Origin of the sequence: Streptomyces sp. KM273126, from assembly GCF_004337435.2 — a bacterium.
Classification (GTDB): Bacteria; Actinomycetota; Actinomycetes; order Streptomycetales; family Streptomycetaceae; genus Streptomyces; species Streptomyces acidicola.
Genome location: NZ_SJXB02000001.1, coordinates 691,183 through 747,608, shown reverse-complemented (window position 1 = coordinate 747,608; position 56,426 = coordinate 691,183). Strand labels below are relative to the sequence as shown.

Here is a 56,426-nt window from a genome sequence, read left to right as displayed (position 1 = left end):
GAATGCGCCAGCCGTCCTCCTCCCAGTGGTCCAGCAGACCCGATCGGACCACAGGTGAAGCGGCTTGCCAGGCAAGGGAGTTCTCCAGCAGCTCGACGCTCGCGGCGACCGGCACCCGGTCGCCCACCCCGGCGCCGGAGAGTGGATGCCCGAAGACACGCAGCCTCGTCCGACGCAGCGGCAGCAGCCACCACCGGTCGAGATCGGCCGAGAGCGCGATCACTACGACCGCTGCGGCAGCCAGGAATCCGAGCGACCCGACGGGCCGCCCGGAGACCGTGGACCACCAGCTGCCGTGCGCCACGGCCGCCGCCACTCCGCCCACCAGCACCACCGCCGCGCGTGCGAACGCGCGCCAGGTGATCGGCGTGTCCTCATTCGCCGAGCAGCCGCACGAGGACTCCGGGGCGAGCGCCCGCCCGTAGCCGAGATAGCCGAGGAAACCCGCGCCGAGAACGGCGGCGGCCGCCCCCGGCACCGGGTTCGCCGGTACGGCCAGCAGCCCTGCGGCGATGAGCAGTTCGCCGGCGCCGACGCCGCGCAGCACCAGCGCCGCTCGCTCGCTGCTGCTCAACATGCGGGCCAGCGCCGTCTTCGGCGCCTGGAGCACGGCGGAGCGGCTGAACAGCTTGACCGTGCCGGTCCAGCCCAGCAGACCGGCAAGGACCAGCGGGGCGAGGCCCGTTGTCAGTGGGCCCGTTGTCAGTGAGAGCATCTCTTTCGTCTTCCTCCTCGGTCCCGCTCTCAGTGCCCGACCGAGATACGGACGACATCCACGGAGTTGTCGGACGGCCGCCAGGCCCCGAGGACCTGGGCACTCTGCCCGATGCGCAACCGTGACAGGTCGGACGTGAGCGCGCGCCCCGCGTACGAGGCGTTCGTGGTGTCCGTAAGGATGTTGCCGACGACTTCGTGCTGACCGTGGGCGAGGTGGAGCCGGTTCTTGGCGATGCCGCGGATCTGGGTGTCGAGGTTCACGATGTTCACCCACACCGCGTCGGCGGCGACGGTGCCATCGGGCATCGGTACACCGCGGGCGTAAAGCCCGTCACCGATCTCGATCTCCGCGGCGGTGGTGGCACGGACCTTCCACACACTGGTGGCGTTGGTCATCTGGACACGCGCGTGGTCACCGTAGGAGCCGGCGACCTCCAGGACGCTGCCGGTGATGCCGGTGATCCGGCCCTCGACGAAGGAGGACTTCGCGATCGCGGGGTCGAGTGACGGCTCGGCGGCGAAGGCGGCGTCGGCGTCGATGCCGCCGAGCGCGGTCGCGCCGACGATCGTGGCGCCGCTGAGGGCGGCGGTGGTGAGGAAGCGACGGCGGCCCAGGCCGCGGTGGTCGTCCTGACGAGAGGTCATGTCCGCGTCCCTTCTCACTCGTAGATGTAGACCGGCAGCTTGCCGGAGCTGAGATTGCCGATGGCCGAGAAGGCGGCCGGGGTCAGATCCAGGACGCGGTTGGTGCGGCAGGCGCCGTTGCAGCAGGTGGCCTCGCCGCACCAGTCCTTGGTGCGCGGTCCGCAGTCGGTGATCGTGATGCACACCGTCGCGCCGGAACACTGGTGTCTGACGTTCATCACGGCGCCGCAGCCGCGTCTGGGGATGTTCTCGCCGCACAGGTCGGGCCGGGTGATGTCCCAGCATGCCTGTGACGCGTTGGGCCAGGCGCCGTGGTTGGCGCTTGACCGGCAGTTGCCGCAGGCGCCGCCGCCGGCGCTGCCGCACGGCCCCCACGCGGAACCGCAACAGAACCAGCTCGTTTCACCAGCCCACAGGCTTTTCGATCCGCAAGCCATCGTGCCACCTCTCTCGGTTGATTTGACGAGTGCATGTCAAGTGACGGAGAAGGTTGTGCGCTCGAAGCATTCCCATGATGGTGATGTCTACGCGCGTTGGCTAGAGGACGCCGTGGAGAGCACTCGCTGCTTGGACAGGCCGGTCACTGAGCGCTGAGAGGTAGGGGGCCGGGGCGTCATCCGGCAAACCGTCGCGCATCCATCAGGCACAACGTGCGGCGGTAGCACGACTCCTCGAACTGGGCGGTGTCCAGCCGGCCGAGCATGGCTGGTGTACCGGCTGAACTGCGACACATTCTGGAAATGTGTCGCACCTGCGGATCCGATTGCCGGTGGGCGCTCTCAGATCTGCCGGTACTCCTCATGCGGGATCGCTCGTTCCCACACAGCGGCGAACGCGGAGTCACACAGCTCCACGACTGCGGGGTTGGTCACGAGCTCTTCCCCGGTCATCGTCCCGTCCCCGGCGAAGTGGTCGAACAGTACGGACGTGCCGTCGAACAGCCAGAAGTCGTTACCGGGCAGCGCCAGACCGGACGCTTGCCTGCGCGGCAACCACCGCACGACCTCTCCGGCCTTGATGTTGTGACCACCGGTCAGCTCGTGCTCGTACCGCACGTAAAGGGAGATGGGATCCGAGACGATCCGAGCGCGGTGCACGGCCACGCCTCGCGTCACCGCTGCCGAGACCAACTCGATCCACCAGGGCCAGCGCTCGGCCGGATCGAACCGGACGCCTGAGGCCCACACCTGATAGTCGTCGTCGAGCCCGTATGCGTCCTTCATCTCCAGGTGATACGCGCTGTGCTGGGCGGTCACCTCCAGGAACTGCGTCATACGATTCTGGGACTCGGTCACCGTTTCATGATCCGGGATATCCATCTGCGCCAGCTGGCGCCAAGCTTCCTCTCGCTGCCCCTCCACCAGCACATAGCCTGCTGTACGAGAGCTACGGCCCAGGAGGAACCGCACGCCCAAGACCACTCAGCTGCGTACCTACAAGGACGCGGAAGACCCGGCCGCGGGCTTCCGCTTCCCGGCGGTCGAAGTTGGGGGCGGCGGGCCATACGCGGGCGGTTCCGTCAGAGGACTGGGTGAGCAGTGTCTCGGCGGAGGCCGCTGCCACTCGATGCGAACCCAGTGGTTGTCCTCCAGCCGTTCCCTTCATAGCCGTAGCTATCGTGGACCTGGCCCCTACGTGGTGGGAGGGCACGCATGCGTGGGCTCGGAGATCACCTGACTGTCGGTGAGCGGATCGCCTTCCACCGGAGGCGCCGCGGCTATACACAGCAGGTCTTGGCCGGTCTGGTGGGGCGCAGCACCGACTGGCTGGCGAAGGCGGAGTCGGGACGGCGAAAGCCACCGCGTATCGACATGCTTGCCGAACTGGCCCGTGTGCTCCGGGTGCCGCTCGGTGAGCTGCTCGGGCGACCCGTGCTTATGGAGGACGAGAGGCAGCAGGACGACGTACCGGCTGTCCGGGACGCGCTGATGAGCCCGCGCCGCCTGTCGCGGTTGCTGTTCGGGCCCGAGGCCGAGAGCCAGCTTCCGACTCCTGGCCCTGTGGCTGCTCGCGTCGAAGCGGCTTGGGATGACTACCAAGCCGGTCGGCTCGGCAAAGTGATGGCTGCGCTTCCTGGGCTTCTTCAGACCGCGCAGGGACTTGAGGACCGGGCTGTGCGTTCCGCCAGAGAACGCCTGGACTCCTGGGCGGTCTCAGCGCGTATTCACCACCTTGCAGCCACGACACTTGCCAAGGTGGGGGAGTCCGATATTTCGTGGCTCGCCGCCGAGCGGGCCATGAGGGCTGCCGATGAGTCGGGGGACGCGCTGGTACTGGCCTCCGCCGCGCGGTCGGGAACTCACGCCCTCTTGGCCAACGGCCGCTATGACGACGCACTCGAACTGGCGATAACGGCGTCGAGATGGCTGTCGGCCAGAGTTGAGGAGAGCGACCCGGCTGCCCTGAGCTTGCTGGGCATGATCAATCTCAGGGCGGCCATCGCGGCGGCCCGGCACCAGGACCGTTCGACGGTCATGACGCTGATGGAACGCGCCGAGGAACTGGCCGACCAACTCGGCTCGGACGAGAACCACTGGCACACGTCCTTTGGCCCCACAAACGTGATACTGCACCGCCTGTCGGCAGAGCTGGATCTCGACAACGTTTCCTACGTAGTGGAACACGGCGAGATCGATGTGGATCACATTGCGGCCGAACGAGGCGTCTCGCACCGTATCGATTACGCCCGAGCGCTGTCCTTGGCGGGAAGAGTGGACGACGCGTTCTCGGAGCTGCGCACAGCCGAGTCTGTGTCACCGCAGCTCGTGCGGAACAATCCTCGTGTCCGTGACACGCTGCGCGACCTGATCAAACAGTCTCCGGTCACGGGCGGGGCTCGTTCGTCGGAGTTGTTCGTGATGGCTCAACGGTGCAGGGCGGTGCAGTGAGCGTAAGCAAGGGCCGGACGTTGGGAGTTGTGGGCACCAGCGCCGGAGGAGTCGAGACGTTGCGGACCGGGCTCGTGGAGCCGGCACTGGCCCGGGGGTGGCGAGTGGCCGTGACCCTCACACCGACCGCCGGTCACTGGCTTCGCATGAACGGCGAGGCCGACCGCTTGGAGGAGCTGACGGGGCTGCCCGTCCGTCACGAGGCACGACTTCCCGGTGATACGAGTCCTCATCCGAAGGTGGACTGCTACGTGGTCGCCCCCGCGAGCGCCAACACGGTGGCCAAGCTCGCTACCGGCGTCGCCGACAACCAAGCGCTGACACAGGTGGGGGAAGCCATCGGCACCCTTGGCCTGCCAGTCGTGGTGTTCCCTCGGATCAACGCAGCCCACGCCCGCCACCCCGCATGGAAGCGTCACATCGCAGCGCTACGAGACGCCGAAGTCCATCTCGTCTATGGGCCGGATGTCTGGCCGCTGTACGAGCCGCGGGAAGCGCCCGCCGGGCGTCAGTTGCCGTGGACCGCCGTGCTTGACACGGCCGCCCGCGCTATGGGGTGACCGTCGTTTTGGGCCTCTGAACCGGGCCGACCACCAACCAGGACACTTTGTCAGGGCTCTTGGTTCTTCGGGCGTCGAAGCTTCTCGCATGGTGCAGGTAGGGCAGGACGACGAACGAGCGATGGCTACTTGGACATCGATTCCACGATGTCCGCGACCTGTTGTACTCCTGCATGCCTCGGGGTTGGCGCCGACGGCGTCAGCGCGCTGTCACGGCGAACTTCCACGACAGCGAAGCAAGCTCACCCGCTCCACTCCTTCGGTGCTTCCTGACTCGGCGAGGCCTGCACGTACCTCGACGGCACCCTGACTCCCACTCGATCAAGACAGACTGGAGCATGCCTTGAACCGTACTGCCAGGTCCTACGGCCGCAGCCATGTAGTGATCGAGACCGGCACTCCGCAGCCCGACGTGACCGCCATTGTGGAACGCAAAGGGCTCGGCCACCCCGACACGCTCGCCGACCACCTGGCCGAACGGCTGTCCCAGGCGTACAGCCGATACACGATGAAACGGTTCGGCGCGGTGTTGCACCACAACTTCGACAAGCTCGCCCTCCTGGGCGGAGCGAGCGAGGTCCGCTACGGCGGCGGCAAAATAACGGCCCCCATACGGGTACTGGTCAACGGGCGGGCTGCCCCCGCCTGCGGCGGAGAGCGAATACCCGTCCTGGAGATCGTCGAGGCGGAGGTCCGGGAGTTCTTTGCCAAGCGCCTTCCCGAGGTCTCGGGCCACCTCGACTTCTCGTTCAACATCACGAGCAATTCGAGCCCCGGCGCCGTGCTGACCGGCGACGCGGTTCCGGACAGGACCAGATGGTTCAATCCCCGGTCCGTCGACGACCTTCGGGAGCGCCAGGTGCGGTTCTCGAACGACACGTCACTCGGTACCGGTTGGGCGCCGGAGAGTCCCTTCGAGTCGTTCATGCGCGAGTTGGTGAATCACTTCTCCGGACTGAGCGACTTCACCCGGTCCCACGCCTGGTGCGGTTCCGACGTCAAGCTCATGGGCTACTGGGACGGAGAGAGCGCCGACATCGTTCTGTGCGTGCCACAGAAGTCGCGGCACGTCGGCAGCCGGGCGGAATACATCAGCAACACTGAGACAGTTCTCGCCGAGTGCCACCAACTCGCCGGCCTCCGGCTGCCCGGCGCCGAGGCCCGTTTCCGGCTGAACGCCCGTGACATACCGGAGAAGGACGAGCTCTACCTGACATACACCGGCAGCTCGATCGAGTCGGGTGACGAAGGAGTGGTGGGGAGGGGCAACCGCGTCAACGGCCTCATCACTCCTCTACGCCCGATGAATTTGGAGGGCGCCAACGGAAAGAACCCCGTCTACCACGTCGGCAAGCTCTACAACATCGCCGCGCAGCGTCTCGCACACCGCCTGCACGAGACGACCGACGGGCACGCGGAGGTCCACCTCATCAGCACCACGGGGCAGCGGCTCGACCAGCCCTGGCGCATCCTGGTCCGGCTCTCCTCGCCGGACGTGCAGGTCGACAAGGTCCAGGCGCTCGTCGCCGAAACCCTCGACGGGTTCCCCGCCCTCACGGACGAACTGGTCTCCGGCGGGATTGTGCTGAGCTGATGGCCACGCAGACACTCGGAGAAGTGCCGCCGGGCTGCAGGCAGCGCCTTCTCGACCACTACGGTCCCTCAGCTGAGCCATGGCTGCAGGCCGCCCCGTCCCTCCTGGCCGAGGCGGCGGAGCGCTGGAAGCTCTCGGTGAAGGGCTACCACGACGCGGGACACGCCTCTGCCATCGCGCTGGCCACGACACCCGACGGGACTCCGGTGATCCTCAAGGCGTGGTTCGAGCGGCTCCGCTACCGCCACGAGATCGCCGCGCTGACCGGGTGGGCCGACGGCCCGGCCGCCGACGTCATCGAAACAGCGGACGATCTGTCGGTGGCGGCCCTGGAGTTGGTGGGCGACCGGCCCGGCGGCGCCGCACCTCCCGGGCACGAAAGGCAGACGGTGGCCACTGCCATCCAAGCGCTCCACTCTCTCGGCCGACGGAGGCCGAGGCCGGACGTGCCGGGCTTGGCCCACTTCTGCCAAAAGGTGGTCATACCTCGTATCCGTGAACGGGCCCAGCGTCTCGACCTTGGCGCCGGACGGAAGCTCGTGGCGGAGGCGTGCGAGGGCCTTCCCGGCCTGCGGGAGGACCTCACTCGGACAACGGTCCTCCACGCCGACCTGTACCGGGACAACGTGATCTTCGACAGTGGAGGTCACCCGCGCCTGATCGATCCGCATCCCTTGGTGGGAGACGCGGCGTTCGACTGGGCCTTCTGGACCGTCTACTACGACCTTGAGCGAGAAGTGACCGACCGCTTGGCCACAGCTAGTCGGATCTCCCGTATCCCCGCCCCGGAGATCACGCCGTGGTGCAGAGCGCTCGCCGTTGACGGCCTCCTCTACTACCTGGAGATCGACGACCCCGCGCTGCCGAAGATCGCGAAGGTGCTGTCCACGTTGATGACTTCCGATGTCACCAGGGAGGAACCACAGGATCCAGATGCGAGTGGCAGCGCGGCGGAAATGCGGATCGGTGGGGGTGCGGCGGTTGCTACCTTCGGGGCTGTAGCCCACTCGCCGGAGAAAAAGGAACCTCCTCATGCATGATGCCCGCGCCCTTCTCGAAATGGGTGCCGAAGCGGTTCGTCGTCTCGCTCGCCGCGGATACTCGCTGGACCTCTCCGCGCTGGAGAGTCTCCAGTCGCGGCGCAACCAGAGCATCCGCTCGGCCGACGAGCTGCGGGCAGAGTCCAAGCGGGTGGCAAGCGAGGTCCAGCAGACCGCGAAGCAGGGCGGGGACATCTCCAAGCTGAAGGAGCGCGCCCGCGAGATCAAGGAACAGATCCGCGATATCGAGGCTGATCAGGAGCAGGTGCAGGAGGAGCTGCGCACGCTCCTACTCACCATCCCGAATCTCCCCGACGACAGGTCGCCCGATGGCGACTCCGAAGAGTTCGCGGTCGAGGTGCGCCGGGTTGGTACCCCGCCGGCGTTCTCGTTCACCCCGAAGGATCACGTCGACCTCGGCGAGGCCACCGGCATCCTCGATTTCGGCCGGGCCACAAAGCTCTCGGGCCCCCGCTTCGCCGTCTCGCGAGGAGCAGGCGCGGCCCTTGAGCGGGCGCTCGCCACGCTCTTCCTCGACCTTCACACGCGGCGGCACGACTACGTCGAGCACTCTGTGCCGTTCCTGGTCACGCGCAAGACGATGACCGGCACAGGACAGCTGCCGAAGTTCGAGGAGGACCTGTTCAAGACCGGCGTGGCGGACCGTGAGCTGTTCCTGATCCCGACGGCCGAGGTCCCCCTGACCAACCTCTACGCCGACGAGATCATCCCGCCCTCCGAACTGCCGCTCGCGCTCACCGCGCAGACCCCGTGCTTCCGCTCGGAGGCGGGCTCGTACGGCCGCGACACTCGGGGCCTGATCCGCCAGCACCAGTTCACCAAGGTGGAGATGGTGAGGATCTGCGACCCCGAGGAGGCCGACGCCGAGCTTGAGAAAATGCTCAGCCACGCAGAAGCCTGCCTGAAGGAACTGGGCCTCGCCTATCGCGTGATCACCCTCGCCGCAGGCGACACGGGCTTCTCCGCCCAGCTCACCTACGACCTTGAGGTGTGGTTCCCGAGCCAGAGCACCTACCGCGAGATTTCCTCGGTCTCGAACTTCGGGACCTTCCAGGCACGGCGCGCGAATATCCGCACCCGCGGTGCGGACGGAAAGCCCAAGCTGGTCGCCACGCTCAATGGCTCCGGCCTTCCGGTGGGCCGCACCCTGGCCGCGCTGCTCGAACAGGGCCAGCAAGAGGACGGCTCGATCGTCCTGCCTGAATCACTTGTCCCATACCTCGGCTTCCGCCGTATCTCGGCGGACGGAACACCGGAGGCATAGTGCTCGTCGGCGTCTGCGACTTCCCCGGTAGCTACGCCTTCCCCCCTGCCGGATACGGCGGGATCGAACGATGGCTCTGGGCGGTCGCAGTAGGCGCCCGAGCCGCAGGCGCCGACGTACACCTCCTGGGTCCGGGATGGCTCCCGGACCTGGAACCCGAATGGGTCCGTAAGCCGGTCCGTCTCGAAGACGTCACCGCGGGCTCGCCGGCCGAACGCGAACTGAAAGCCGCCGGGTACGACCTCCTGGTAGTCGGCCACGAGTACCCGTCGCTACCGGCCTGGGCACGAACCTGGAGCGAGCTGGAGTGCGACGTAGCCACGTTCCAGCACTCCCCGGTCTTCCAGCACACGGACAGGGCATTCGACGGCAAGCGGTCACGGCTCTACTGCTACTCACCCGAGATGATCGAGCGGTACGCAGCCCACCAGCCATTATCTGAACTGGCTGTTCACCTCGGCCTCAACGAGGAGGAGCCCCCGGCCGCCCAGGGGCGAGACCTGGTGTGGCTCGGCCGCATTGACGAGGAGAAGGCCCCTCACCTCGCCGTACGAGCGGCTCAATTACTGGGGCGTCGCATCCGTATCGTCGGCCCTGTCTTCAGCGAGGACTATGTACGGCGCCACAGGAAGCTCTTCGCCGCGGATAACGTGGAGTGGGCTGGTGAACTCGGTGGCCCGGCCAAGGCAGCCGCCATCCAGGAGGCCTCAGTCTTCGTCTACACCTACGCACGCACTTACGTGGAAGCCGGTGCCGCCGTCTTCGGCGAGTCCGTACGGGCGGGAACGCCCGTGTCCGCTCTGACTTGGCGTGACGGAACCTGTGCCCACGCCGCGCTGTGTGACCGCACGGGCGTGACGACCGTCGTGCCGCCCGAGGCAGACGACGAGACCGCAGCGCAGGCCCTCGCGGAAGCGATTGAGCGAGCTGCCGACCTGAACCACAACGAAGTCCAGGCCGTTGGCCAGCAGCGCTTCGACCCAGCGCGGCACTTCGAGGCCATGGCGGCCCTCTCATGCTGACTGGATCGCCGGCCCTTCAGGTAGCAACCGCGCTCCGCCAAGTGCTGGGGGCCAGCTGGGCTTTCACGATCGAGGGAACAGAACTGGAGATCCGTCACCGCCACTGGGGTTCGCCGTACGCACCGCCACGCCGACCGCCTTCGTGGGCAGGACTGCTGAGTACGTTGGAGGAGGCCTTCGCAGCTCGTGGTGTTCCCCGCGACGCGTGCATTCCGCTTCGTTGGGGACGTGAAACCGAGCTGGCCATCTCGGCGGTTCAGGCCCTCGATCCGTTCCTCAAGGACGGCAGCCCGGTGACGTACCGAAGCGGGTTCCTACCTCAACCGGTGGTCCGATTCACTGGCGAGCGCAACCGGGACGGGGAACTCCTCGACGGTTATCTGACGTCGTTCGTCAACGTGTCCCGCGTCCAGCCAATCCAGACCATCGACGAGTACGCCGACATCTTGGACGACTGGCTCTACGTTCTCTCCAGACTCGGTTTCCATGCCCGACACATAAGCGTCTACGGCCAGTTGAAGATCTGGCACCGTCGGCAGGTGGCCGGGGTGACCCTGATGTTCCGCCACCTGGACATCACACTTGGCGACATCGTGCTCCTGTGGAACGTGGAGAACCCTCAGCGCATGGCCGTTGATCTCGGCACGGGACTTGAACGCTTGGCCTGGGCCCGGACGCTTCGAAACTGGAACGACCTCGTCTTCGGCGCACTGGCCAGAGTGGCCCCTCACTCCGCCTTGGACGCAATCCGCACAGCGACACTCCTGCTCGGCAACGGCATCACACCCGAGGCCCGGGGTGCGGGTGGGATAACCCGCCGGGTGCTTGGCACGCTGGCGCCCGAGTCTGTCGGCCTTGGCGTGAGCGCTGCGGTTCGCGCATCTCATCAATACTGGTCGACGATTGCACCGCTTCGCGCGCCCTGGCCGGTTATCGCGGCTGGCATCGAGCAGGAACTCACCCGTTGCCAGCCGTGAACCTTCCGCTACTCATCTTTCTGAAGACTTCCCACGACGCCAGTGATTTCTTTGACGATGGCCTCGCCGGTGGTGATCGACTCTTGGAAGATCGGCACCGCCTGATTGAAGACCATACAGGCCGCTACCAGGCCCAGAAATGCGGTCTTCCACCGGCTAGCATTATCTGGCTGCACGTTTACTAGCGTCGCCCCAGTTTGAGTGAGCGATCCAATGACGGTGCTGGCTTCTTCGGCAACTCGGGCACCACCGAACAAGTCGACGTTCTCGATAAGCCAGATCAAGTGGCGGACCTGGGAAATCAACCCGTCTCGCAGTGGCCCGTTGATCTCCTCTTCACCCATGGAGGTGAGTAGATCAATCCACTCGTGACACTGCCTCGCCATTTCGTCGAGGTCTGCACTCCGAGGGGCAGCGGCTGACCCCACGAGATTCCCTGAGATCAGCTCGGCTGTGGATTCCAGGTGGTCAAGCTTATCTTCGTCAATAATCCTGTGGGTAGGTCGATTGGTATCCGACCAGTTGATAGCTGGCTGCATGACAGCGCTCCACCATGCGTCCACGTATCGCTCACACCGCAGACGAGATCTCTCGGGCAGGGCATCTAGCTGTCGAATCGTCATCTGCAGTAGCGTAACCACCTCAGAGTGGCGCCGAGCGAATTGGACGGTGCCCCATTCAGCATCCAGGACCTTGCACCAGCCCGCAGCGTGGCTGTCCATTCCTGAATCACGAACACTCCGAAGGAGCGTGTGCAGGTGATGTGCGGCCGTATTCTCGTTTGAAAAGCTCATGTCCCTCACCAGTGCTGGCAGCTACTGAGGCTTCGGTGCGTGATGTCCAAAAGTACCAGCTGGCTACTGGATCACAGTTAGCTCCGGCGAATAAGAGGTTGCAATATCGGAGATCCTTCGCAAATCCTCCCCCTTCGTCACGCTGGTGACGTCTCAGCGGTACGCTCGGGCTTCCCGAGTCGAGCGGAGGTCCCCCGATGGCCATCATCAAGCAGGCGGCACGCCAGACCCTCGGTCAGTTGATCGGCGCCAACAATCCCGTCGTCACTGTTCCTGATGATAGCCAACGTCAATACGCGTGGACAAAGAAGGAAGTGGATGTCTTCTGGTCGGACATCGTGAAGTTCAAAGAGGGGCGGGAAAGCGGCCGAGAGTCAGCGTCTGAGTACTTCATAGGCCCTGTGGTAACGATAACCGCCGACTCCGTCCAGGGTCGCTCTCTTCTAGATGGTCAGCAGCGATTGACGACCTCCACCATCCTGATAGCAGTAATCAGGGACACCCTCTGGGGAATGAAGTCTCCGGAGAGCATCTCAAGCGCGAACAATATCCAGCGGGACTACATTGCGCGCAAGTCAGGGCGTAAGGAGCCCATGGAGTACTTTCTGGTGTTGTCGTTGTTTGATCGCGACTTCTTCCGTGACAGGATCCAGGATTGGAGCGAAATCACTGGGGAGTGCCCACGGATTGAGAGCCCTACCCGCCCTTCACACAAACTAATGCTGGATGCCTACAGTAACTTTCGATCGAAGATCGCTGCTTGCCTGCAGGCGTACCCGGATGATGAGGCGCGCTTGGACTACCTGGATTCCCTGCGCGAGTGCTTGATTAACGGTCTGGTCTTCGTTGAGATTCAGACGCCTTCCTCCAGCGATGCTAACGAGGTGTTCGAGACCATTAATTCACGCGGTAAAGATCTCTCTACTGTTGACCTGGTGCGAAACTTCCTGATGGAGAAGAGTAGGAGCGATCACGAAAAATCCCGGGTGAATGATGCGTGGAGATCTCTTCTCGACGGGTTCGATCGGCGAGAGGAGATCGAGAAATTCTTGCGTCACTTCTGGGTCTCAAAGCACGGTGATGTGAGATCGCATAGCCTGTATGCAACTATCCGCAAAGATCTGAGCGGTCAATTCGACAAGCGGCCGCAAGAATACGGAGTTGGCGCATTCTCTGCCGAACTCGAAGGGGCTGCTGGTAGGTATGCCGAACTCATAACTGGTAGCACGGGAGACGTAAACTTCGATGCGTCTCTTGGTGAGGTGAAAGCGATGAGTGCGGATGCTCTTTATCCGCTCCTGCTGGCCGCTTCTGGACGCTTCACTTACTTCGAGTTGCAAACTCTGATAGAAGCCTCGATTAGCTATTATGTGCGCTGGACCGTGGTCGGTAGGCGGGAGTCCACTCTCCTGGAGGAAAACGTGTTCGGTGTCGCAAAGGAGCTTTCGCGAGGCGCATCTCTTGACGGGGTGATTCAGAAGGTTTTGGGCTGGATCCCGGATGACGACACTTTTGAAGCCGACTTTCGGGATGCTTCTATCCCCAAGTCATCTCAGGCTCGATACCTTCTGGCGAAAGTGGAGCAGTATCTGCGCATTCAGAGTGATGTGCATGAAGAGGTCGTTTTGGGTGACGGAAAGGTGCACGTAGAAAACATCTACCCGCAGAAACCGGAGAAGGAGCTACAGTTGGAGGATCACGACGCTTGGGTGAGCCGATTGGGTAACTTGACTCTTCTGGCGGGGAAAAAGAACCAGTCTCTGTCTGGCGCTGCTTTTCCACAAAAGGCGCACCTCTATTCAAGCTCGGCATTGATGGTTTCCTCCCACACGAACATTGAGAAACTGTGGGATGGGCAGATCGGGCAATGGCGAGTCGAGGGCATCGAGGCGCGGCAGGCGGCGCTAGCCGAAATAGCACTCGAAGTGTGGCCCAGCGGGAGCCGTTGGGCTCACAGCGGCTAACGCAGCGCGGTGGGGTCGCCGTGGGGGCTGACCCCTCGTACAACCGTCACGAAGTCAGCCCAGGCCTTGGCGCTGAAGGACAGTCGAGGGCCGGATGAGTCCTTGCTGTCCCGCACTGCCATACCTTCCTGGAGGAAGGCCGCCTCCAGGCACTCGGTCCCACTGCCCCCGCTGTATGAGGACTTGAACCACTGCGGCTCGGGCTGTATGGGCATCACAACTCCTTGTTTATGCGGTGGATCAGCTGTACCGAGGATTTCAGATCGAGCGCCTGCGCCTTGAGGTATTGGAACGCCAACCTGTACCGCTCCAGTTCCTGTGGCTTCTCCATGAAGAGCCCGCCGCCGAGGATGTCAACGTACACGACATCCAAGTTGGGATTCGGGCCACACAGGACCACGAAGCTGCCAACGGCAGCAGCGTGAGCTCCTGTTGAGAACGGCAGTACTTGCACCGTGACATGCGGTAGCTCCGACATGGACAGCACGTGCCGGAGCTGGGCGCGCATGACGTCATGCCCCCCGACCATGCGTCGGATGGCGGCCTCGTCGATCACGCACCAGATGTGTGGCGGGTTCTGCCGCTGAAGGAGCTCTTGTCGCTTCATGCGGATGTCGACCATGTGTTGCACTTCCCGCTCCGGACAGTGCATCTCGGATGCCCGATGGACGGCCTCGGCGTAGTCGCGAGTCTGGAGGAGGCCGGGGATGTACACGCAGGCGTAGTGGTCCTCGCGAACGACCTCGTCCTCAAGCGTGAGCATGAGGTTCATGGACTCGGGGATGGGGTCGGCGAGTGACCGCCACCAGCCTTGGATCTTGGCCCCCTTGGCCAGTTCGACCAGGGCGAGACGTTCCTCGTCGGATGCGCCGTATTCACGACAAAGGGCGTCCACGGCCGGCCACTTGACCGAGCCTTCCTTGGTCTCGTAGCGGCTCAGCGTTGCCTTGGAGATGCCGACCCGTGTGCCTGCTTCTTCAAGGGTCAGCCCGTTGAGCTCGCGTAGGCGGCGTAGATCGGCGCCCAACTGACGCCTGCGGGTGGTGGGGCCAACTGCCATTCTCGGGACCTTTCGTGTCGGACGGTCAGATCGTCTTGCTTCCTCACGTGTGTCTGCAAGGTGGTGTGCGCCGGGGGCGCGCGGCGCCAGGCTGTGCCTCTTCCCCACCCTAGTGAGAGTTCCATTTTGAGAGTTTCAATGCGACTCTCTGTGTGTGATCCGTTGCGGACCGCACCCATATCCGGCAAGTAGAGGAGTTGTACGGTGAACTGCTTCGCAGGCATGACAAGGAAGCGCTGGGATCTTCCCTTCGTGGCGGAGCCAGAAGGGGTGGCGGCCCTGCGACGGATCATGCGGCTTCACCTGGGGCTCTGGGGGCTACATGACGTCATCGACGTCGCCCAACTGTGCGTCAGTGAGCTCGTGTCTAACGTCATCAATCACGTGGGCGCTGGAACCCCCGGCACACTCGCCGTCTCCATGATCGGAAGCCGTGTACGGATCGAGGTCCACGACCCCGATCCACACGCTCTGCCTACTCGCCTCGACGCCTCGACGGAGGCTGAGTCCGGCCGGGGGATGGCACTGGTCAGCGCCGTTGCCGACCGCTGGGGCGTCGAACCCTACGCTGACCGTAAGGTGACGTGGTGCGAGCTGGCGACAGGGCTGACCTCCCCTAACGGCCACGTCGGAGGCCCTCGCGTAGCTCGGGCCGAGGAGATGCTCGGGCTGTACGGAACAGCGCAGCTCCCACGGGCGGCGACACACAGTCCCCTCACCACGGCGGTTGCCGAGGAAGCGGTGATCGACCTGATCGCCGACCTGCTCCATTGGTTGAGAGCACATGGATGCGACGCCGATGAGGCACTCGATCGTGCGCAGATCCACTTTGAGGCGGAGACCTCAGAGAAGGATGTCCCGCTGTCGTAAACAACCCCGGTAGGGAAGCGTCCAGCTTGTCGGACGCGGGTGATCACCGTTGTGTATCTATCCAGCGGTGATCGCCGAGTACGTCCATACGTCGGCCGGAAGCTCATGCGGCAAGCGCCATGTGATCGCCATCGGTTTGCTGCCGGTGTGTTCCACATACGTTGCCGGGCCGAGCAGCATCCAGGGATGTGGCTTGCCGATGTCCGTGTTCTTGTAGCGGCGCATGAAGAGCAGGACGTGACTGCCCTGTTGAGCATGCTGCTGGTAGCGCAAGCCCGTAGGGGAGTTGTCGGCGGTAGCGTTCTGGGACTCCCAGTGGAAGAGCGTGGGGCTCAAGGCGTAGTCCTTGTAGCGAACCGTGGGAGAGAAGTCCTTTTCGTTCTTCTCCAGGGTGATGAGCAGGGCGTCAGTCTGGATCTTTTCGACCCACTGCACACCCTGCGCGAACGACCTGGGCATCTGGCCGCCGAATCGGGCCACACCGAGTGCGGCGAGGATCTCAGAGCGGTTGTAGGCACTGTGCACTTTCAAGGGAATGTGGCTGTGCGGGCCTGACAGGGGGATCGGGAAGTGGTCGGCCCTCTCGATGACGTACGAGAGCACCTGCCGCAACTCGTCGCGGAACACCCGCTGGGAGCGCAGAGATTCGAGGCCCTGCCGGAAGCCGGTGAAGCCACCTGCGTTGTCCCAGAGGTTGAAGAACAGCATGCGGGCGTACGTCTGGTCGGTGGGGGCCAAGCTCTCGTAAGCCGGGGCGTCGTCGGCGAGGAGACGGAGGTAGGCCTGGGCGCGCTCGGGGTCGTCGACGTGGAGGAAGGCGTGGACTCGCTTGAGGAGCGCTGTCTCTCCTGGAGGGGGCGTCTCCTCGACAAGGCCTGCCTTGCGCACGACTGCCGTCCAGGAGTTGTCGCTCTTGTAGAGTTCCTTGATCTCTCGGCGGCTTTCCCGAAGATAATCTGTGAGGCGGGGAGTTCGGTAGTTCTGGATCTCCTTTACCAACGTCTTCACGGTGGCGCCTAGTTGGGTGCGGATGTTGTCGAGAACGAGGTCCTTGGACTTGCCTTCCAGGATGATCTGGCATCCGGACGGGAGCTGTGGGAAGTCGTGCTCGATGTGGTCGACGAGCCGGTTGCGCGAGAGGTTCGTCAGGGCACGGAACTGTTCCTCAAAGCGGAATTCCGCTCGGTGCTGGCCGATGAAGTCGAAGACGGTGACGACGGGCTTCGTCTCGGTGCGGCGCAGGCCTCGGCCCAGCTGCTGAAGGAAGACGGTAGCGCTGTTCGTTGGGCGCAGGAGCAGCAGAGTGTCGACGTCGGGAATGTCGAGGCCCTCGTTGAACAGGTCGACGGAGAAGATCGCCTGAAGCTTGCCGTCGCGGAGATCAGTCAGTGCCTGCGACCGGACCTTGGGGGGCGAGTCACTGTCGAGCGCTACCGCCTGGAACCCAGTCTTGCGGAAAGTGTCGGCCATGAAGTGCGCGTGAGCTTTGGTCACACAGAAACCGAGGGCGCGCATGGCTCCCGGGTTGGAGACCTTGTCGCGGATCTGCTTGACGACAATGCGGGCGCGGGCATGGTTGCCGGTGTAGAGGTTGTCGAGGTCGTGGTCGGTGTATGTTCCTTTCTGCCAGCCGAGATTGGTCAGATCGGTGCCGTCAGGGATGCCGAAGTAGTGAAAGGGACACAGGAGATCGTTCTCCAGGGCTTCCCACAGCCGCATCTCAGCAGCGATCCGACCTTCGAAGAACTCGTCTTGCACGTTCAGCCCGTCCATCCGCTCGGGCGTAGCGGTGAGCCCCAGGAGCTCCTTCGGCTTGAAGTGGTCGATCACACGCCGGTAGGTCGCTGCCGTAGCGTGATGGAACTCATCGATGACGACGATGTCGAAGTGATCAGGAGCGAGTTGTTCAAGACGCTGGACGTTGAGCGACTGCACGCTGGCGAAGACGTGGTTCCACTCGCGTGGGTCTTCGCCGCTGTGGAGCAGTTCGCCGAAGGAGGCGTCGTCGAGCACCTCACGGTACGTTCGCAAGGACTGCTTGAGGATCTCCCTACGGTGAGCCACGAACAGCAGTCGCGGATTCCCGTTGCCGAGTCTCTTGCGCAGGCTTCGGTGGTCCAAGGCAGCCATGACGGTCTTGCCCGTTCCGGTCGCCGCAACCAGAAGATTGCGATGCCGACCGCGGATTTCGCGCTCAATGCGGAGGCGTTCAAGCATGTCCCGTTGATGCGGGAAGGGCCGCACCTCAAGTCCTGACAGGCTGATCTTGAGGTCGGTGGTGGGGCTGGTCCCATTAGCCTGGGCCAATGCCCGGTCCAGGCGCTCGGCGTCACTGTCCGGGTCGTATGTTTCGAAGGCGCCGTCATTCCAGTACGCGTCGAAGGTGGCCTCAAATTTGTTCAGCACCGCAGGAGTGGCCACGGATGATAGGCGTACGTTCCACTCCAGGCCGTCGAGGAGCGCAGCCTTGGAGAGATTTGAACTGCCGACGTATGCCGTGTCGAAGCCGCTGTTGCGCCGAAACAGCCAGGCCTTCGCGTGCAACCGCGTTGAGCGGATCTCGTAGCTGACCTTCACCTCGGCGCCGAAGTCGCGGACGAGGCGGTCGAGAGCGTGGCGGTCGGTAGCGCCGATGTAGGTGGTCGTGATGACACGGATCGGGATGCCGCGGTCTCTGGCAGCGCGGAGCGAGTCTTCGAGTACGCGTAGGCCGTACCACTTGACGAATGCGCAGACCAGGTCAACGCGGTCTGCCGTGGCCAGTTCGGCCCGCAACTCGCTGCCGAGACTGGGGTCGTCGGGGGAGTTGGTGATGAGCGCGCTCTCGGAGAGCGGGGTGAGCGGACGTACTGCGAAAACGCCGGGAGCCTCGTTCTCAGCCAGAGCCAGGAGCTGACGAGGTCCGTCGGCGATGAGCTCGACAGGGTCAGCGTCACCGAGCTCAGAAGAACCAGCCGCGAGTGACTCGATGATCTGGTTGGCCACAACGACGCGCTTGTCATGTGGCATCTGGCCGAGCCTTTGCCCTACGGCTTGACCGATGTGCCGAGCGAGTACATGGGGAGACGAGTCTTCGCTGACGTCTGCGTCGATGGGCTTCCAGCCCGCCGCCACTAACTGCTCCAACTGCGCTTGCATGCGCTGCGTGATGAGTTCTTCGTACACGCCCGCGACAGGCTGCGACAGGTCCCCCGGCTGCGACACGCTGGCTCCTTCGATCGCTCGTACAGCAACTTCTCTGTTGTAACAGCGGCCACTGACGAGCGGCACACGAAGTGCGCAAATTGATCAGGGACCCGCGTTCGCCTCGGGTGGCTTCGACACCACGCGAGCTCGGCGACCTGGTGCCCAGGGGCTCGCGGTGGGACTCGGCGGGCAGACAGTTGCTGGGGCTCAGGGGCGCCGGGTCCAGTGACGGCTCTGCTGCCGCCGATGGTGGAGGCTGTGACGGTCGGCAAGAACGCTGATTGGCAGATTTGGGCCGGATCCGACGGCCGTGACCTGCCGTGGAGAGATGTACGAGTAGCCCAAATCTGCCAATTGCGGCAGCGAGTGGCGCGCCGGCCGAGCATTGCAGCCCTGAGCGCGGTCACCCAAGGCGCGCACGGTGAACGATCACACCCGCGAGGGGGCATACCCCGTCATTCGTGGGTGCCGTGGCACTCCTCGTAGGCCTGGCCCGAGGCGCACCAGCACACCGTTCCCCTCTGAGGAGGCCAAGCCGCAGCCCGCCCCCGCGCAGCCAGCGTCGTCGCGTACTGCGGTAGCAGCGATACCTCCGCCGGAGACGTCCCCTCCGAGGCGGCGAATGCCTCGTACGACGGGACCGTTCCTGTCACGATGCCCAGGTTCGGGGTGCCGGAGGCCGACAGTTCTCGGAGTGCGCCCTCTATCGTCGCCAGGTGCTCCCCGTGCGACGGGTACTCCTCCGCCAGTGACGGATACCCGGCCACCAGCTCCTCCAGCTCTCTCGTCGGCCAGTGCAGTACCGCGACCGGGAACGGGCGGGAGAGGGCCTGGCGGTAGGCGTCCAGTTCGGCGCGGAGGCGGGAGATCTCTGCCTCCAGTTCCGCCGGGTTGTCGGAGCCCAGGGACCAGACGCGCTTGGGGTCGTGGAGTTCGTCCAGGGAGACCGAGGACGAGTGGAGGGTGTCCGCGAGGGCGTCCCAGTTGTCGTGGGGGGCGCCCAGCATGCGGCGTACGCGGTGGCGGCCGAAGAGGAGGGCGTGGGTGGAGTAGGGGGGTTCGGAGACGCCGGTCAGGAGCAGCGTCGCGCCCTCCGTGAACGTCTCCTGCGCCGCCTCCAGCTCGTCGTGGGCCTCCAGGGCCTCCGCCGCGATCACCCAGGGGGCCGGGTCGCGGGGAGCGGACGTCCGGAGGCCCTCGATGATCGCCCTTGCCTCCGCCTCGTGGCCGTACTCCCAGAGGTTGGACGCCTTGAGGGCGCGTACGAGGTGGGGGTTCTCCAGGGAGTCCGGGGAGTCGGGGGACGACAGCAGGCGGTCGTACAGTGCCGTTGCCTCGGGGCGGGCGCCGGCCAGTTCCAGGTGGGCCGCGGCCTGTAGGAGCAGGTGTTCGGCGTCCTCGGGGTGGATGCCGGCCGTCCGCTCCAGGCGGGCCGCTTCGGCGTGGTGGTCGACGTTCTCGGCGGAGGTGTCGGGGCGCATGGGGGACACCGTACTGCCGTTGGATGACAAGCATCAGATATCCGCGGGTCAGTAGGTGTGCGACGTGTTCGTGCCTGGTCTTGCCTGGTCTTCCCTGGTCTTCTTACGAATGCGTGCTTCGTGGGTCGATTGGTGCGGTTGGTGCGGTTGGTGGAGCGGTTGTGGGGAGCGGTGATGCGGGCGTCGGCAGGCCCTCCGGGCGGTTGACCTCCGTCAGGACCGCGTCGTCCAGGCGTGCGTCCTCCAGCTCTGCCCCGGCGAGGTTCGCGCCGTACAGATACGCTCCGGCGAAGTCCGCGTCCGTCAGGTCCGCCTGCCGGAGGTCCGCCTTGTTGAGGTAGGCGTTGCGCAGGTCCGCGTGTGTGAGGGTGGTGGACCTGAGGTCGGCTGAGCCGAGGCGGGCGTCGGTCAGGTTCGCGCCCCTGAGGTTGGCTTCCGTCAGGGTCGCCGCGGCCAGGTCTGCTCCGGCGAGGGTGGCGTCCTGTAGCTCCGTCTGTTTCAGGGTGGCGCGGCGCAGGGTCGCGTCCGACAGGTCCGCGCCCTCCAGGTCGGCGTTCGTGAGCACCGCTCCGGTGAGGTTCGCCCGGGTCAGGTCCGCGCCTTGGAGTAACGCGTCCGTCAGGTACACGTTCCTGAGGTCGAGGGGCGCCGCGCCGTCGTGGGCCGGGTCGCGGTGGGTCAGTACGAAGAGGGCCGCCTGGACGTCGGGGGCCTTCTCGAGCGTCGACAGCTTCTTGGTGGCGTGGGTGCGGACGTACGCGGACAGCGCGTCGATCACCGCCGGCTGCTGGCGAGGGGCGTCCTCCATGATGCCCTGGAGAGAGAAGACGGCGCCGCGGCGGATGGTCGCGGAGCCGTTGTTGAGGCGTTCCAGGGCCCTGTCGTAGCGGTCCGCGATCTGTCCCTGCTGCGAGATGGTGAGTTCCTCGGACACCTGGGTCACCGACACCCAGGTGAAGACCAGGGCGGCGACGGCGGCGAGGCCCGGGAGCATCGCCGCCGTCGCGGTGAGCCGGTTGCCCCAGGCGCTCGGCTCCGGGGGTGGGGTGACGCCGGGCCCGGGCCCATTGGCGCCGCCTGTGCCGCCCGTTCGCTGCGGGGCTCCGCGGCGGTGTCCCCGGCCGCGTGCGCCGAGTGGGGCCCTGGGGCTCCGTCCGGTGCGTCCTCCCGCTCGTGCCCGGCGTTCTGCGATCTGCCGCAGTTGCCTGCTCCGAGCCCCCGCCCGCGGTATGCCTCTGCTCATGGTTGCTATTTGAGCCGAGGAGTGGTCCGTGGGTACAGGCGGGGCGGCTGGGGTTCACAGAACCTTCCCCTCGGCCTGCGGCGGCTAGACGGCCACGCCGTCCACCTGCAACGTCTGCACCGCCCCCGCCGCGAACGGCACCGCCACCGACTTTCCGCTCAGACGCGTGTCCGAGTACGAGCGGTAGCGGTCGCTGCCGCTGGAGGTGTGGGTGTTCCAGCGGGGGACCAGGCCGCCCGAGCCACCGGTCACCGTGCCGAAGCGGGAGAGGTCGAAGGTCAGGGTCTGGGCGGAGGACGACTTGTTCACCGCCACGATCACCAGGCGGCGGGCCGAGCGGTCCAGGGCGGCCGCCGCGTAGTCCACGCCCGTGTCCAGGATCGTCATCCCGGGGCGGATGTGGCGGCTGAACTGGGCCATCACGTAGTACTTCGTCTGGACGGTCGTCGGCTGCAGCGTGCCCGCGTCGTACGCGATCATCGCCCAGCCCGCCGTCGGGTCCATCACCTGCCAGTAGACCCACGCCGTCGGGTGCAGCCAGCGGAAGTCCTGGCAGAGGTTCGACGCCAGGCTGAGGCCCGTGCCGTCGCCGTCGCCCGTCTCCGAGTTCCAGAGCTTCTTGCCGGACGTCGTCACCACGTCCGTGTAGAGCAGGTCGCGGCGGCCGCCCGAGCCCTGGTAGCCGTGCACGTTGACCTGGCTGACCAGGGCCTTCGTCGACGATCCGAAGGAACTCCAGGTGCTGCGTGCCGTGTCGTAGTTCGTCTCGTCCGACGCCGAGATACGGACGCCGGTCAGGCCCCGCTTGTCCAACTCGCTGCGCATGTACGGCAGTACGGCCGCCTGGACCGCCGGGTCCATGTGGCAGCCCTCCTGGGTGCCGGTATCGGTCCACCAGGTGGAGGCGGGCTCGTTGAAGGGGTCGACCGTCGCGAAGTTCACGCCCCAGTTGTTCTTCGCGTAGAGCGCCACCGCCGCCAGGTGGGAGGCGTGCTGGCGGTAGTTCCAGGACTGGAGGTTGTTGCCGCCGCCCGCGGCGCCCGACGGGTTGTGGTTAAGGCACATCCACCACATGGGGGAGTTGGCGAACAGCTCGGTCGTCGCGCCCCGTTGGACCGCCTTCTGCAGCATGGCCCGCTGCGTGGCGTCGGCCGTCCAGTCCCAGGCCGAGGACGCCGGGTCCTCGTTGCTCCAGTCCTGCCAGTAGCCCTCGATCTGCTTGAACGCCGGGATGTTGGGCGACTTGACCATGATCTCGCCGCCCACGCTGTTCCAGCTGCACGCGCCGAGGTTGTAGCGGGCGATGGTGAGGCCCAGGCCGGGGAGGCTCGTGCCGTTGTACGTCACGGAGTTGGTGGTGAAGAAGGCGTCGGCGAAGTCGTTGCGGGTGCCGAAGACGTTCGCCCACCAGGCGAGCGAGGTGCCCCAGCCCTCCCAGGTGCCGTACGTCGTACCGGGGTTGACCGCGATCGTCGCGTCGGCGCGGGCCACGCCCGTGCCCAGGGCGCCGCCGAGGAACGCGCCTCCCGCGGCGGCCAGCAGGGCTCTGCGGCGGAAGGCGGAGGGGCGGTCTTCGGGGGTGTGCGGTGTCTGCGGCGTGTGGGGTGTCTGTGGTGTGTGCGGGGTCTGTGGTGTGGACATGTCAGCTCCGGGTGAATGCGGGTGCCGGGGATCAGGAAGTCCACCGGAAGAGTCAGGGCTGAACGGTGGTGTTGTCGAGAGGCGTGACGGCGCTTTCTGAGGTTTCTTCCAAGGGTTGTGAGAAGGGGAGTCAAAAGCAGTCGGTGAGCAGTCGGTTGAGCATTCGGTGAGCGGTCGGTGGGCTGTCGCTCTGGTGAGTTACAGGAAGGCGCCCTATCGTGCGGCCCCGGCAAAGCAGGCGAACGGAGGCGTACGCATGCGGGCTCCCGCCGTCGTCCACCACGTCGTCCACCACGGCACCCGGCGCCGGCGTGCCGCGTACCGCCGTCTGCTGTGGACCTCGGCCGAACTCTCCGTCACCCTCGGCGTCGTCCTGCTGCTCCTCGTCGTCCACCAGCTGTGGTGGACCAACCGGCAGGCCCGCGAGGGCGCCGAGCGGAGGGTCGAGGCGCTGGAGCGGGAGTGGGGTGCGGGCGGCGAGCGCCCGGCCACCGGCACGGACGACGCCACCCCGCCCCAGGTCCCGCCCCGAGCCCACGACCGAGGCCGAGGCCGAGGCCGAAAACGCCGACGACGGCACCCGGACCCGGCGCACGGCCACCGGTCGCACCCCCACCCGCCCCGACCCCACCCAGGCCTACGCAGTCCTCACCATCCCCCGACTCGGCCTCCGCGTCCCCGTCGCCGAGGGCATCAGCAAACAGAACGTGCTCAACAAGGGCTACGCCGGCCACTACCCACGGACGGCCCAGCCCGGCCAGGCGGGAAACTTCGCGCTCGCCGGGCACCGCAACACCCACGGCGAGCCCTTCCGGTACATCAACCGGCTCCGGCGCGGCGACGAGGTGCGCGTCGAGACCGAGGCCGCCCTCTACACGTACGTCGTCGACCGGACCCTCGCGCGGACCACGCCCGGCGACGGCGGTGTCATACGGCCCGTCCCGCGCAGCAGCGTCAAACCGTCGTACGGGTACGGCGCCCCCGGCTACTACCTCACCCTCACCACCTGCACACCTGAGTACACGTCCACGTACCGCCTTGTGGTGTGGGGGAAGCTGCGCTCCATGCACGCCAGATGAGGGGGTCGTGTCGCGTCGTGTCGCGTCGTGTATATGTGTAGGTACATTCGTACGAGTCGACGAGCGAATCGACGAGTGAGTCGACGAGCAAGTAGTCGAGCGAATGGACGAGCAGGGCGACCCTGAGGAAGGAGCGAGCGGTGATCCGTACCTGGACCACGCTGCGCCCCGTCGCCGTCCTCCTGTTCCTCGTCCTCGAAGTCGCCGTCCTCGACACGGGCGCGGGCGGCCTCTCCGCCGCCGTCGCGTTCGCCGCGACCGCCGCGGCCGGTTCCGCGCTCGTCGCCGGCGCGCTGATCGCCTCGCGGTGCGCGCCCGCCGTGGCGCCCACGCGCGTACGGACGGCCATCCGCGACCGTGAGCGCCGTACGGCGTTCCTGCCCCAGCGAGATCCCGACGCCTCGGGACGTACGCGGCCCAGGGCGCCCGGGCGGGTCCTCCCGACGGCCGCGTAGCAGGGCACGCCTCTCGCTTTGAGCTCGTGATCGCATGATCACGTGAGTGTGTGAGCAAGTGAGCAACTGAGCGCGTGATCTCTCGCGGTTCGTCATGCCGAGTTCCCAGGCCGGCCGCAACGGCCTGTAGGCCACATCGGCCGCTTCCCGGCACGACGAGACCCCAGGAGGGCTCACCCACCCATGTCCGCTGTCATCGCGCTCTTCGCCGACCTGGTCGGCCGACTCGCCGACCTGCTCCAGCCACTCTTCGACGCCTCCGCGGCGGCCGCCGCGATCGTCCTGTTCACCGCGCTCGTACGACTCCTCGTCCACCCGCTGTCCCGGGCCGCGGCGCGCGGGCAGCGGGCGCGGGCCGCGTTGCAGCCGCAGATCGCCGAGCTGCGGAAGAAGCACGGGAAGAACCCGGAGAAGTTCCAGAAGGCGCTGATGGAGCTGCACACCAAGGAGAAGGTGTCGCCGCTCTCCGGCTGCCTGCCCAGCCTGTGCCAGCTCCCGGCGTTCTTCCTCCTCTACCACCTGTTCTCGAACACGACGATCGGCGGCGAGGCGAACGAACTGCTCACCCACACGCTGTTCGCCGCGCCCCTAGGCGAGCGCTGGGCGGACGCTCTCCGCGACGGCGGGGTCTTCGGAGCGGCGGGGATCGTGTACGTGGGGCTGTTCGTGATCGTCACGGGTGTCGCCGCGTTCAACTTCCGGCGGTCGAAGCGGATGATGGCGAGCGTGCCCGCCTCCGTCCCCGCCGCCGGGGCCTCGGGGGAGCAGGTGCCCGGGCTCACCTCAGTCATGAAGGTCATGCCGTTCATGTCCTTCCTGACCCTCGTCACCGTGGCGGTGGTGCCGCTGGCCGCCGCGCTGTACGTGGTGACCAGTACGACGTGGAGCGCGGTGGAGCGGGCGGTGCTGTACCGGGACATGCAGGCGCCGGCCACGGTGCTGTAAGGCTCCATGCAGGGCTCCATGCAGGGCTCCATGCAGGACTGTCGCCGGTCCAGTCCGTGAACCGGGTATTGCGGACTGAACGCCGACCTTGGAGGATCGACCAGTCCTCCGATGGCTGAGATGGCTGACCTCGACCCCCTGGAGATTGTGATCATGAAGCTGTTGCGAGTCGGTACGGCGGGGTCGGAGCGGCCCGTGCTCCTCGATGCCGAGGGGACCCTGCGGGATCTGTCGGGCGTGGTCCCCGACATCGACGGGTCGCTGCTCGCGGACGACGAGGCGCTCGCCCGGATCCGTACGGCGGCCGAGTCCGGCGAACTGCCCGTACTGGACGGAGGCGGGTTGCGCGTCGGCCCGCCGCTCGCCCGGATCGGCAAGGTCGTCTGCATCGGGCTGAACTACCACGACCACGCCCGCGAGACCGGCGCCGAGCCGCCCGCCGAGCCGGTGATCTTCTTCAAGGCGGCGGACACGGTCGTCGGGCCGCACGACACGGTGCTCGTCCCCCGCGGCTCCACCAAGACCGACTGGGAGGTGGAGCTCGCGGTCGTCATCGGGCGGACCGCCCGCTACGTCGGCTCGACGGAGGAGGCCCTTGCGCACGTCGCCGGGTACGCGGTGGCGCACGACGTCTCGGAGCGCGAGTTCCAGATCGAGCGCGGCGGCACGTGGGACAAGGGCAAGAACTGCGAGACGTTCAACCCGCTGGGGCCCTGGCTCGTCACCGCCGACGAGGTGCCCGACCCGCAGGACCTGTCGCTCAAGCTGTGGGTGAACGGCGAGCTGAAGCAGGACGGCACGACGGCGGAGCAGATCTTCCCGGTCGCTGAAGTCGTGCGGTACGTCAGCCAGTTCATGACCCTGTACCCCGGTGACGTCATCAACACGGGGACGCCGGCGGGGGTGGCGATGGGCGCGCCCGAGCCGAAGCCGTATCTGCGGGCGGGGGACGTGGTGGAGCTGGAGATCGGGGGTTGGGGCGGCAGCGGCAGGAGCTGAAAAACGCGTGAGGCAGAGTCAGCGGTTAGCAGTGCCGGGAGGCACGACCCACCGTGTGGACTGGCCGGTGATTGAGGCGATGGTGTCGTAGTCGCCGTCGTAGTGGAGCACCGTGGCGCGATGGCGCTCGGCCGTGGCGGCGATCAGCAGGTCGGCCATCGAAAGGGAACGGTGGACGCCACGGCCCAGTGCCTCGCGCTGGACCGCCAGGGCGCGGTCCCATACCTCGTCAGGGGTGGGTAGCAGTTCGAAGCCGTACAGCAGGAGACGGATCCGCTCGCTTTCGGCCTTGTTGCGCGCGCTGTAGACCAACTCCCACTCGACAGGTGAACAGATGGCCAACAGGCCGCGCTCGTCCAAGTCGTCCAGCACGCTTGAGACCTTGCTCTGGTTCCAGCGGGCGAGTGCGGACTTGTCCACCAGGAACCGATCGGTCACGCGGCGGCCCCGCCCGTGCCAGGGGCGTCCGTGCTGTCCGTGCCCTTGGGTCCCGTCGAGGCGACGATCTCACTGAAGTCGAGTTCGCCGCTCTTGACGGCCTCGGCGAACTCGCGACGCAGGTGCCGCTTGACCGCGTCCTCCATCGCCATACGGACGGCCCTGGCTTTTATGGTGGTGCCGTAGATGCGCATGGCTTCGGCGACCATCTGGTCATCAAGGTCGATCACGGTGCGAGACATGGAGGTCTCCTTCCTCAGGGCAGCGCAGCACCATTAACGATATCGTCTCCTGGAGTGAAGTGATATCGAACCTGGGTGCTACTCAAAGGCGTATGGTCACTCCATCACGCGCACCCCTTCGGGCTCCTTCCAGCACATCAAGCGCGGCAGCCGCCTCGTACGCCGTCACCGGATTCTGTGCGCCCTCGCGCAGGGCCGCCGCCACCGCCTTGTAGTACGCCGGATAGTCGCCCGGAACCGTCGCCACTGCCCGTCCCCCTCCCGTCAGCGGTGACTCGCCAGAGCCCACCCGGCCCCACATCGACTCGGGCTCCACGCCCCACTCCGCCCCGGCCGTCGGCCGCTCGCCCTCGCGCAGGGCCGCCTCCTGGGGGTCGAGGCCGTACTTCACGTAACCCGCCTTCGATCCCAGCACGCGGAAGCGCGGGCCGAGTTGGGCCGTCGTCGCGGAGACGTACAGGTGGGTGCGGACTCCGCTCGCGTGCGTGAGGGCGATGAACGTGTCGTCGTCCGCCTCGGCGCCCGCGCGGCGTACGTCCGACTCCGCGTACACCTCGGTGGCCGGGCCGAAGAGGACCAGGGCCTGGTCGACCACGTGACTGCCCAGGTCGTACAGCAGACCTCCGATCTCTGCGGGGTCACCGGACTCGCGCCAGCCGCCCTTGGGTTGCGGGCGCCAGCGCTCGAAACGGGATTCAAAGCGCCATACGTCACCCAGCTCGCCCTCGGCGAGGAGCCCCCGGAGGGTCAGGAAGTCGTTGTCCCAGCGGCGGTTCTGGAAGACGGAGAGGAGGAGGCCGTGCTCGTCGGCGAGGACGGCCAGTTCGCGCGCCTCGGCCGCCGTGCCCGCGATCGGCTTGTCGACCACGACCGCGAGGCCGGCCTTGAGGGCGGCCGTCGCCACGGGGACGTGCGTCTTGTTCGGGGACGCGACGACGACCAGGTCCAGCTCTCCGGCGCGGTCCCACAGCTCGTCGGGCGAGTCCGCGAACCGTACGTCCGGGAACTCGGCACGGGCCTGTTCCCGCCGCTCGGGGTTCCTGGTGACCACGGTGTCGAGGGCCAGCCCCTCGGTCGCGGCGATCAGCGGGGCGTGGAAGACGGAGCCCGCGAGGCCGTAACCGACCAGGGCCACGCGGAGGGGAGCGCCGGGGGCGGAGGCTATGCCAGTCGTCATGCGTCCACTTAAGCATGATCGCTCCCGGCGAGGGGCGTGAGGTCGCCGAAGGTGCCGCCCAGTTGCTGCTGGTGCCGCTGTTCGGGCGAGGGGACGACTGAGGCGCGTTCGGCTGATCGAAGGGACTTGGAGGGCCGTTCGGGGTGTGAATGGCGCGGCGGGGCAGAAGGTGGGGGCTGGACGGCAAGGTCATGTGATTATGCGAATTTTTACTGGTTTGACCCTCGCCCTTGTGACCGCAGCCGTCCTCACCGTCGGCACGACACGGCACGCCAGCGCCGCGTCGGCCACCGCCGCGTCCGCCACGACCTCTCTGCCCGCCGATCCCTCCCACCCCACCTGTGCCGGCAGCGACCCCGGCTCCTTTCCCCTCCGTACCCATATCCATGACGGCCCGACGAGCTACGACGCGGGCGGCGGGTACGGCACCTGGTCCCTGGACCTCACCAACACCACCTCCCACACCTGCGAGAACATCCACCCCGTGATCGTCCTAGTCGACGACAAACGCGCGCTCCAGCCGGACCAGCCAGCCCTGGAGTTCTACGACGGTTCCGATCCCCACCCCGTCACCTTCGAACGCACAGATGCGGACGAACTCGTCGGTGTCCTCGACCACGAGGGCTTCCCCGGATTCACCGTCCGCCCGGGCGACACCCTCACCGTGAAACTCCGCCTCGCCGTCATCTCCGGGGCCGAGCCCGACAACGACATCGTGGCGAACGCGGCCGTCGTCCAGCGGCGGGGCGACGACGGCGACTGGGTCGGGGAGTCGAACGACTACCGGTTCCGGATCATCGACAGCGACGATGGCGGCAGCCGGAGGGGAGAGGAACAACCCAGCGGTTGGGAGGAAGGCGACGGCACCACCCGTGAGGAAGGCGAGGGCGCCACCCGGAAGGAAGGCGACGGCAGTGGCCGGAAGGAAGCCGATGGCACTGCCCGAAAGGACGGCGACGGCACCACCCGAACGGAAGGCGACGACGCCACCGCCCCAAAGAAAGGTGACACCCCAAAGAAAGGTGACGCCCCAAAGCAAGACACCTCAAAGCACGGCGACACCACCGCCCGAGAGGAAGGTGATGAAGGCGCTCAAGGCGAGGTAGCCGACGAAGGCGACGAAGGCGACGAAGGTGACTCCACCGGCACCGACGCACGCGACGAGCGCCCCACGGTCGCCGACGAGCTGGCGCGGACCGGGGCGAGCGCGTCGGCGTACGTCATGACGTACGTCACCGGGGCGTTGCTGCTCACCGTGGGCGCGCTGCTGGTCGCGCTCGCCCGCCGGAAGTCCCGCTGGTCCCGCTGATCCCTGAGCCAGGATCCCCCTCCTGTTTTCGGTCACCGCTCATTAGGGTGGGGCCGTCGGTACAGAGACGTCCGGCGCCCAGCACGAACCGCGGACGTACGGCAGGAGATCGCACATGGCAGAGCGCAAGCCCATCGAGTCGTGGCTCACCGACATGGATGGTGTGCTGATTCACGAGGGTGTGCCGATCCCCGGCGCCGACGCCTTCATCAAGAAGCTCCGGGAGTCCGGCAAGCCGTTCCTCGTGCTCACCAACAACTCCATCTACACGCCCCGCGACCTGCACGCCCGGCTGTCCCGCATGGGCCTGGACGTGCCCGTCGAGAACATCTGGACCTCCGCCCTCGCCACCGCGCAGTTCCTCGACGACCAGCGGCCCGGCGGCACGGCCTACGTCATCGGCGAGGCGGGTCTGACCACCGCCCTGCACGACATCGGGTACGTGCTCACGGACCACGACCCCGACTACGTCGTCCTCGGCGAGACCCGCACGTACTCCTTCGAGGCCATGACCAAGGCCGTGCGGCTGATCCAGGGCGGCGCCCGCTTCATCGCGACCAACCCCGACGAGACCGGCCCGTCCACCGAGGGCCCGCTGCCCGCCACCGGTGCGGTCGCCGCGCTCATCACCAAGGCGACCGGCCGGAAGCCCTACTTCGCGGGCAAGCCGAACCCGCTGATGATGCGGACCGGGCTGAACACGCTCGGCGCGCACTCCGAGACCAGCGCGATGATCGGTGACCGCATGGACACCGACGTCCTGGCCGGCATCGAGGCGGGGATGCAGACGTACCTGGTGCTGACGGGGCTCACGCGCCCGGACGAGGTGGAGAACTTCCCGTACCGGCCCTCCAAGGTCGTGAACTCGATCGCCGATCTGGTCGACCGCGTCTGACACCCTCCCGCCCACAACGTTTGTAGGGTTACGGGCTCACAAACATCCCCCACTCGAACGGAGCAGCCACGCCCCTGCCCGGATGCGCGTGCGCGTCCGGGGAGGGAATCTCCAGATGTCTGGAGGTTCACGATGGGTTCAGTGCGAGTCACATTCTGTTCCGGTGCGGCGGTCGCGGTCGCGGCCACGCTGACACCGGGGGCGGCATGTCCGGTGGCGTACGCGGCCGATGGCGGGATCTCGGTGGCGCCGTCGCCCGCGGTGCCCGGCAGCGACATCCAACTGCGCGCCCAGGGGTGCTCGGGGCGGACGGGGCGGACAGGCACGGCCTCGTCGGAGGCGTTCGTCGCGGATGCCGTGCTCACCACCGGCAGGGGCGGTGTGCTCGTCGGCGAGACCCGCGTCCGCTCCTCGCTCAGGCCGGGAACGTACCGGGTCGAGGTCCCCTGCGACGGCGTCGGGGACAAGATCGAGGCCATGCTCATGGTCGCGGAGAGGGCGGGCGCGCGGGGGCCGTCCGCCGCCACGACCACCCGGGCCCCGGCCGCGCCGACTGCCCCGGCTTTCCCGGTCGCCCCGCCTTTCCCTGTCGCTTCCGCCTCGCAGACCGCCCCGCCTTTCCCCGTCGCTTCCGCCTCGCAGACCGCCCCTGCATTCCCCATCGCTTCCGCTTCTGCTTCTGCTTCCCTGACCGCGCCGGCGTTCCCCATCGCTTCCGCCTCGATGACCGCCCCAGGAGCCCCCGTCGCCTCCGCCTCCCCGGTCGAGCCCCTGGGTGTGGGCGGTGGCGGGGCCGCGCACGTCGTAGCGAAGGAGAACAGGGAGCTGAACCCCCGGGGCGAGGGCCCGGGGGCCCGTCACGCCGTGGTCGGTCTCGTCCTGGCGAGCGTGGCCGCGCTGGTCGTCGTCCGCCGCGGCGCCCGCAGGGGACGCGGCACGGAGTGACGGAGATGACCGAACGGAACCGCCCCATGGGCAGTGGCCGCCTCGTCACCGGTGTCGCCTGGGCCGTGCTGTTGCTCGGCCTGTGGCTGTGGGGCCGTGAAGTGACCGACGTACGGCACGGGATCTGGGCGCCGACCACGGGGGACATGGCGGCGGTCGGGCGGCCCGCCGGGGCCGAACTACCGCCCGAGACCGACCCGTTGGAAGACGCTCGGCCGCAACGGCTGGACATCCCGTCCCTGGGCGTGCGGGCGTCAGTCGCGGCCCGCGGGCCGGCCGACCGGGGCGTGATCGGCCCGCCGCCGTACGCCCGCTCGGGCGCCATCGGCTGGTACGCGGCCGGAACGCGCCCTGGTGCCGCGGGAGCCGCGCTGTTCGTGGGGTACGCCGGCACCGAGGCCCGGCCCGCCGTCTTCCACGGGCTCAGCGCGGTGCGGATCGGAGAGACGGTCCGGGTGGTCCGCGACGACGGGACGGCCGCCGAGTTCACCGTGGACGACGTCCGGGTTGTCGGCCGAGACCGCTTCGACGCCCAACAGGCGTACGGTGTACGGAAGTCGGGGCGGGCCGAGCTGCGGCTGGTCAGCTGCGGCGGCACCTTCGACCGGGACAGCGGCACCTGCACGGTCGACGTGATCGTGTCCGCCTACCTCACCGGCACGAGACAGTGAACCCTGAATCACCTTGGCCCGGTCGGCGACCCGCTCCCCCCAGAGCCGCCGACCGGGCTGGTCCTCGACCGCGCGCGCTCGGGCCGCGGGAGTAACCCGGCACAGGCGCGGGAGGCCTCTGGGCCAATCCGGATATCACGGATGGTGCGGCAGATGGTGTGACAACCGGTGGCTGGGGCCGTCTCGTCCGAACAACTCTAGAACGGTGGAAGCCTGCGGCCTAGAGGCTGTTTAACGCCAAGTCGACCACCGGTGGCCCTATGTGATGCACGCAGGTGGCGGGCTTTCGACCTCGGCGGCGAACTCGCCCTGGGTGGAAGGCCGTTCGGTAAGGGTGGCTACCAAGGCGGCCTGTCGCCCACCCACTCGGGGCGGGAGGTAACAGGTGGCCGACAAGGCACGGATGATCTCGTGGGCGCGGCGGGACGTATGCCAGGATTGGGACTTACGACGCTGCACCCAGGGGGGAGTTGGATGTACGGCAAGAGGGGGGCACGGGCGTCCGTGGTCGTGGCGGGGGCGGCACTGCTCGTCGCCGGCTGTTTCGGGGGAGACGGCGGCGACAAGGATGACAAGGGCTCCGACGACAAGATCAGCCAGCAGCCCAAGGGTTCGGACCCGTTCTGGGTCAACCCGGAGGGGAACGCGGCGAAGCAGGTCGCTGCGTACGAGAAGGACGGCAAGGCGGAGGAAGCGAAGCAGATCCGCAGGATCGCCGAGCAGCCGACGGCTCAGTGGCTGACGCCGGAGAGCGCGGAGGAGGAGGCCAGGGGGTTCACGGAGGCCGCGCAGCGGGCCGACCGGGACGCGATCCTCGTCCTCTACAACATCCCGCACCGCGACTGCGGCCAGTACTCGGGCGGCGGCGCGGCGGACGGCAACGAATACCGGGCTTTCATCGACAGAGTGGCAAACGGCATCGGCGACCGGCCGACCACGGTGATCCTTGAGCCGGACGCGGTGCTGCACCTGGTGGACGGGTGCACGCCGGACGAGTTCCACGAGGAGCGCTACGACCTCCTCAAGGGTGCCATCGGCAAGCTCAAGTCCCTGAAGAACACGAAGGTCTACCTGGACGCGGGCAATGCCGGCTGGGGCAAGCCCGACCAGATCTTCGAGCCCCTGAAGTGGGCGGGCGTCGAGCAGGCCGACGGGTTCTCGGTCAACGTCTCGAACTTCTACACCACCGAGGACTCCATCAAGTACGGCAAGGAGCTCTCCGCGAAGGTCGGAAACAAGCCGTTCGTCATCGACACCAGTCGTAACGGCAACGGGCCGTACGCCGAGGGCGACCCCGGTGAGCGCTGGTGTAATCCGCCGGGGCGGGCGCTCGGTGAGGCCCCGACCACGAAGACCGCGGACGATCTGGTGGACGCGTATCTGTGGGTGAAGCGGCCCGGTGAGTCGGACGGTGAGTGCAAGGGGGGGCCCAAGGCGGGGGAGTGGTGGCCGGAGTACGCGTTGAAGTTGGCGGGGGCCTCTGGTTGAGAACGGGGGCCTCCGGCTGGGAACGGGGGCGCCTTCTGTGGGGGGTGCCTGAGGTTGAGGGGCGTGTGCGGGTTTGGTGGTGGCTGGTCGCGCAGTTCCCCGCGCCCCTAAAAGCCGCGCAGTTCCCCGCGCCCCCAAAGACCTGCGCAGTTCCCCGCGCCCCTGAAGACCTGCGCAGTTCCCCGCGCCCCTGAAGACCTGCGCAGTTCCCCGCGCCCCTGAAGACACGCCCTGCTTCCCGAGCCCTGAAAACACACCCGGCTCGCCGCATCCCTGTAGGCGCGCCAACTCCTACCTCACCCCCAAAAAATCAGGCCCCCGCGCATCTCGCGCGGGGGCCTGCAACGTGAGTCAGCCCTACGGAACCCTCACCCACTGGGCCTTGCTCGGGGTTCCCTGGTCGTCTGTTACGAACAGCATGTACCAGCCGGACTGGACCAGGTTGCGGTTCTTCGGGACGGTCACCGTGACGTTGTTGCCGGACGTCTTGATGTCCAGGGCGATGGACTTCTGGTCGACGTCGGTGACATGGGTGGAGGCGCTCGGGCGGATCAGGCGGGCCGTCTTGATGGACGAGGCGTGCTGCGTGGAGAAGGTCGCCGAGTCACCCCGCTGAACCGTCTTCGGGCCCCCGGAGAGGGACGGCTGAGCGTCCCGGTACAGGTACGGCGGCGTGTAGATCTCGATGCGCTGCTCGAACTCGCCCGGCTTGGTATTGGCCTTGTCCTCGTAGAGCGAGTCCGAGCCGAAGAACATCACCCGGCCGTCGGGGAGCAGGATGGACCCCGAGTGATAGTTGCGGCCCACCAGCGGGTCGGCCACCCGCCGCATCTCGCCGTTCTTCGCGTCGTACAGCCGCGACTGGAGGATGTTGGAGGCGCCGCGGCCTCGGTAGTCCTCCGAGCCACCGGAGACGAGGACCGTGTCGTCGGGCAGGATCGAGGCCTGCGGGTAGCGCGTGCCCTTCTCCAGCGACGGGCCGTCCACGAACTTCGGGTCGTCCTTCAGCAGGTCGATGACGCGGGTCTTCTTGCTGGACTTCTCCGACTCGCCGACCCCGCCGCCGCCGATCACCATGTACTTCTCGTCCTGCGCGGGCGGCAACAGCACCGTGCCGGCGGTCTCCAGCAGCTTGACGTCGCTCATGCCCGGGACCTTGGTGAACTTGTTGGTGTCCAGGTCCCAGATGCCCGGGTCGCGGCCCACGTCGTCGGGGCCGTACCCGGCGTTCGCGCCCGAGTAGAACAGCTTGCCGTTCTGCATCAGGGAGATCGCCGGGTAGGTCGGGAACTGCCGGATCTTCTTCGTGTACGTCCACGCCTTGGTCGACGGGTCGTAGACCTCGTTCTTGCCCGGCACCAGCTGGCCGATCTCGTCCAGCCCGGAGAGGGAGAGGATCTTGCCGTCCGAGAGTGTGGTCAGCGTGGGGTACCAGCGCGCCTCGTTCATCGGGTCGACCTTGATGTACTTCTCGGCGACCGGGTCGAACTCGAAGGCGTCCCTGATGCCCTGGAAGTCCTTCTTGTCGAGGGCGAGTTTCTGCGCGATGCCGTACGTGTTGCGCGCCTCGGCGCCCGTGAGGCCCTGGATCCGGTAGTTGTCCTCGGTGCCGGTCTCGTACTTCTTGCCGCTCCTGGCGGCCTCGACGTAGATACGGCCGAGCCCCGGGTCGTTGCGCAGGAACGCGCCGGTCGCCGGGTCGAACACCTTCTTCGCACGCGGTACGAGCACCGGGTCCTTGGAGATGAACGTCTTGCCGTTCTCCTTGCCCGTGAACTTGGTGCCCGCGGGCAGGGTGATCGGCTTGTCCGGGTTCTCGTTGTGGACGATCATCAGGCCGCCGGCCTTGGAGACGTCGCCCTTGAGCTTCTCGTACCGCTTGGTGCCGCCCGCGATCAGCAGGTTGCCGTTCTCCAGCTGGGTGTGGCCCGTGCAGAACAGGTCGGCGGGCGTCGGGATCTTCTTGATGGTGCCCTTGACCGGGTCCCAGAGCCTGGTGTCGAACTTCTTCGCGTCGAAGTTGTCCTGGTCGTTGCCCGAACCCGCGACCAGCAGCACCTTCCCCGTGCGCAGCAGCGCCGCGTGGATCGTGTTCTGCCGGTACTCCTTGGGGAACTCGACGATCTCCCACTTGCCGTTCTCGGCCTTGTACTCGGGTCTGTTGATCTTGTACTCGTGGTACTGCTCTGTCCCGAAGCGGTACAGCCACGGCCCGTTCATCCCGGCCAGCGCCAGGACCACCGCCGCGCCTATCGCCAGACGACGAGCGCGACGGCGGCCTGCACGGTCTGTCATTTCTTACGTCCCCCAAGGGCGATCTGCATGGTCTGCTCGTTGCCTCCGTTCGCGGCCGCCCAGCTCGGTTTGTGCTGCGGGGCGTGGCCCCCCGTGTGCGGGCCCCCGGTCCCCGGGGCCTGCTGGGCAGGCAACGGCTGTGTGGGCGTCACGGCGCCTTGCGGTTCGCCGGCCGCCGGTGCCGCACCCGTCGGCTTCTTCCGGTCCTGCCGCATCTGCCAGCGCCAGGCGAACATCGGCGAGGCGGTGATCAGCAGCGCGAACGTCGCCCAGATGATCATCGCGGGGTGGGAGTGGCCGAAGTAGAAGCCGGCACTGATCGAAGCGGCGAAGACCAGAATGAAGTACCAGTGGTACCGGAAAGTCCCGAACCAGGTGTCCGGACTGGCCGAATCCCCCTTGGGGGTGACCACGAACTTGCTCTTGCGGCGCAGCACCGAATCGATCAGCGCCTTCGCGTAGAGCGGTGCCGACAGCGCGGACATGACCATGCCGGCCACACCGCCGGAGCCCTCCGGCTCGTGCGGTGAGACGTTGTGGCGGCGGTTCCAGACGTAGAGACCGATCTGGAGGGCGGAGGCGTTGCCGTAGAGCATCAGCCAGATCGTCGGGTCGATGTTCACACCCGAGGCGCCCAGACCCAGGAACAGCGCACAACTCAGCGCCGCCAGAATCCAGTTCAGGGCCGACATCGGGTAGAAGATGATCATCATCGTGTAGTTGAAGAGCTTGCTCGGCGGCAGCGAGTACCAGCCCTTCCAGTACTGCTTGAGGATCGTCTCGTACGTCCCGCGCGACCAGCGCATCTGCTGGGTGAAGAAGTCCGTCCAGGCCGCCGGTCCCTCTCCGACCGCGAGCACGTCCGGGGTGTAGACCGAGCGCCACTTCCGGCCCGTCGCCGGGTTCTTGTGACGGTGGATCTCGAAGCCCGTCGCCATGTCCTCGGTGATCGAGTCGTACAGACCGCCGATCTGCTTCAGCGCCTTGATGCGCACGGCGTTCGAGGTGCCCACGAACATGGGCGAGCCGTACGCGTTGCCCGCGCGCTGGATCAGCGCGTGGAAGAGGAACTGCTGCGACTCCGCGGACTTGGTGATGGGGTTGTCGTAGTTGCCGTACACCTGCGGGCCGATGACGAAGCCCACGTCCGGGTCGCGGAAGAAACCGAGCATCCGCTCCAGGTAGTTGGGCAGCGGCACGTGGTCGGTGTCGACCGAGGCGAAGTAGTCGTAGTCGTCGCCGTGCGCGTCCAGCCAGGCGTTGTAGTTGCCGTGCTTGGTCTTGGCGCGGTGCGGGCCCTTGGGCTGGTTCCACTTCGCGACGCCCTTGCGGGAGAAGTGGTGCACGCCGAGGCGCTCGCAGACCTCCTTCACCTCGGGGTCGTCGCCCTCGTCCAGCAGCCAGACGTGCATGAGGCCGCGGTGACGGATCTTCACCGCCGCCTGGAGCGTCTTCGTCACCATCTCCAGCGGCTCCTTGCCGGGCACGAAGGAGGTGAGGAAGGCGACTCGGGTGCCGACCTCGGGCACCACCGGGACCGGGTCGCGGGCGACGAGGGTGGCGTGCGCGTTCGACAGCACGTTCATGCAGCGGAAGAACTCGATCAGACCGATCGAGACCAGCATCACGATGTCGAGCGCCGGCAGGAAGTCGTAGGCCGGGTAGTCCCGTTCGGTCCAGTGCTCCGGCTGCAGCAGCCAGAAGAGCAGCACCAGGGAGAGTATCGGGGCAGCGCCCAGCATCAGGGCGGCGCGGATGCGGTGCGGCTCCTGCGAGAGCAGCGTGCGGTACTGCACCTTGTACGGCTTGTTCGGATCGGGTTGAGTGAGGGGGCCCGCGAGCCGGCTGTAGTGCTCGTAGTCGTATCTGGGCAGCGTCTTCTTGATCCTGCGGAAGCTGCCCGTCCGAGTCGACGGCACCCTGAGCTGGGTGGTCTCAGACGGGTCGAAATTCTGCCGGGCGCCCTTCGGCGTCGACGTCATGAGTCATCCCCCCGCACACACGCGCGCGTGTGTGTTCGTCGGTCGTTCCGCCCGGCTCGGGTCCCCCTCGACCGTCCCCGGACGTGTCAGTGGCAGGCCTGCATCCCCACGTGATCTACACCTTATAGACACGGGACGAGGGCCTTCCGGTTGCATGATGCCCCCCTCGGCATCCGTTCACTAACGGGGACCCCCATTCCCCGCCAGGGCCGAACCCGGCCCAAGCCCCCCAACTGCCGTGTATCCGCAGTCTCTTACGGCCCAGGGTTCTACGGCGTTCAGCATGATCGCAAGATGCGAAACGCGCTGTTTACCGGTCATACGGGCACATTGGGGTGCGGGAACGCGCACTTTCGGGGGTGGGTGCGCTCGCATGGTGACGTCGGCATATGCAGAGAGGCCTCTCGCCGCGCGAGAGGCCTCTCTGGTCGGTGCGCCGCCAGGGACTCGAACCCCGGACCCGCTGATTAAGAGTCAGCTGCTCTAACCAACTGAGCTAGCGGCGCCTGCTGACCCGGGAAACTCTACCGGATCCGGAAGGGTGCTCCTGTCCTGCGGCCCCCGCGCGGCAGGTCGCAGGACGGGCCGCTTCGGCGGCCTTCCGCGTCCGTGGACGTCTGAGTGTCCCTCATTCGATGGCGTGCGTACGTCATTTGGACCGTCAACATGCGACACCGGATGACCGTTGAGAAACTGACGGCCGTGCGGAAGCGCAGAAATTTCCAGCCGACGGGTGGAAGGGAATGGCATGGGAACCCCGGTATTCGAGGAATTCGATCCCGCGAGTGACTGCGAATGCCCCGGATGTGTGCACTGGCGGCGGGTCGTGCCGCATTCCCGGGCGCAGGGGAACGTCGGCCATCCGGCGGCCCGCCGTGGCGTCGTTCTGGCGGCCACGGCCGCCGCGGCGGGCACGGCACTCGGCGTGGGGCACGCCGTGCCGGCGGTCGCGGCCGTCCACGGGCCCGCCGTGCCGGGTGTTCCCGCAGATGACGGGCCCGACACACCCCAGGGGCGCGAGGCTCCGCTGCACGGCCCGGCGGGGCAGGCGACGCCCGCCGGCCCTCCCTCGGACGCCACCAGGCTTACCTCGATCACCCGGACGGAGATCATCAACCGGGCCAGGACATGGGTCGCGGCGCAGGTCCCGTACAGCATGACGTCGTACTGGTCGGACGGTTACCGGCAGGACTGTTCGGGTTTTGTCTCGATGGCCTGGAACCTGGGGAAGAACGAATGGACGGGCACCCTCGACAAGTACGGCGTGCGGATTTCGAAGGACGAACTGCAGCCCGGTGACATGCTTCTGTTTCACAATCCGGCCGACCCGCAGAACGGCTCGCACGTGGTCATTTTCGGGGGCTGGACGGACTCCACGCGCGCCTATTACGTCGCGTACGAGTCGACCCGTCCGCACGCCCGGAGGCAGGTCACCCCGTACGCCTACTGGAAGAATTCGAGCCGCTATGTGCCGTACCGCTACAAGGGGCTGGTGGCGGGGAGCGCGGGGGCGGTGTCGGAGGAGTCCGGGGCGGCCGACGAGTACCCCGGAGCGGTGTACTTCGGGCCGGGCGCGAACAACGCGTACGTCACCCGATTGGGGCGCATGCTCGCGGAACGGGGCGCGTCGCGCTTCTACACCACCGGTCCGGGCCCGGTCTGGACTGAGGCGGATCGCAGGGCAACGCGGGCGTTCCAGGAGGCCCAGGGGTGGAGCGGACCGGCCGCGGACGGGCTGCCGGGGCCGACGACGTGGGAGTACCTGGTCGAAGGGCTGGGGCAGGACGTTCCGGCGGCCGAGCGCGCGGGGGCGACCGGGAGCCCCGGGGCGTCGGGCCGGAGCACCTCGTACGGGGTGCCCGGCTATCCGGGGCGCGGGTTGTTCCGGCCCGGGGCGGACAACCCGTACGTCACCGAACTGGGGCAGCAGTTGGTGAAGAAAGGATTCGGCAAGTACTACGCCGTGGGTCCGGGGCCGCGCTGGACCGAGGCGGACCGGCGCAACGTGGAGGCGTTCCAGCGGGCCCAGGGGTGGCGCGGCGGGGCGGCGGACGGGTATCCGGGGCCGGAGACCTGGCGGCGCCTGAACTCCTGACGGTCCTTCCGCGGTTCGTCCGCCGTACGCCGGCGGTTCGTCCCGGGGTTCTTCCTGGGGCTCGTCCCGCGGTTCTTCCTGGGTCTCGTCCCGGGGTTCTTCCTGCGGTTCTTCCTGCGCGGAGGCATGGAGGCGCATATGAGTACGACCATTTCGCAGACACCGGAGCCGGAGAGGGTCGCTCGACCGGCCCGGCTCATTCAGAACGAGGCGACCACCGAGATCCCCGTACACCTGCTGTTCCGGGACGACATCGACTCGGTGGCCGTGCCGCTGGCGCCCACCGTCGTGGGGCGGCGCCGGGGGACCGGGGAGCAGCCGCGGGTGCGGCAGGGCCTGCCGGGCACGGTGCGGCCACGGCCCGCGCCCGAAGTCGACCCGGATCTGGTCGAGCGGCCCGCACGGGTGCTGCCCGGAGTGGCCGGGGTGCTGGCCGGGACGTGTGGGGTGGCCGGATGTGTGCTCACCTCGTGGTGGGCCGGGGTGCTGCCGAAGGCAGTGCTGGCGGCGTCGGGGCTGCCCGAGTCCCCGGGGGCCGGGCTCGGTCCGGCGCTGTGGGCCGCGTACGCCGGGGCCGGCACGCTCGGGCTGTTCGGGTTCGGCGGGCTGGCGCGAGGCCGGACCGGACGGGCCTGGGTGCTCGGGCTGTTCGGGCGGTACCGCGGGACCGTGCGGCGCACGGGGCTCATGTGGGTCAACCCACTGGTGCTGCGCCGACGGGTCGACGTACGGCTGCGGCACTGGCGCAGCGAGCCGATGCCGGCCGTCGACGCGAACGGGGTGGCGCTCCGCGTCGTCGTGCTCGTCGCCTGGCGGGTCAAGGACACCGCGCGGGCGACGCTCGGGATCGAGGACCACGAGCAGTACCTGCGCGAGTGTGTGGAGGCCGCGCTGGCCCGGGTGCTCTCGCGGCTCCCGGCCGACGTGCCGCCCGCCGCCCTCGTCAAGGACGCGACCCTGCGCAACACCGAGGCGGTGAGCGAGTCACTGACCCGGCTCGTGGCGGCGGACGCGGCGCCGGTGGGCCTGGAGGTGTTCTCCGCCCAGCCGACCCGGATCGAGTACGCACCCGAGGTGGCCGCCGTCATGCAGCGCCGCCGGATCGCCGCGCTCGACGCCCAGCACCGCGACACGGTGCTCTCCTCGGTCGTCGACTCGGTCGAGGACACCGTGACCCGGCTGACCATGCGCGGCCTGGTCGAACTGGACGACTACGAGCGCAAGGCGCTGGTGAAAGACCTCACCGTGGCGTTCTGTACAGGCCGGGGTGAGGTGTCCACCTGATTCCCGCGACTCCCGCGACTCCCTGATTCCCCGACCCCTCGATTCCCTTCGGATTGGTATGGACATGTTCAGTCGCCGCCTCTAATCTGAGGCTTGGTCTAGACCTGAAGGATCTGAAAGGCCTGAAGGGCCCGAAAGATCCGAAACCCGAATGTGTCCTCACACGCGTACGGGTACTCCCCACCGCATCGCGATGCGCACGCACGGCTCACGGAACTCCCCACGTTCTCCAGGAGCACAGCATGCGTCAGAAGACCAAGTGGTACGCGGCCGCGGTCGGCCTCGCCGCGACGGGAGCCCTCGTGCTCTCCAGCGGCGGCGCCTCCGGGCACGGCTACACCGATCTCCCCATCAGCCGGCAGAAGCTCTGTCAGAACGGCACGGTCACGGGCTGCGGCGACATCCAGTACGAGCCGCAGAGCGTCGAGGGGCCGAAGGGCTTCCCGGCCTCCGGGCCGGCCGACGGTCAGCTCTGCTCCGGCGGGGTCGGCCGGTTCGGCCAGCTCAACTCGGCCACCAAGCCAGGGGGCGGCGCCTGGCCCACGACCAAGGTGACGGGCGGCCAGGACTACACGTTCCGCTGGCAGTTCACCGCCATGCACGCCACGACCGACTTCAAGTACTACGTCACCAAGCCGGGGTGGAACCAGAACGGGGCACTGTCCCGTTCGGACCTCAACCTCACCCCGTTCTTCACGGTCCCGTACAACGGCCAGCGCCCGCCGTCCACGCTCTCCCACACCGGGAGGCTGCCGTCCGGCCTGAGCGGCCACCACGTCATCCTCGCCGTGTGGACCATCGCGGACACGGGCAACGCGTTCTACGCCTGCTCGGACGTCACGTTCTGATCCGGCGTGGATAGGGTCGCGTGCGCCGGGGCTGCCGGTTCCGGCTCCGGCGCACGCGGCTGGCTTCGCCTCCGTCCCCAGGCTGCCGCATCCTCTCCCTATCTGACGTGACGTCAGCTACCGTGCGCCCTCATGGAGTCCACGAGGCGTACCGTCGCGGAGCTCGTCGCCGCCCGCTGGGGTGACCACCGGCCGGGACTGTGGTTCGAGGACCGGGTGCTGAGCCAGCACGAGGTGGCCGCCGCGGCCGCGGCGCGGGCGGCACTGCTGGGTGATCTGCTGCCGCCGGGAGCCGAGCCGCACGTGGGCGTGCTGCTCGACAACACCCCCGAGTACCCGCTGTGGATCGCCGCGGCCGCCCTGTCCGGCGCCGCCGTCGCCGGGATCAACCCCACCCGCCGGGGCCCGGAGCTGGCCCGCGACATCCTGCACACCGACTGCCGGGTCCTCGTCACCGAACGGACCCACCTCCCGCTGCTCGACGGCCTCGACCTGCCGGGCCTACGACTGCTGGTGACCGACACGGAGGCGTACGAGGACCTCCTCGCGCCGTACGCCGACGCCGAGCCGGACCCCGCCCGGGCCGCGCCCGACGACCGCCTCCTCCTCTACTTCACCTCCGGCTCGACCGGTGCGCCCAAGGCCGCGATCTGCTCCCAGGGGCGGCTCGCGGCGGCAGGGCGGTCGCTGGTCGGCCAGTTCGGGGTGCGGCCGGAGGACGTGCACTACGTCTGCATGCCGATGTTCCACGGCAACGCGGTGATCGCCGACTGGGCGCCCGCGCTCACGGCCGGCGCCGGGGTCGCGCTGCGGCGGCGGTTCTCGGCGTCGCGGTTCCTGGACGACGTACGGGCGTACGGGGCGACGTACTTCACCTATGTCGGACGTGCCGTGCAGTACATCCTGGCCACCGAGGCGCGCCCCGACGACCGGGACCACCCGCTGCGGCTCGGCTTCGGGACGGAGGCGGGCGCGGTGGACGCGGCGGCCTTCGAGGAACGCTTCGGGGCGCGGCTCGTGGAGGGCTACGGCTCCTCCGAGGGCGGGGCCGCCATCCAGCGGACGCCCGGCACTCCGGCGGGTGCGATCGGGCGGGCGGCTCCCCGGGACGACCTGGCGGTGGTGGACCCGGTGACGCGGGCGGAGTGCCCGCGTGCCGAGTTCGCCGCCGACGGCCGGCTGCTCAACGGGGACGACGCGATAGGCGAGCTGGTGAACCGCGGACCCAACCCCTTCGAGGGCTACTGGAGGAACCCCGAGGCGGACGCGGCACGGCAGAGATGGGGGTCCCCCCGCTCGAGCGAAGCCGAGAGTGGGGGAGGCTGGTACTGGACGGGGGACCTCTTCTACCGGGACACGGACGGCTTCCTGTACTTCGCCGGCCGCACGGACGACCGCATCCGCGTCGACAGCGAGAACCTGGCCGCCGCGATGATCGAGAACATCCTCGCCCGGTACGAGGGCGCCGACGCGGTCGCCGTGTACGCGGTGCCCGACCCGGTGGCCGGCGACCAGGTGATGGCGACCCTGGCCGGCACCTTCGACGCGCTCGCCTTCGGTGCGTTCCTGCTGGCCCAGCCCGACCTCGGGACCAAGATGGCGCCGCGGTTCGTCCGGGTCGTGGAGCGGATGCCGGTCACGGCCACGAACAAGATCCACCGGGTACGGCTGCGGCGCGAGGGCTTCCGGTGCCCGGACCCGGTGTGGTGGCGGCCGCCGGGGGAGTCCGCGTACCGGCGGCTGGACGCGCGGGACGTGGCAGGGCTGGTGGCGGAGTACCGGGTGCGGGGGAGGGAAGGACTGCTGGCCGGGTAGCGGCGAGGGCCACTGTCGGCTCAGGGGGTGTGGGTGGCGAAGCCCCCACAACGCGCGGCGAAGCCGCGCAGAAACGACGATGGCGAGGCATGTTCGCGCTTTCTGCGAACATGCCTCGCCATCGTCATCGTGCGCCGCCAGGGACTCGAACCCCGGACCCGCTGATTAAGAGTCAGCTGCTCTAACCAACTGAGCTAGCGGCGCAGACTCCGTCGTTTCCCACTCTCGCGGTTGGCGACACCAAAAATATTACCCGGTCCGGAGGGGTGCTCCTGACCGCCCAAACGTGACCTGGATCTCCAGATTTCTGGCTCTCCAAGTTTCTAGATCGCCAGGGACAGCAGCACGGGTGCCGCGCCCCGGTTCAGGGTGTCCGCCGCCTGCTTCAGCCGGTGCGCGTGCTCGACCGGCAGGGACAGCGCGAGGCAGCCGACGGAGGAGCCCGCCGTGATGGGGACGGCCGCGCAGACCGTGCCCACCGCGTACTCCTGGAGGTCGAGCACCGGCACCGTGGGTGTCTGCGCGTCCAGCTTGCTCAGCAGGACCCTCTCGTTGGTGATCGTGCGTGAGGTGAGGCGGGCGGGCCTGTGCCGGGAGAGGTGGTCCCGGCGGGCGTTCAGGTCGAGCTGCCCCAGCAGGGCCTTGCCGATCGCGCTGGCGTGCCCGGAGGAGCGGAAGTCCACCCACTCGTGGACGGCCGGGATCGTCGCGCTCTCGGCGCAGCCCGTGACGTTGATCTCGCCGTCGACGTACCGGCTGATGTAGACGGCGGCGCCCAGCGAGTCGCGCAGCCGGTCGAGGGTGTGCTGGAGCTTGTCGCGCAGGGCCAGGTCGCGCTCGCGGGCGGAGCCGAGGCGGCTCAGGGCCTCCCCGGTCACATACGCGCCGTCGGTTATCTGCTCGATGTAGCCCTCACGCCGCAGCATCCGCAGGAGGGAGGTCAGCCGCTCCCTGCCGAGGCCGGTCTGGCGTGCGAGTTCGACGTCGGTGACGCCGGCGGAGCGGCGTGCCACGGTCTCCAGGACGCGCAGGGCGTCCTGTGCCGAGTGGTACGGCGCGGTCGGCTCGTGCTTGAGCGCCACGGTTCCCCCTGCGCTTCTCGGGCCGCTTTTTGGACAGCCAAGCGATGCTTGCCGTTGTCCACGATACGGCCCAAGAAGCTTAGGGGGAGGGGTTGTTCGCGAGAAAGTTGACGCACCACCGGGGCCCCCAACAGCGGTGCCAGCACTCTGGCATATGCCAAAGTCATGACCCAGGCGGCATGACCTGGGGTATTGAAGCGTTCACTTCTCGTAATCAGAGGACCGCGCCGAGGAACTCCCGCGTTCGTTCGTGCTCGGGATCACCGAAGATCTTCTCGGGCGCTCCGGACTCGATCACATGGCCGGAATCGAACATGAGAACCTGGTCCGAGATGTCCCGGGCGAAGTTCATCTCATGGGTCACGCACAGCATCGTGATGTCGGTGGTGCGGGCGATGTCACGGAGGACGTCGAGTACGCCCGCGACCAGCTCGGGGTCGAGCGCCGAGGTCACCTCGTCGAGCAGCAGCACCTGCGGCCGCATCGCCAGTGCCCGGGCGATCGCCACCCGCTGCTGCTGCCCGCCGGACAGCTGCGTCGGATAGGCGTCGCACTTGTCCGCGAGGCCCACCAGGTCCAGCAGGTCGCGGGCCCGCTGCTCGGCCTCGTCCTTGGACATGCCGAGGACCGTGACCGGGGCCTCGGTGATGTTGCGCAGCACGTTCATGTTCGGGAAGAGGTTGAACTGCTGGAAGACCATCCCGATCTTCTTGCGCACCTCGCGGACCTGCTTCTCGCTCGCCGGGAAGAGCTGGTCCCCGGCGACGGTGATCGTGCCCTCGTCGGGCTTCATCAGCGTCATCAGCAGCCGCAGGATCGTCGTCTTGCCCGAGCCCGACGGCCCGATCAGCGTGACGTGCTTGCCCGCGTCCACGGAGAAGTCGAGCCCGTCGAGGACCGTGTTGCTCCCGAACCTCTTGGTCACGTGGTCGAAGCGGATCAGCTCGCTGCCGTCCACAGGCGGATTGGTATGGGAACCGGGGTCTGTCATCAGGGCTCCTAAGAAAGGGGTTTGGGTCGCTGGGGGAGCGTGCGTGGGGTGGGCCGACTTGGTCGTGCGCTCGCGTGCGCTCACGTGTGCACGCGCTGCCGGCCTGCGGGGCAGCCCCTGCTCCACTGGAGTGCCGGTCCAGGGGCTCCCCGTCGTGCTGACGTTCCGCGGCGCTTGTTCTCACCGCTCCGGAACGGTGTCAGCGGACAAGACGTCGCTCCAGTCCTCGCAGAAGGACGGACGCCAGATAGGAAATGAGGATGAAGGCCACACCGATGACCGTGAGCGGCTCGGTGAACTGGAAGTTCTGCTGCGAGAACAGCCGTGCCTCGCCCAGCATGTCCAGCACCGTGATCGCCATCAGCAACGGGGTGTCCTTCAGCATCGCGATCACGTAGTTGCCGAGCGCGGGCACCACCCGGCGGACCGCCTGGGGCAGGATCACCGCCGTCCATGTGCGCCGCAGCGGCAGGTTCAGTGCCGTGGCCGCCTCCCACTGGCCGACGGGCACCGCATCGATGCCGGCCCGGTAGACCTGCATCGTGTACGTCGAGTAGTGCAGCCCGATCGCGACGACGCCGGTGGTCAGCGCGGAAAACGTGATGTTCCACTCGGGCAGCACATAGAAGAGGAAGAACAGCTGCACCAGCAGCGGGGTGTTCCGGATGAACTCGGTGACCGCCCCGACCGGCCAGCGGACGAACCGGCTCGGCGTGCGCATCAGCAGCGCCCACACCAGGCCGAGTACGAAGGAGATGACCGACCCCAGGGCCAGGGCCTGCAGGGTGACCAGCAGACCGTCCCAGAAGTGCGGCATGAAGTCGGCGACAGCGCCCCAGTCCCACTGCATCACGCACCACCTCCGACCTTGACCGCGCCCGCGCCGTCGGACACGCGTGCCTGAGCCGGCACCGTCTTCCGCGGTGCCTTTCCGACGCCCGCCTTCAACTGCCGCTCCAGCCCGCGCATCACCCGCGTCAGCAGGAACGCGATCACGAAGTAGATCAGCAGGATGTACGTGTAGATCTCCGCGCTCTCCTGGAGGGCCAGCCGCACCAGGTTGCCGCTGAACGCCAGGTCGCCCATGCCCATGACCGACACCAGGGCGGTGCCCTTGAGCAGCTCGACCAGCAGGTTCGAGAACGGCGGGATCATCTCCGGCACGGCCTGCGGCAGCAGGATCAGCCGCATCCGCTGCCACGGTGTGAAGCTCAGCGCGATCCCGCCCTCACGCTGCGCCGGGTCCACCGCGGTGAGCGCACCGCGCACGATCTCCGCGCCGTACGCCCCGTACGTCAGCCCGAGCGCCAGCGTGCCCGCCCACATCGGCACCAGCTGCCAGCCGAACGCGGGCGGCAGCACGAAGAACACCCAGAAGATCATGATCAGCGCGGATGTGCCGCGGAACACCTCGGTGTAGAGGCCCGCGAGGAAGCGGACGATCCACAACCGGTGGGTGCGGGCGATACCGACCACGAAGGAGACGGCCGTGGCCAGCAGCGCGCTGAGGACGAGCAGCTGGACGGTGACCCAGATGCCCTGCAGTACGAGTTCCCAGAGTCCCGAAGTCATCCGCGACAGAGCTCCTTCGCGGTCATGTCGGTCATCTCGTCCCTGGTGAAGCCGAATGGCCCGAGGATGCGGAACAGCTCACCGCTCTCCTTCAGCTTGCGCAGTTCCGCGTTGAAGGCGTCACGCAGCTTCGTCTCGGTCGGCCGGAACGCGAACCCCCCGCCGTCCACATGCGGCTTCCCGTCGACGAGCGGCGCGAACGGCTCGGTGGCCTCGGCCTTCGCGGACTTCTTCACGACTTCGCGGACGGTGAGCGCCGTACCCGCGAACACGTCGGCCCGCCCGGCCTCCACGGCGTTCAGCCCTGCGACCTGGTCGGGCACGATCAGGATGTCGCTCTCCTTGTAGCCCGCCTCGACGGCGTACCCGATCTCGGCGTACCCCGTCCCGGTGGCGAACTTCGCCTTCTTCTCGACGATGTCCGCGTAGTCGCGCAGCCCTTTGGGATTCCCCTTCCGCACGATGAAGGCGTCCTTCATCTGGTAGTCCGGATCGGAGAAGATCACCTGTTCGCAGCGTTCGGGATTGATGTACATCCCGGCCGAGACGACGTCGAACTGCTGTGAGCCGAGCCCGGGTATGAGTGAGCCGAACTCGGTGGGCACGGGCTGGACGCGTTCGACGCCGAGCCGCTTGAAAATCACCTTGGCCAGCTCGGGCGCCTCACCCGTCAGCTCGCCGTTCGTGTCGATGTAGCCGAAGGGGACCTCGCCGGCGATCCCGAGCCGGGCAACTCCCTGCGCCTTGAGCCGGTCGAGCAGGTCACCGCCTTCCACGCCCGCCGCCGCGGTGGGGACCCGGCTGCATCCGGCGGCACCCAGCGCGCCGAAGGCCGCGACGCCGGCGAGCAGCGACCTCCGGCTCGGCCTTCTTGTCCCTGTCTCGTCGTGTTCGTCTGCGTCTTTCCGAAGTGGTGGAGCCATGGCCGCGCGGCTACCCGAGACGATGCGATTCATGCAGATCGCTTTCGGCCCCGTCCGCGGGCGAGGCCCCCTTGACGCCGGCGGGCCCACCGCATGCCATGGAGGGCATGACCGACCGCTACATCGAAGTCTCGCTGGTCAAACGGCAGGTCCACTGCACGGCAAAACTCCTCGACGACCGCGCGCCGATCACCTGCGCGGCGGTCTGGGACGCTCTTCCCCTGGCCGGCGACGTCTATCACGCCAAATATGCCCGAAACGAGATCTATGCCCTCTTCCCGGCATTTGCGGCATCGGAGCCCCCGCTGGAGAACCCGACGGTGACCCCGATCCCCGGAGACCTGTGCTACTTCGCCTTCTCCGGCACGGAACTGGGCACCCAGGCCTACGGCTACGACCGCGACGTCCGCCCCGGCACGACGGTCGTGGACCTGGCCCTCTTCTACGAGCGCAACAACCTGCTCCTCAACGGGGATGTGGGCTGGGTGCCCGGGATCGTGTGGGGGCAGGTGGTGGAGGGCCTGGACGACATGGCGGAAGCGTGCAACGACCTGTGGAGGGCGGGAGCGCTGGGGGAGAACCTACGGTTCCGCCGCCTGGAGTAGCCTCCCGGTCCCCGGAGGCACGAGATCGCCCCCGCCGCCCCTACCCATTCCCGTCCCTTCCCTGGGGGCTGCCGCCCCAGACCCCCGCTGGTCGGCCTGAACGGCCTCGTCGAGCCCGCCCGCACATTCAGCCCCTCCGGCGTCTGAGGAGCGGGGTCCGGGGGCCCGGCCCCCGAAGCGGGGTCCGGGGCGGAGCCCCGAAGAGGGGGTCCGGGGCGCAGCCCTGAGGGACTGGTCCGGGGCGCAGCCCCGAAACCGGGGGTCCAGGGGCGCAGCCCCCTTGGCCGGGGTCGAAGGGGCGGAGCCCCTGAGGATGGGACGGGTAGGGGCGGCGGGGGCGAGAAACACCCGCCCAGCACTACGCCGGCGCAGCCACCCCCGCCACCCCCGCCTCGTACAACGCATGAGCCACCCGCAACACAACATCGTCCCGATGCCGAGCCGCCACCACCTGCAACCCCACCGGCAGCCCGTCCCCGTCCACCCCCACGGGCACACTCGCCGCCGGCTGCTGCGTCATGTTGAAGGGGTACGTGAACGGGGTCCACCCCGTCCACCGCCGATGCCCCGACCCCTTGGGAACCTCGGCCCCCGCCTCGAACGCCGTGATCGGCAGCGTCGGCGTCACCAGCACGTCGTACGACTCGTGGAAGCCTCCCATCCGCCGCCCCAACTCCATCCGCACATCCACCGCGGCCAGATAGTCCAGCGCACTGAACCGTGCCCCGAGCGCACAGATCTCCCGCAGTCCCGGATCCAGCATCTCCCGCTGGTGCGGCCCGAAGTGCTGGGTGACCCGCGCCGCCCCGCTGAACCACAGCACATGGAACGCGTCCAGGGGCTCCGTCAGGTCGGGGTCCGTCTCCGAGACGTACGCCCCCAGCCCGGCCAGCCCCTCCACGGCCCGCCGCACCACCGCCGCGACCCCGGGCCGTACGGCCACCTGCCCGCCGAGCGAGGGCGAGTACGCGACCCGCAGCCCGTGCACCCCGCCCCGCAGGGCATCCGTGAACGACCCGGTCACCGGTCCGAGCGCGGACCAGTCCCGCGCGTCCGGCCCGCTGATCACATCCATCAGCAGCGCGGCGTCGGCGGCGTCCCGGCTCAGCGGACCCACGTGCGCGAGGGTGCCGAAGGCGCTAGCGGGATAGAGCGGCACACGCCCGTAGGTCGGCTTCAGCCCGAACGTTCCGCAGAAGGAGGCCGGAATGCGCACGCTGCCGCCGCCGTCCGTGCCGAGCGCCAGCGGCCCGGCCCCGAGCGCCACGGCGGCTGCCGCGCCCCCGCTCGAACCGCCCGCCGTGCGCGACACGTCGTACGGGTTCCGCGTCACCCCGGACAGCGGTGAGTCCGTGACGCCCTTCCAGCCGAACTCCGGAGTCGTCGTCTTGCCGAGGAACACCGCGCCATGCTCGCGCAGCCGGGCCACGGACGGCGCGTCCTCGTCCCACCTGCCCTTCTCGGAGATCGCCCTGGAGCCCTTGAGGGTCGGTCCGCCGCGCAGCAGCAGGATGTCCTTCACCGTCACCGGCACCCCGTCGAGCAGCCCGGCGGGCTCTCCGCGCCGCCAGCGCTCCTCGGACTCCCGCGCGCGGGTGAGCGCGTCGTCCTCGTTCAGGCGTACGAAGGCGTTCACAGCCGGCTGGATGCGATTCGCCCGTTCCAGTGTTGTTCGGGTCGCTTCCACGGGGCTGAAATCGCCCTTGCGGTAGCCGTCGAGGAGTTGTACCGCGGTCAGTTCGGTGAGTTCGGTCATCCGCCCGCCCTCCAGAGAACTCGGCAGCTCAGTGTCCAGGTACGTACCCACGCTTCTTGTCGACCACGTTCGGCAGCGGCTTTCCCGCCTCCCACAGCTCGTACAACTCGACGAACTGCGCCCCCAGCTCGTCCCGCCAGCCCACCGTGTCCCCGCTCATGTGGGGCGAGACGACCAGGCCCGGCACGTCCCACAGCGGGTCGTCCGGCGGCAGGGGCTCGCGGTCGAAGACATCCAGCGCCGCACCCGCGATCCACTGCCGCGACAGGGCCTCCACCAGCGCGTCCTCCACCACGAGCGGCCCACGCCCGACGTTGATGAACCGTGCCGAGGGCTGCATGATCCCGAACCGGCGGGCGTCGAACATGCCGTACGTGGTCTCCGTCAGCGGGGCGGCCGCGATCACCCAGTCGGCGCGGGACAGCAGCCGGTCCAGGTCGTCCGGGCCGTGGATGCCGGAGCGCGGGGTGCGCCCGACCAGGGCCGCGGTGATGCCGAGGGCCCTGAGCGTGCCGGCGATCGCCTGGCCGATGGGCCCCGACCCGACGACGACGGCTCGTGTCCCCGCCACCCGCTGCGTCTCCCGGTGCCGCCACTTGTGGGCGCGCTGGAGTTCCCCGGTCTGCGGCAGGTCCTTCGCCCAGGTCAGAACGAGCGCGGCGACGTACTCGGCGATCGGCTGGTCGAAGACGCCGCGCGCGTTGGTCACCAGGGTGTCCGAGGCGGCGAGCTCCGGGCACATGAGGTGGTCCACGCCCGCGCTCGCCGTGTGCACCCAGCGCGGTCTCGGGCCCTCGCCCGGCCAGGCGTCGCGCACGGCACGCGAGGTGAAGTCCCAGACGAGCAGGACGTCGGCGTGCGGCAGGTGCTCGGCCAGCGAGGACGCGTCCGTGTGCAGGATCCGGGTCCGCCCGGTGAGCCGCCCGAGGCGGGGCGGCGGATCGGTATTCAGGACAAGGAGGATTTTCTCGGACATCTTGGGGAAATCGTTTCGCAACGCGCGTCAGCTTCTCTGAAGGAGGTTCGGGCGTTTTCCTGGCGTTTTCCGGTAGGGCTCGCGGGTGGTGAAGTGGGGATCGGACCGTCTGAGATGCGCGGATTGACCACGCTCGCACCCGAATCTACCTTCGTCAACACGGTTGCGGACTCAGACCGTTGCCCCTTCGTCCCTCTTCGTGAAGGCGGTGCCTGCCATGGACGTCTCTTTTCTCGGTGGTCCGCGCTCCCAGCGCGGTGTCGGTGTCGTGGCACCCTTCGATTTCGCGCTCGACCGCGAGCTGTGGCGGTGGATGCCCGACGAGATCTCGCTGCATCTCACGCGGACCCCGTACGTGCCGGTGGAGGTCAGCCTCGACCTGGCGCGGCTGGTCAGCGAGCACGAGACACTCGGTGACGCGGTGCGTACGCTCAACGCGATCGCGCCCGAGGTCGTCGCGTACGCCTGCACCTCCGGCAGTTTCGTCGGCGGTGTCGCGGGCGAGCGGGCGATGTGCGAGGCCATGACGAGGGCGGGAGCCGTGCCCTCGGTCACCACGTCGGGTGCGCTTCTGGACGCCCTGAACGAGCTGGGCGTACGCCGGCTCGCACTCGTCACGCCCTACACCGTCTCGGTGACCCTGGCGCTGGAGGAGTATCTGTCCGAGGCGGGCATCACGGTCACCGGCCGTGCGTTCATGGGCCTGACCAGGCATATCTGGAAGGTCCCGTACCGGGACGTGGTCGACATGGCCCGCAGGGCGGTCCGAGCCCCGGCGGACGCCCTCTTCATCAGCTGTACGAATCTCCCGACCTACGACGTCATTCCGCAACTGGAAGCGGAGCTGCGCATGCCGGTGATCTCGGCCAACCAGGTGACGATGTGGGCGGCGCTGCGCCATCTGGGTACACGAGCCGTGGGCCCCTATCAGGCGCTGCTGGACGAGTCGGCGCGCCGGAGTCCCGTACTGCCCGAAGAAGAGCAGCAGGAAGGCTGGACATGACCGCACTCGGTTTCCTCTACCCGGGCCACTCCGCCGAGGACGACTACCCGCGCATCGAACAGCTCCTCGGCAGCGACATCCGCCTTCCCCTGGTTCACACGGACATCGGTGAGGACGCGCACCGTGAGGACGCGCTCCGGGAGATGGGTTCGCCGGAGCGCCTGGCGGCCGGCGTGCAGGAGCTGCGTCTGTCCGGCGCCGAGGCCGTCGTCTGGGCGTGCACGTCCGGGAGCTTCGTGTACGGCTGGGAGGGCGCCCAGGAGCAGGTCCGGGCCCTGGCGCGTACGGCGGGCATGCCCGCGTCCTCGACCTCCTTCGCCTTCGCGCACGCGGTACGGGAGCTCGGGGGCCGGCGGGTGGCGGTCGCGGCGACGTACCCGGAGGACGTGGCGGAACTCTTCGCGGCCTTCCTGAAGGACGCCGGTGCGGAGGTGGTGTCGGTCCGGTCCTCCGGCATCATCACGGCAGCGGAGGTCGGTACGTGGGGAGTGGACGAGGTCCTGGCGCTGGCCCGCGCGGGCGACCACCCCGAGGCGGAGCTGGTCCTCCTCCCGGACACCGCCCTCCACACGGCGTCCCACCTCCAGGCCCTCGAATCCGCCGTCTCCAAGCCGGTCCTCACCGCCAACCAGGTCACCGTCTGGGAGGCCCTGCGCCTGACCGACCGCCGGGTGAACGCCCCACGACTGGGAACGCTGTTCACGAAGGAACCGATTGTGCAGGTGTGAGCCCCGGGCGCCCGACAGGCTGTTCCTCGCCTCCGCCGCCCCCAGACCCCCGCTGGTCGGCCTGAACGGCCTCGTCCTCAAACGCCGGACGGGCTGGGGGTGCCTGGCCTCGGCTGAAATTCCAAGCCCGGGCGGGCAAAACCCAGCCCCCCGGCGTTTGAGGAGCGGGGGTCCGGGGGCCGGCCCCCGAAACCGGGGCCGGGGTGGGGCTTGGGGCTGAGCCCCGAGGTGCAGGGGCCGGGGGCGCCGGGGCGAAGCCTCGAAGGGTGAGGCCGGGGCTGGGAGTTCCAGGGGCGCGGCCCCCTGGCCGGGGTCGAAGGGGCGGAGCCCCCGGGGATGGGACGGGTAGGGGCGGCGGGGGCGAGGAAAACCTGGCCGTCCGGGCACCCCCCGGGAATAACCGGAGCCACCCTCCCGTTACCCCCGCGCGGGCAGCGCACCACGCACGGCACAACCACAGGAGGCACCCACCGTGACGGCAGACGAGAGCCGAGGCACCGAGAGCCGCGGAGACGAAAGCCCCGGAGCCGAGAACCGCGGAGACCAGAGCCGCGGAAACCAGAGCCCCGGAGACGAGATCCGAGGCGCGGCACAGGGCACCGCCCCCGTCCCCCTCTCCGTCCTGGACCTGGTCACCGTCGGCGCAGGCCGCACCGCCACCGACGCCCTCCGCGCCGGCGTCGAACTGTCCCGCCTCGCGGAGTCCCGCGGCTACCACCGCTACTGGGTCGCCGAGCACCACTCCATGCCGGGCGTCGCATCGAGCTCCCCCGCCGTGATCCTCGCCCACCTCGCCGCCCACACCACCCGCATCCGCCTCGGCTCGGGCGGCGTGATGCTCCCCAACCACGCCCCCCTGGTCATCGCGGAGCAGTTCGGCACGCTTGAGGCGATGGCCCCGGGCCGTATCGACCTGGGCCTCGGCCGCGCCCCGGGCACGGACGGTGCCACGGCAGCCGCCCTCCGCCGCACCGATCGCCTTCACGAAGGCGCCGACGACTTCCCCGAGCAGCTCGCGGAACTCACCCGCTTCCTGGACGACGACTTCCCCGACGGCCACCCCTACAGCCGTATCCATGCCGTCCCGGGCCCCGTCCAGGGGACGTCCCCCGGCGGCGTACAGTCCCCGCACCGCCCGCCCGTCTGGCTCCTCGGTTCCTCCGGCTTCAGCGCCCGCCTCGCCGCCGCCCTCGGCCTGCCCTTCGCCTTCGCGCACCACTTCTCCGCGCAGAACACGATCCCGGCCCTCGACCTGTACCGAGAGTCCTTCCGGCCCTCCGCCGTCCTGGACGAGCCGTACGCCCTCATCGGCGTCTCCGCCCTCGCCGCCGAGGACGAGAGGGAAGCCCGCCGTCAGGTCATGGCCGCCGCGCTGAACATGGTCCGCCTGCGCACCGGCCGCCCGGGCCTGGTGCCCACCCCCGAGGAGGCGGAGGCGTACGAGTTCAGCCCGATGGAGCGGGAGTTCATCGCGAGCTGGAACTCCAACGTCATCCACGGCACGGTGGAGGAGGTCCGCGCCGGCCTCGACGACCTCCAGAAGCGCACGGGCGCCGACGAGTTGATGATCACCTCCCACGCCCACAACCCGGACCTGCGCCTGCGCTCGTACGAACTGATCGCGGACGCCTACGAGTTGCCGACGGCGTGAGCCGGGCCGGGTGAACCGGCCGGCCGGGCGGGCCGGTTGAGCCGGGCCCGCCCTCAGGCCTGCGGACAGGTCACCGTCGTCAGCAGTTCGGCGATACGGTCCGCCGACACCGGCCGCGAGTACAGCCACCCCTGGCCGGTGTCACAGCCGATGCGCCGCAGCCGCGACGCCTGCGAGGTCGTCTCCACGCACTCGGCGGTGACCGTGATCCCGAGCCGGTGGGCGAGCTGGACGAGCGCCTCGACGATGACCTCGTCGGCGGGGGTCGGGTCGACTTCGGTGCCCTCGCCGTTCTCGTACTGGAAGCCGCGCACGAACGCCCCGTCCAGCTTCAGCACGGAGACCGGCAGCCGGCTGAGGTAGGCGAGGTTCGAGTACCCGGTGCCGAAGTCGTCGATGGCGATGCGTACGCCCATGTCGCTCAGCGCCTGGAGGGCCTGGAGCGGGCGGCCGGCGGAGCCCATGACGGCCGACTCGGTGAGTTCGAGCTGGAGCAGGTGCGGAGGCAGCCCCGTCTCCGCGAGGATCTCCGCCACGTCCGCGACCAGGTCGGAGTCCCAGACCTGGCGCACGGCCACGTTCACGCTGATGAAGAGCGGTGCCCGGTCGGGGTGGTCGAGCTGCCAGCGCCGCGCCTGCCGGCACGCGGTGGCGAGGACCCACCGGCCGAGCTGCACGATGGAACCGTCCTCCTCGGCCAGTGAGATGAACCGATTCGGCTGCAGCGTGCCGAACTGAGGATGGTTCCAGCGCACCAGCGCCTCGACCCCGCGCACCTCGCCGCCCTCCATGTCCACCAACGGCTGGTACTCCAGCTCGAACTCACCGCGGTCGACGGCCGGCCGGAGCGTGGAGGACAGGGCCTGACGGGTCATCCGGTGGGCGTTGCGCTCGGGGTCGAAGAGCGTCCAGCGGGACCTGCCGTCGGCCTTCGCCCAGTACAGCGTCGTGTCGGCGGCCTGCATCAGAGCCGTCGCGGTCGTGCCCGCCGCGCGCCGCTCCACCACGCCGATCGACGCGGAGACGGACAGCCGCCGGCCGGCGATGTCGAACGGCGCTTGCAGGGCCTTCAGTACGGACTCCGCGAGCTCGGCGAGCTGGTCGGTGCCGGTGGAGTCCTCGACGAGCAGCGCGAACTCGTCACCGCCGAGCCGGGCGACCAGCGGCTCGCTCGTCCGGGCGCACCGCGCCTCCTCCGCGCACTTCGTCA

The 56,426-nt window shown here is 68.0% G+C and carries 48 protein-coding genes, 2 tRNA genes and 2 pseudogenes (2 of these 52 only partly in view); 26 read left to right on the top strand and 26 right to left on the bottom strand.

Annotated elements, in window-relative coordinates; translation table 11 throughout:
- The 4 genes from E0500_RS03175 to E0500_RS03160 all read right to left on the bottom strand — a co-directional run.
- A protein-coding gene (locus E0500_RS03175) for a MauE/DoxX family redox-associated membrane protein (RefSeq protein WP_131564179.1) crosses the window boundary here: on the bottom strand, positions 1 to 715 show its 5' portion. The gene continues 203 nt to the left of window position 1, outside the view; only the first 715 of its 918 coding nucleotides appear in the window; the start codon lies at positions 713 to 715; its stop codon lies beyond the left edge, outside the window.
- Positions 716 to 744: 29 nt separating this feature from the next.
- Positions 745 to 1,362, bottom strand: coding sequence for a cell wall protein (locus tag E0500_RS03170; protein WP_131564178.1), 618 nt, complete (start codon positions 1,360 to 1,362; stop codon positions 745 to 747).
- Positions 1,363 to 1,376: 14 nt separating this feature from the next.
- The gene (locus E0500_RS45325) at positions 1,377 to 1,580 is read right to left on the bottom strand and encodes an RlpA-like double-psi beta-barrel domain-containing protein (RefSeq protein ID WP_399118487.1); all 204 of its coding nucleotides are present in this window, start codon (positions 1,578 to 1,580) and stop codon (positions 1,377 to 1,379) included.
- A 561-nt stretch (positions 1,581 to 2,141) separates the two neighbouring features.
- Positions 2,142 to 2,636, bottom strand: a complete 495-nt coding sequence (locus tag E0500_RS03160) for a DUF6879 family protein (protein ID WP_131564197.1) — start codon at positions 2,634 to 2,636, stop codon at positions 2,142 to 2,144.
- A 378-nt stretch (positions 2,637 to 3,014) separates the two neighbouring features.
- Between E0500_RS03160 and E0500_RS03155 the strand changes: the two genes are divergently transcribed.
- The 7 genes from E0500_RS03155 (at position 3,015) to E0500_RS03125 (ending at position 10,728) form a co-directional block, all read left to right on the top strand.
- Complete coding sequence (locus E0500_RS03155) at positions 3,015 to 4,250, top strand: helix-turn-helix domain-containing protein (protein ID WP_131564176.1); 1,236 nt, start codon at positions 3,015 to 3,017, stop codon at positions 4,248 to 4,250.
- Positions 4,232 to 4,810, top strand: coding sequence for a flavoprotein (locus E0500_RS03150; RefSeq protein WP_131564175.1), 579 nt, complete (start codon positions 4,232 to 4,234; stop codon positions 4,808 to 4,810). The genes E0500_RS03155 and E0500_RS03150 overlap by 19 nt, the downstream gene beginning before the upstream one ends.
- Positions 4,811 to 5,153: 343 nt before the next feature.
- Complete coding sequence (locus tag E0500_RS03145; protein ID WP_131564174.1) at positions 5,154 to 6,404, top strand: methionine adenosyltransferase; 1,251 nt, start codon at positions 5,154 to 5,156, stop codon at positions 6,402 to 6,404.
- On the top strand, positions 6,404 to 7,444 hold the full coding sequence (locus E0500_RS03140; protein WP_131564173.1) for an aminoglycoside phosphotransferase family protein: 1,041 nt from the start codon (positions 6,404 to 6,406) through the stop codon (positions 7,442 to 7,444). The genes E0500_RS03145 and E0500_RS03140 overlap by 1 nt, the downstream gene beginning before the upstream one ends.
- On the top strand, positions 7,437 to 8,729 hold the full coding sequence (serS, locus tag E0500_RS03135) for a serine--tRNA ligase (protein WP_131564172.1): 1,293 nt from the start codon (positions 7,437 to 7,439) through the stop codon (positions 8,727 to 8,729). Before E0500_RS03140 ends, serS begins: the two co-directional genes overlap by 8 nt.
- The gene (locus tag E0500_RS44860) at positions 8,729 to 9,751 is read left to right on the top strand and encodes a glycosyltransferase (protein ID WP_131564171.1); all 1,023 of its coding nucleotides are present in this window, start codon (positions 8,729 to 8,731) and stop codon (positions 9,749 to 9,751) included. Before serS ends, E0500_RS44860 begins: the two co-directional genes overlap by 1 nt.
- A 164-nt stretch (positions 9,752 to 9,915) precedes the next feature.
- Positions 9,916 to 10,728, top strand: a complete 813-nt coding sequence (locus E0500_RS03125; RefSeq protein ID WP_258572599.1) for a hypothetical protein — start codon at positions 9,916 to 9,918, stop codon at positions 10,726 to 10,728.
- 8 nt (positions 10,729 to 10,736) lie between these two features.
- Here the strand turns inward: E0500_RS03125 and E0500_RS03120 are convergent, their stop codons facing one another.
- On the bottom strand, positions 10,737 to 11,267 hold the full coding sequence (locus E0500_RS03120) for a hypothetical protein (RefSeq protein ID WP_131564170.1): 531 nt from the start codon (positions 11,265 to 11,267) through the stop codon (positions 10,737 to 10,739).
- A gap of 452 nt (positions 11,268 to 11,719) precedes the next feature.
- On the opposite strand from E0500_RS03120, the gene E0500_RS03115 reads away from it, so the two are divergent.
- Complete coding sequence (locus tag E0500_RS03115) at positions 11,720 to 13,486, top strand: DUF262 domain-containing protein (RefSeq protein WP_131564169.1); 1,767 nt, start codon at positions 11,720 to 11,722, stop codon at positions 13,484 to 13,486.
- Here the strand turns inward: E0500_RS03115 and E0500_RS03110 are convergent.
- Positions 13,483 to 13,701 (bottom strand): DUF397 domain-containing protein, encoded by a 219-nt coding sequence (locus tag E0500_RS03110; RefSeq protein ID WP_131564168.1) that lies wholly within the window; start codon positions 13,699 to 13,701, stop codon positions 13,483 to 13,485. The genes E0500_RS03115 and E0500_RS03110 overlap by 4 nt on opposite strands.
- A complete protein-coding gene (locus E0500_RS03105; RefSeq protein ID WP_131564167.1) occupies positions 13,701 to 14,546 on the bottom strand; it encodes a helix-turn-helix transcriptional regulator in 846 nt (281 codons plus the stop codon). Before E0500_RS03105 ends, E0500_RS03110 begins: the two co-directional genes overlap by 1 nt.
- Positions 14,547 to 14,768: 222 nt before the next feature.
- Between E0500_RS03105 and E0500_RS03100 the strand changes: the two genes are divergently transcribed.
- Entirely contained in the window at positions 14,769 to 15,416 is a 648-nt protein-coding gene (locus tag E0500_RS03100; protein WP_131564193.1) for an ATP-binding protein, read from the top strand.
- Positions 15,417 to 15,473: 57 nt separating this feature from the next.
- On the opposite strand, the gene E0500_RS03095 is transcribed toward E0500_RS03100, so the two are convergent.
- From E0500_RS03095 to E0500_RS03080, 4 genes are all read right to left on the bottom strand, one after another.
- A complete protein-coding gene (locus tag E0500_RS03095) occupies positions 15,474 to 18,554 on the bottom strand; it encodes a DUF3427 domain-containing protein (RefSeq protein WP_165935027.1) in 3,081 nt (1,026 codons plus the stop codon).
- Positions 18,555 to 19,057: 503 nt separating this feature from the next.
- The gene (locus E0500_RS03090; protein WP_131564166.1) at positions 19,058 to 20,083 is read right to left on the bottom strand and encodes a hypothetical protein; all 1,026 of its coding nucleotides are present in this window, start codon (positions 20,081 to 20,083) and stop codon (positions 19,058 to 19,060) included.
- 103 nt (positions 20,084 to 20,186) lie between these two features.
- Complete coding sequence (locus E0500_RS03085) at positions 20,187 to 21,077, bottom strand: pentapeptide repeat-containing protein (protein WP_220140435.1); 891 nt, start codon at positions 21,075 to 21,077, stop codon at positions 20,187 to 20,189.
- A 333-nt stretch (positions 21,078 to 21,410) separates the two neighbouring features.
- Entirely contained in the window at positions 21,411 to 22,967 is a 1,557-nt protein-coding gene (locus E0500_RS03080; protein WP_131564165.1) for a glycoside hydrolase, read from the bottom strand.
- Between the two features lie 256 nt (positions 22,968 to 23,223).
- Here E0500_RS03080 and E0500_RS43485 point away from each other — a divergent pair.
- From E0500_RS43485 to E0500_RS03060, 4 genes and pseudogenes are all read left to right on the top strand, one after another.
- A pseudogene (locus E0500_RS43485) lies at positions 23,224 to 24,046 on the top strand (class E sortase).
- Positions 24,047 to 24,186: 140 nt separating this feature from the next.
- Positions 24,187 to 24,501 (top strand): DUF6412 domain-containing protein, encoded by a 315-nt coding sequence (locus E0500_RS03070; RefSeq protein ID WP_131572273.1) that lies wholly within the window; start codon positions 24,187 to 24,189, stop codon positions 24,499 to 24,501.
- A 195-nt stretch (positions 24,502 to 24,696) separates the two neighbouring features.
- On the top strand, positions 24,697 to 25,446 hold the full coding sequence (locus E0500_RS03065) for a membrane protein insertase YidC (protein WP_131572276.1): 750 nt from the start codon (positions 24,697 to 24,699) through the stop codon (positions 25,444 to 25,446).
- 153 nt (positions 25,447 to 25,599) lie between these two features.
- A pseudogene (locus E0500_RS03060) lies at positions 25,600 to 26,456 on the top strand (fumarylacetoacetate hydrolase family protein).
- Positions 26,457 to 26,463: 7 nt separating this feature from the next.
- On the opposite strand, the gene E0500_RS03055 reads toward E0500_RS03060, so the two are convergent.
- The 3 genes from E0500_RS03055 to E0500_RS03045 form a co-directional block, all read right to left on the bottom strand.
- The gene (locus E0500_RS03055; protein ID WP_131571841.1) at positions 26,464 to 26,883 is read right to left on the bottom strand and encodes a PIN domain nuclease; all 420 of its coding nucleotides are present in this window, start codon (positions 26,881 to 26,883) and stop codon (positions 26,464 to 26,466) included.
- Complete coding sequence (locus E0500_RS03050) at positions 26,880 to 27,125, bottom strand: type II toxin-antitoxin system VapB family antitoxin (protein ID WP_131571838.1); 246 nt, start codon at positions 27,123 to 27,125, stop codon at positions 26,880 to 26,882. The genes E0500_RS03055 and E0500_RS03050 overlap by 4 nt, the downstream gene beginning before the upstream one ends.
- Positions 27,126 to 27,207: 82 nt before the next feature.
- A complete protein-coding gene (locus E0500_RS03045) occupies positions 27,208 to 28,302 on the bottom strand; it encodes a Gfo/Idh/MocA family oxidoreductase (RefSeq protein WP_131571835.1) in 1,095 nt (364 codons plus the stop codon).
- A gap of 232 nt (positions 28,303 to 28,534) precedes the next feature.
- Here E0500_RS03045 and E0500_RS03040 point away from each other — a divergent pair, with 232 nt between their 5' ends.
- From E0500_RS03040 to E0500_RS03020, 5 genes are all read left to right on the top strand, one after another.
- Positions 28,535 to 29,611, top strand: coding sequence for a cell wall protein (locus E0500_RS03040; protein ID WP_309504859.1), 1,077 nt, complete (start codon positions 28,535 to 28,537; stop codon positions 29,609 to 29,611).
- A 115-nt stretch (positions 29,612 to 29,726) separates the two neighbouring features.
- Positions 29,727 to 30,506: an HAD-IIA family hydrolase gene (locus E0500_RS03035; RefSeq protein ID WP_131571829.1), complete on the top strand. Its 780-nt coding sequence runs from the start codon at positions 29,727 to 29,729 to the stop codon at positions 30,504 to 30,506.
- Positions 30,507 to 30,638: 132 nt separating this feature from the next.
- A complete protein-coding gene (locus tag E0500_RS03030) occupies positions 30,639 to 31,451 on the top strand; it encodes a hypothetical protein (protein WP_181586849.1) in 813 nt (270 codons plus the stop codon).
- 5 nt (positions 31,452 to 31,456) lie between these two features.
- Complete coding sequence (locus E0500_RS03025) at positions 31,457 to 32,122, top strand: sortase domain-bontaining protein (RefSeq protein WP_131571822.1); 666 nt, start codon at positions 31,457 to 31,459, stop codon at positions 32,120 to 32,122.
- Between the two features lie 474 nt (positions 32,123 to 32,596).
- Positions 32,597 to 33,610 (top strand): glycoside hydrolase family 6 protein, encoded by a 1,014-nt coding sequence (locus tag E0500_RS03020; RefSeq protein ID WP_131571820.1) that lies wholly within the window; start codon positions 32,597 to 32,599, stop codon positions 33,608 to 33,610.
- A gap of 357 nt (positions 33,611 to 33,967) precedes the next feature.
- Here E0500_RS03020 and E0500_RS03015 read toward each other — a convergent pair whose 3' ends face one another.
- The 3 genes from E0500_RS03015 to E0500_RS03005 all read right to left on the bottom strand — a co-directional run bounded on the left by E0500_RS03015 (position 33,968) and on the right by E0500_RS03005 (position 38,393).
- On the bottom strand, positions 33,968 to 35,905 hold the full coding sequence (locus E0500_RS03015; RefSeq protein ID WP_131569260.1) for a kelch motif-containing protein: 1,938 nt from the start codon (positions 35,903 to 35,905) through the stop codon (positions 33,968 to 33,970).
- The gene (locus tag E0500_RS03010; RefSeq protein ID WP_131569262.1) at positions 35,902 to 37,887 is read right to left on the bottom strand and encodes a glycosyltransferase family 2 protein; all 1,986 of its coding nucleotides are present in this window, start codon (positions 37,885 to 37,887) and stop codon (positions 35,902 to 35,904) included. Before E0500_RS03010 ends, E0500_RS03015 begins: the two co-directional genes overlap by 4 nt.
- A gap of 432 nt (positions 37,888 to 38,319) precedes the next feature.
- Positions 38,320 to 38,393, bottom strand: a tRNA-Lys gene (locus E0500_RS03005).
- 242 nt (positions 38,394 to 38,635) lie between these two features.
- On the opposite strand from E0500_RS03005, the gene E0500_RS03000 reads away from it, so the two are divergent.
- The 4 genes from E0500_RS03000 (at position 38,636) to E0500_RS02985 (ending at position 43,929) form a co-directional block, all read left to right on the top strand.
- Positions 38,636 to 39,982 carry a peptidoglycan-binding protein gene (locus E0500_RS03000; RefSeq protein ID WP_131569264.1) on the top strand — a complete coding sequence of 449 codons (1,347 nt, stop codon included), beginning with the start codon at positions 38,636 to 38,638 and terminating at the stop codon, positions 39,980 to 39,982.
- 138 nt (positions 39,983 to 40,120) lie between these two features.
- Positions 40,121 to 41,266 carry an SPFH domain-containing protein gene (locus tag E0500_RS02995; RefSeq protein ID WP_131569266.1) on the top strand — a complete coding sequence of 382 codons (1,146 nt, stop codon included), beginning with the start codon at positions 40,121 to 40,123 and terminating at the stop codon, positions 41,264 to 41,266.
- A gap of 242 nt (positions 41,267 to 41,508) precedes the next feature.
- The gene (locus E0500_RS02990; RefSeq protein WP_131569268.1) at positions 41,509 to 42,114 is read left to right on the top strand and encodes a lytic polysaccharide monooxygenase; all 606 of its coding nucleotides are present in this window, start codon (positions 41,509 to 41,511) and stop codon (positions 42,112 to 42,114) included.
- Between the two features lie 132 nt (positions 42,115 to 42,246).
- Positions 42,247 to 43,929, top strand: a complete 1,683-nt coding sequence (locus tag E0500_RS02985) for a long-chain-fatty-acid--CoA ligase (protein ID WP_131569270.1) — start codon at positions 42,247 to 42,249, stop codon at positions 43,927 to 43,929.
- A 130-nt stretch (positions 43,930 to 44,059) separates the two neighbouring features.
- On the opposite strand, the gene E0500_RS02980 is transcribed toward E0500_RS02985, so the two are convergent.
- From E0500_RS02980 to ehuB, 6 genes are all read right to left on the bottom strand, one after another.
- Positions 44,060 to 44,133: transfer RNA gene (locus E0500_RS02980), tRNA-Lys, on the bottom strand.
- 119 nt (positions 44,134 to 44,252) lie between these two features.
- A complete protein-coding gene (locus E0500_RS02975; RefSeq protein WP_131569272.1) occupies positions 44,253 to 45,011 on the bottom strand; it encodes an IclR family transcriptional regulator C-terminal domain-containing protein in 759 nt (252 codons plus the stop codon).
- A 214-nt stretch (positions 45,012 to 45,225) separates the two neighbouring features.
- Positions 45,226 to 46,002 (bottom strand): ectoine/hydroxyectoine ABC transporter ATP-binding protein EhuA, encoded by a 777-nt coding sequence (gene ehuA, locus E0500_RS02970; protein WP_131569273.1) that lies wholly within the window; start codon positions 46,000 to 46,002, stop codon positions 45,226 to 45,228.
- Positions 46,003 to 46,201: 199 nt separating this feature from the next.
- Positions 46,202 to 46,852, bottom strand: coding sequence for an ectoine/hydroxyectoine ABC transporter permease subunit EhuD (gene ehuD, locus E0500_RS02965; protein WP_131569275.1), 651 nt, complete (start codon positions 46,850 to 46,852; stop codon positions 46,202 to 46,204).
- Entirely contained in the window at positions 46,852 to 47,574 is a 723-nt protein-coding gene (gene ehuC, locus E0500_RS02960; protein ID WP_131569277.1) for an ectoine/hydroxyectoine ABC transporter permease subunit EhuC, read from the bottom strand. Before ehuC ends, ehuD begins: the two co-directional genes overlap by 1 nt.
- Entirely contained in the window at positions 47,571 to 48,497 is a 927-nt protein-coding gene (ehuB, locus tag E0500_RS02955; protein WP_131569279.1) for an ectoine/hydroxyectoine ABC transporter substrate-binding protein EhuB, read from the bottom strand. The genes ehuC and ehuB overlap by 4 nt, the downstream gene beginning before the upstream one ends.
- Before the next feature lie 107 nt (positions 48,498 to 48,604).
- Between ehuB and E0500_RS02950 the strand changes: the two genes are divergently transcribed.
- Complete coding sequence (locus E0500_RS02950) at positions 48,605 to 49,102, top strand: DUF3830 family protein (RefSeq protein ID WP_165935163.1); 498 nt, start codon at positions 48,605 to 48,607, stop codon at positions 49,100 to 49,102.
- Between the two features lie 358 nt (positions 49,103 to 49,460).
- Here the strand turns inward: E0500_RS02950 and E0500_RS02945 are convergent, their stop codons facing one another.
- Positions 49,461 to 50,858: an amidase gene (locus E0500_RS02945; protein WP_181586848.1), complete on the bottom strand. Its 1,398-nt coding sequence runs from the start codon at positions 50,856 to 50,858 to the stop codon at positions 49,461 to 49,463.
- 28 nt (positions 50,859 to 50,886) lie between these two features.
- Positions 50,887 to 51,834: a D-2-hydroxyacid dehydrogenase gene (locus tag E0500_RS02940; protein ID WP_131572174.1), complete on the bottom strand. Its 948-nt coding sequence runs from the start codon at positions 51,832 to 51,834 to the stop codon at positions 50,887 to 50,889.
- 217 nt (positions 51,835 to 52,051) lie between these two features.
- Here E0500_RS02940 and E0500_RS02935 point away from each other — a divergent pair, with 217 nt between their 5' ends.
- The 3 genes from E0500_RS02935 to E0500_RS02925 all read left to right on the top strand — a co-directional run bounded on the left by E0500_RS02935 (position 52,052) and on the right by E0500_RS02925 (position 55,216).
- Positions 52,052 to 52,837, top strand: coding sequence for an aspartate/glutamate racemase family protein (locus tag E0500_RS02935; RefSeq protein WP_131572175.1), 786 nt, complete (start codon positions 52,052 to 52,054; stop codon positions 52,835 to 52,837).
- Positions 52,834 to 53,565 (top strand): aspartate/glutamate racemase family protein, encoded by a 732-nt coding sequence (locus E0500_RS02930; protein WP_131572176.1) that lies wholly within the window; start codon positions 52,834 to 52,836, stop codon positions 53,563 to 53,565. The genes E0500_RS02935 and E0500_RS02930 overlap by 4 nt, the downstream gene beginning before the upstream one ends.
- A gap of 577 nt (positions 53,566 to 54,142) precedes the next feature.
- Positions 54,143 to 55,216, top strand: coding sequence for an LLM class flavin-dependent oxidoreductase (locus E0500_RS02925; protein ID WP_131570069.1), 1,074 nt, complete (start codon positions 54,143 to 54,145; stop codon positions 55,214 to 55,216).
- 53 nt (positions 55,217 to 55,269) lie between these two features.
- On the opposite strand, the gene E0500_RS02920 is transcribed toward E0500_RS02925, so the two are convergent.
- On the bottom strand, positions 55,270 to 56,426 hold the 3' portion of the coding sequence (locus E0500_RS02920; protein ID WP_399120139.1) for a putative bifunctional diguanylate cyclase/phosphodiesterase. The gene runs 793 nt beyond the window's last position; the window shows 1,157 of its 1,950 coding nt (coding positions 794-1,950); its start codon lies beyond the right edge, outside the window; it ends in the stop codon at positions 55,270 to 55,272.

What these genes read in the sequence shown, in the direction of transcription:
- E0500_RS03115 (WP_131564169.1), top strand. Translation starts at nt 11,720, where the DNA reads ATGGCCATCATCAAGCAGGCGGCACGCCAGACCCTCGGTCAGTTGATC.
- E0500_RS03100 (WP_131564193.1), top strand. Translation starts at nt 14,769, where the DNA reads ATGACAAGGAAGCGCTGGGATCTTCCCTTCGTGGCGGAGCCAGAAGGG.
- E0500_RS03035 (WP_131571829.1), top strand. Translation starts at nt 29,727, where the DNA reads ATGGCAGAGCGCAAGCCCATCGAGTCGTGGCTCACCGACATGGATGGT.
- E0500_RS02945 (WP_181586848.1), bottom strand. Translation starts at nt 50,858, where the DNA reads ATGACCGAACTCACCGAACTGACCGCGGTACAACTCCTCGACGGCTAC.
- E0500_RS02935 (WP_131572175.1), top strand. Translation starts at nt 52,052, where the DNA reads ATGGACGTCTCTTTTCTCGGTGGTCCGCGCTCCCAGCGCGGTGTCGGT.
- E0500_RS03045 (WP_131571835.1), bottom strand. Translation starts at nt 28,302, where the DNA reads ATGACGACTGGCATAGCCTCCGCCCCCGGCGCTCCCCTCCGCGTGGCC.
- E0500_RS03080 (WP_131564165.1), bottom strand. Translation starts at nt 22,967, where the DNA reads ATGTCCACACCACAGACCCCGCACACACCACAGACACCCCACACGCCG.
- E0500_RS03090 (WP_131564166.1), bottom strand. Translation starts at nt 20,083, where the DNA reads ATGCGCCCCGACACCTCCGCCGAGAACGTCGACCACCACGCCGAAGCG.
- E0500_RS03010 (WP_131569262.1), bottom strand. Translation starts at nt 37,887, where the DNA reads ATGACGTCGACGCCGAAGGGCGCCCGGCAGAATTTCGACCCGTCTGAG.
- E0500_RS03015 (WP_131569260.1), bottom strand. Translation starts at nt 35,905, where the DNA reads ATGACAGACCGTGCAGGCCGCCGTCGCGCTCGTCGTCTGGCGATAGGC.
- ehuB (WP_131569279.1), bottom strand. Translation starts at nt 48,497, where the DNA reads ATGGCTCCACCACTTCGGAAAGACGCAGACGAACACGACGAGACAGGG.
- E0500_RS02940 (WP_131572174.1), bottom strand. Translation starts at nt 51,834, where the DNA reads ATGTCCGAGAAAATCCTCCTTGTCCTGAATACCGATCCGCCGCCCCGC.
- E0500_RS02990 (WP_131569268.1), top strand. Translation starts at nt 41,509, where the DNA reads ATGCGTCAGAAGACCAAGTGGTACGCGGCCGCGGTCGGCCTCGCCGCG.
- E0500_RS03085 (WP_220140435.1), bottom strand. Translation starts at nt 21,077, where the DNA reads ATGCTCCCGGGCCTCGCCGCCGTCGCCGCCCTGGTCTTCACCTGGGTG.
- E0500_RS03095 (WP_165935027.1), bottom strand. Translation starts at nt 18,554, where the DNA reads ATGCAAGCGCAGTTGGAGCAGTTAGTGGCGGCGGGCTGGAAGCCCATC.
- E0500_RS03160 (WP_131564197.1), bottom strand. Translation starts at nt 2,636, where the DNA reads ATGACGCAGTTCCTGGAGGTGACCGCCCAGCACAGCGCGTATCACCTG.
- E0500_RS03025 (WP_131571822.1), top strand. Translation starts at nt 31,457, where the DNA reads ATGACCGAACGGAACCGCCCCATGGGCAGTGGCCGCCTCGTCACCGGT.
- E0500_RS03170 (WP_131564178.1), bottom strand. Translation starts at nt 1,362, where the DNA reads ATGACCTCTCGTCAGGACGACCACCGCGGCCTGGGCCGCCGTCGCTTC.
- E0500_RS02995 (WP_131569266.1), top strand. Translation starts at nt 40,121, where the DNA reads ATGAGTACGACCATTTCGCAGACACCGGAGCCGGAGAGGGTCGCTCGA.
- E0500_RS03140 (WP_131564173.1), top strand. Translation starts at nt 6,404, where the DNA reads ATGGCCACGCAGACACTCGGAGAAGTGCCGCCGGGCTGCAGGCAGCGC.
- E0500_RS03050 (WP_131571838.1), bottom strand. Translation starts at nt 27,125, where the DNA reads ATGTCTCGCACCGTGATCGACCTTGATGACCAGATGGTCGCCGAAGCC.
- E0500_RS02930 (WP_131572176.1), top strand. Translation starts at nt 52,834, where the DNA reads ATGACCGCACTCGGTTTCCTCTACCCGGGCCACTCCGCCGAGGACGAC.
- ehuD (WP_131569275.1), bottom strand. Translation starts at nt 46,852, where the DNA reads ATGCAGTGGGACTGGGGCGCTGTCGCCGACTTCATGCCGCACTTCTGG.
- ehuA (WP_131569273.1), bottom strand. Translation starts at nt 46,002, where the DNA reads ATGACAGACCCCGGTTCCCATACCAATCCGCCTGTGGACGGCAGCGAG.
- E0500_RS02950 (WP_165935163.1), top strand. Translation starts at nt 48,605, where the DNA reads ATGACCGACCGCTACATCGAAGTCTCGCTGGTCAAACGGCAGGTCCAC.
- E0500_RS03155 (WP_131564176.1), top strand. Translation starts at nt 3,015, where the DNA reads ATGCGTGGGCTCGGAGATCACCTGACTGTCGGTGAGCGGATCGCCTTC.
- E0500_RS03120 (WP_131564170.1), bottom strand. Translation starts at nt 11,267, where the DNA reads ATGCAGCCAGCTATCAACTGGTCGGATACCAATCGACCTACCCACAGG.
- E0500_RS02985 (WP_131569270.1), top strand. Translation starts at nt 42,247, where the DNA reads ATGGAGTCCACGAGGCGTACCGTCGCGGAGCTCGTCGCCGCCCGCTGG.
- ehuC (WP_131569277.1), bottom strand. Translation starts at nt 47,574, where the DNA reads ATGACTTCGGGACTCTGGGAACTCGTACTGCAGGGCATCTGGGTCACC.
- E0500_RS03020 (WP_131571820.1), top strand. Translation starts at nt 32,597, where the DNA reads ATGTACGGCAAGAGGGGGGCACGGGCGTCCGTGGTCGTGGCGGGGGCG.
- E0500_RS03030 (WP_181586849.1), top strand. Translation starts at nt 30,639, where the DNA reads ATGGGTTCAGTGCGAGTCACATTCTGTTCCGGTGCGGCGGTCGCGGTC.
- E0500_RS03110 (WP_131564168.1), bottom strand. Translation starts at nt 13,701, where the DNA reads ATGCCCATACAGCCCGAGCCGCAGTGGTTCAAGTCCTCATACAGCGGG.
- serS (WP_131564172.1), top strand. Translation starts at nt 7,437, where the DNA reads ATGCATGATGCCCGCGCCCTTCTCGAAATGGGTGCCGAAGCGGTTCGT.
- E0500_RS03105 (WP_131564167.1), bottom strand. Translation starts at nt 14,546, where the DNA reads ATGGCAGTTGGCCCCACCACCCGCAGGCGTCAGTTGGGCGCCGATCTA.
- E0500_RS45325 (WP_399118487.1), bottom strand. Translation starts at nt 1,580, where the DNA reads ATGAACGTCAGACACCAGTGTTCCGGCGCGACGGTGTGCATCACGATC.
- E0500_RS03000 (WP_131569264.1), top strand. Translation starts at nt 38,636, where the DNA reads ATGGGAACCCCGGTATTCGAGGAATTCGATCCCGCGAGTGACTGCGAA.